We start from the raw sequence: 54,657 nt of genomic DNA, 5'->3' as shown, positions 1-54,657 counted from the left end.
GCTCGTCGGCATCCTGTACTTCGTCGGCTTCTACGCCGACGTCGACTCGCAGATCGAGGGCGCCGCGCAGAAGCAGGGGGTGCTCCAGGCGGAGCTCACCAAGGCGCAGGCGTCCAAGGCCGCCTACCAGAAGGACCTCGACGAGAAGACCCGCCGCGAGCAGATGAGCCGCGAGCAGAAGAAGATCCTCCCGGACGAGTCCGAGACGCCGGCCTTCCTCTCGGCCATCCAGGGCGTCGCGACCGTCTCCGGCGTCAACCTGACGTCATGGAGCCCCACCGAGGAGATCCCGCAGGAGTTCTTCTCCAAGGTGCCGATGCAGCTCACGCTCTCCGGCAAGTTCCACCAGGTGGCGAAGTTCTTCCACGGCGTGGGTCAGCTCGATCGCATCATCAACCTCGAGGAGGTCGAGATCAAGGAGCCGAAGGTCGTGGGGAGCGACGTGGAGGTCAAGGTGGAGTGCCTCGCGACCGCGTTTCGCGCCGTGCGCGCCGGGGAGACCGCGACGAGCGGCGTGAAGCGTCGCAGCGGCGGAGGTGTGCGGTGAAGGCCGGCCGGATGATGCTGCTCGCCCTCGGGGCGACCACCGCCGCGGCCCTCGCGCTCGCGGGGTGCGAGGAGGAAGAGCCGATGACCTCCTCCACCCAGCCGCGCCCGCCCGGGGCGCCGGCCTCCGCCTCGCCGCCGCGCGCGCCCGCGGCCGGCGCCGGGTCCGCGGCCGCGGACGCCGGCGCGCCAGAGCTGCCGCCGCTGCCGCTCCGGGAGTTCCAGGAGGCCGACTTCTCCGAGAGCGACCGGAGCCGCGACCCGTTCCGGAGCTTCGAGTCGCTCTTCGCGACGCAGGCCCGGGGTCGGGTGACGATCCAGCGCCAGGTCCTCGTGGATCGCTTTGCGCTCGACGAGCTCAGGCTGGTCGGCGTCGTCTCGCGCGCGCCCGCCCGCGCGCTGCTCACCGATCCCACGGGGCTCGGGTGGGTGGTGAAGGTGGGCGATTTCGTCGGCAAGGCCGAGATCGTGCACGCGGGCGGCCCCACGGGCGTCGACGTGGCCGTCAACTGGCGCATCGATCGGATCCGCGACTCGGACGTCGTCTTCATCCGCGAGGACCCGTCGCACCCGGAGATCCCGCCGACCACGCGCGTGATCGCGCTGAGGCCGCTCGGCGAGGAGAACGAGGCGGCCCTCGGCGCCCCGTGACCGCCACGAATTGGGCCCGCGCCGGGCACCCGAAGTAGCCTCCCGGCAGCGTGACGCAGATCTCGCGTCACCGCGAAGCGGGAGTGCAATGAAGAGCAATCGAGACTATCGCCCGAGGCGGGGCGCGCTTCGCCGTGCTGCGGCACTCGGGGTGATGTTGATCCTCGGCGCTCCTGCGGGAGACGCAGACGCCGCCGCCCCGATCAAGGTCAGCGACGTCAGGCTCACGGCGCCGGACGAGGGCAAGGCCGAGATCGTGGTCGCGACGACCGGCGAGCCGCGCTTCTCGGCGCGGGTCGCGGACGGCGGCAAGCGGCTCCTCATCGACCTCGAGGGCGCCGAGGCAGGCGGGGCTTCCGGAGCGATCACGAGCGGCAACGCGATCGTGGCCGGGGTGATGACGCAGGGGTTCGGCAAGGCGACCCAGCGGACGACGCGGGTGCTCGTGCAGCTCGCGCGCCCGGCTGCCTACCGGATCCGCGCCGAGCAGGGCGCGCTCGTCATCGAGCTCGCCGCCGCCGACGCGACGGCGCCCATGGCGGCGCGGGCCCCGGCCGGCCCCGCGGCGGCGGCGCCGGAGCGCGAGCCGGCGACGATCACCGACGTGCGCTTCGAGCACCAGGCGACGCTCGATCGGGTCGTCATCGAGCTCTCGTCGATCCCGGGCTACCGCGAGTCGACCGGCAAGGGGGGGCGTCGCGTCATCGAGCTCAGCGGCGTCCGGCTCCCCGACGCCCTCCAGCGCAAGCTCGACGTCGGCGCCTTCGGCGGCCCGGTGCGGGCCATCTCGACGTTCCGGCGCAACAGCGACGGCTCCAGGGTCGTCGTCGAGGTCGAGCAGGTCGAGGGCGCCTCGGGCGTGGTCGCGCGCGAGGGCAACGCGCTCGTGCTGAGCGTCGCGAAGGGCGCGCTGCCCACGACGCTCTCGGGGATCGCCGCCGACGGCGGCGCGGCGAGGCGGACCCGCACGGTGGCGCGCGAGGCGCTCCTCGACGACGGGGCGCCGAAGGTGGAGACCTCGTTCGAGGGCGCGGCGAGCAGCCAGGAGTCGCTCGTCGAGCCCGACCAGGCCGGCGCCTTCATGCCCGCGATCGCCGGGCAGCAGCGGCGGTTCACGGGGCGGCGCATCGACCTCGACCTGAAGGACGCGGACATCCACAACGTCCTCCGGCTGATCTCCGACGTGGGGCGGGTCAACATCGTGACCGCCGACAACGTGACCGGCACGGTCACCATCCGGATGCGCAACGTCCCGTGGGACCAGGCGCTCGAGACGGTGCTCCAGGCCAAGGGCCTCGGCGTGGTCCGGCAGGGCAACATGATCCGCGTCGCCCCGATCGCCGATCTCAACAAGGAGCGGGAGCTCGCGATCGCGCGGCGCAAGAGCGAGCTCCAGCTCGCGCCGCTCGAGACGCGGCTCATCCCGATCAACTACGCGGAGGCGAAGGACCTCCAGGAGCGCTCGAAGGATATGCTCTCGCCGCGCGGCTCGCTGGCGGTCGACGAGCGGACCAACGTGCTCATCGCGCGCGACGTCGCGGGGAACCTGAACCAGATCGAGGAGCTGGTCCGCTCGCTCGACACGCAGACGCCGCAGGTGCTGATCGAGGCGCGCGTGGTGGAGGCGACGAGCCGCTACGTGCGCGACATCGGCATCCAGTGGGGCGGCGACGGGACGTTCAGCGCGGCGACCGGCAACCCGACGGGGCTCGTCTTCCCCTCGGCGATCGGCATCGCCGGCGGCGCGACCGACTCGAACAGCCCGACCGGCGGCCTCTCGACCTCGACCTGAAGGACGCGGACATCCACAACGTCCTCCGGCTGATCTCCGACGTGGGGCGGGTCAACATCGTGACCGCCGACAACGTGACCGGCACGGTCACCATCCGGATGCGCAACGTCCCGTGGGACCAGGCGCTCGAGACGGTGCTCCAGGCCAAGGGCCTCGGCGTGGTCCGGCAGGGCAACATGATCCGCGTCGCCCCGATCGCCGATCTCAACAAGGAGCGGGAGCTCGCGATCGCGCGGCGCAAGAGCGAGCTCCAGCTCGCGCCGCTCGAGACGCGGCTCATCCCGATCAACTACGCGGAGGCGAAGGACCTCCAGGAGCGCTCGAAGGATATGCTCTCGCCGCGCGGCTCGCTGGCGGTCGACGAGCGGACCAACGTGCTCATCGCGCGCGACGTCGCGGGGAACCTGAACCAGATCGAGGAGCTGGTCCGCTCGCTCGACACGCAGACGCCGCAGGTGCTGATCGAGGCGCGCGTGGTGGAGGCGACGAGCCGCTACGTGCGCGACATCGGCATCCAGTGGGGCGGCGACGGGACGTTCAGCGCGGCGACCGGCAACCCGACGGGGCTCGTCTTCCCCTCGGCGATCGGCATCGCCGGCGGCGCGACCGACTCGAACAGCCCGACCGGCGGCCTCTCGCCGTTCGCGAGCCAGGTCTCGAACCCGAACTTTGCGGTGAACCTGCCGGCCATCGTCGGCGCCGGGCAGGGCGGCGCGCTCGGCTTCACGCTCGGCTCGATCAACAACACCGTCAACCTCGGCGTCCGGCTCTCCGCGGCCGAGGCGAGCGGCATGCTGCGGGTCGTCTCGAGCCCGCGCATCCTCACGCTCGACAACCGGGAGGCGCGGATCAGCCAGGGGACGCTGATCCCGTTCTCGCAGATCAGCGCCCAGGGCGTGCAGACGACCTTCCAGGAGGCCAAGCTCCAGCTGCTCGTCAAGCCGCACGTCACCTCGGACGGCAGCGTCGCGATGCACGTGAAGATCAACCGCGACGAGCCCGACTTCAACCAGACGTCGGCTCGCGGCGACCCGACCATCCTGAAGCGCGAGGCGGAGACCGACCTCCTGATCATGGACGGGCACACGGCGGTGATCGGCGGGATCTTCACCCGCAACACCGGCCGGAACCTCGATCAGGTGCCGTTCTTCGGGGACATCCCGGTCCTCGGCCTCCTCTTCCAGCGGCGCCGCGCGAGCGACGTACGGAACGAGCTCGTCATCTTCCTCACGCCGCGCATCGTGAACCGCGCCGAGGCGCTCGGCCGATAGCCCCGGGGCGCGGCGCGCCTCGCCGCGCCCTGAACCCCCTCAGGCGCGCTTGCGCCGGGCCGCCTCCCGCGGGCTCGGGGCGGTGTCCGTCACGACGCCGCGCAGCCACGTCCGCGCGGGATCGCCCTCGGTCCGGCTGTTCCACGCCATCGCGATCTCGATGGGCGGCAGCTCGAACGGCAGGTCGAAGGTGCGGAGCGGCACCAGGCTGGAGAACGCCCTGCCGAGGCGTGTGGCCACGGTGGCCACGAGATCCGACGCGGTGATGGCGTGCGGCACGAGGAGCACGTGCGGCACCGTCATGGCCTCATGGCGCGCGATCCCGCGCGCCGTGATGAGATCGTCCGCGACCCCGTCGTGGGCGCCGCGCCTGGGGACGACGACGTGCGGGAGGGCCGCGTAGGTCTGGAGATCGACCTGCCCGCGCGCCGTGGGGTGGCTCATGCGCGCGAGCCCCGCGAAGCGATCGTCGAAGAGGGGCGCGCGGCGCAGGTCGGAGGGGAGGCTCTCCTGCGGGAAGACGCCGATCGCGAGATCGATCTCGCCGCTCCGGAGCGCGTCGACGGCGCGGCCGTCGAGCGGGAGCAGGTGGAGCGCGAGCCTCGGTCCGCCCTGCGCCAGCGCCGCGTTGAGCCGCGGCAGGAGGACGAGCTCCACGTACTCCGTGGCGGCGATCCGGAAGGTGCGATCGCTCGTCGCCGGGTCGAACGCCGGCGTCGTCTCGCCGAAGAGGCCCGCGAGATCGTGGACGATCGCGGCGACCTGCGGCGTCATCGCCTCGGCGCGCGAGGTGAGCGCCATCTGCCGGCCGACCCGGATGAGCAGCGGGTCGGAGAAGAGCTCACGCAGCCGCGTCAGCGCGTGGCTCATGGCGGGCTGGCTGAGGCCCACCCGGCGGGCCGCGAGCGTCACGCTGCGCTCCTGCAGCAAGGCGTCGAGCGCGATCACCAGGTTGACGTCGATCGCCGAAAGATTCACTCCGAGAATATAGGATGAACCATGTATCCATGATGTGGATACTTTCGTTTTCTTGCGCGGGCGCGCGGCGTGCGTGGCGAGGATGCGTGATCCCCCGCCTGCGGGCGCTGTCGTGCGGCCTGCGTGGCTGCTAGGGTCGCGCGCGGCTCCCCCCTGATCGGCGGTGCCTCGCGGAGACCATGACATCGCCTGTTCTGCTCGGGGGGATCGACTTCTTCCACCTCATGAACGATCGCGCCATGCGATCGCGCGGCCAGGCGGGCAACCACTGCCTGTTCGTGATCGAGCTCGACGGTCGCCTCGATCTGGCGCGGCTCGCGGTGCGGCTCGAGCGCGCGACCCGGGCGCTCCCCGAGCTCCGGTTCCGGCTGGACAACAGCGTGCTCGGGCGGGCGGGGCGGCCCCGCTGGGTCGTCGATCACCACCGGCGCGCCCCCGGGCTGCGCCTCCACGAGGTGGCGGGCGAGCGCGAGCGCGCGGCGCGCCTCGAGGCGCTGCTCGCGGACCGGACCTCCGCGGAGCGGCCGTGGGCGCTCGACGTCGTGCGCGAGGTGGGCGACGGCGATACGGTCGTGCTCCGCCACCACCATGCGCTGACGGATGGCAGGGGCGCGGATCGGCTCGCCGCCTGGCTGGGCTCCGGGAGCGGCGACGCGCCCGACGATCCGCCGCCGCCGCAGGAGCGGCACGACGCGCCGGAGCGCCTGCTGGCTGCCATGGACCGCGACGAGCGGGTCGCGCTGGCGCGCGCGTACAAGGCCCACGTGCTGTCGCTCGGCCGCGCGCCCATCCTGTCGCTCGCGCGCGCCTGTCCTGGGGTGCGGCCCTCGGCCTCCCGCGTCCTCCGGCTCACGCTCTCGGCGGAGGAGACCCGCGCCTTCGATCTCCGGGTGCGCCAGCGCGCGCGGCTCGCCGAGACGAGCCTCATGCTGATCGCGGCGACGCGGCTCGCCGACCGGGCGCTCGCGGGCCGCGGCTTCGCCCCGCCGCACCACGTGATCCCGCTGCCCCTCTCGCTCGACCCCAAGGGGGGGGCGCGGCGGCTCTTCGGCAATCACCTCACGATGGCCCTGCTCTCGCTCGGCCGCGACGAGCTCCACGACGACGCGCGCGCGGTGGCCCGCCTCGCCGAGCAGCAGCGCGCCGTGGTGCGCGACAGGCTCGATCTCGCCATGATCGCCGCGCTCGATCTGGCCCGCTGGCTCCCCGGCCCGATCTACCGCTGGCTGGGGGACCAGCCCTTCCAGGGTGAGCTCGCCTCGCTGATCGTCTCGAACCCCGGCGCGGTGACGGTGGAGCGGTTCGCGGGGCTCGCGGTGCGCTCGGCGTACCCGCTGCCCGCGGTCGTCGCGCCGCCCGGCTTCCAGGTGATCTTCAGCCGCTTCGGCGGTCGCCTCTCGGCGTCGATCATCCACGGCGACGGGCTGCTCCGCCCGGACGAGGCGGAGGCGATGCCGGGCGCGCTCCGCGCCGAGCTGCTCGGAGAGCCCGCGCCGCCGGGCGGGGGCGCGGTATAAGGGCTCTCGTCATGCGCACGTTCGATATCGTCATCATCGGCAGCGGCATCGCCGGCGGCTTCCTCGCGCGGCAGCTCCGCCTCGCGTGCCCCGACCTCGGGGTCCTCGTGCTCGAGGCCGCCGAGGTGATGGAGGATTACAAGGTCGGCGAGAGCACGGTGGAGGTCGCGGCGAACTACATGGTTCGCCGGCTGAACCTCGGCACGTACCTCTACCAGCACCAGCTGCCCAAGAACGGGCTCCGCTTCTTCTTCGACTCGCCGGACAAGGATCTCCCGCTGCCCCGGATGAGCGAGATCGGCTCCGACCACATGCCGTTCCACCCGAGCTTCCAGCTCGAGCGTGCGCGGCTGGAGCGCGATCTCGTGACCATGAACCGCGCCGCGGGCGCCGAGGTCGAGCTCGGCGCCAAGGTGGTCGACGTCGCGATCGACGGGCGCGGGCGGCACACGGTCGTCTACGAGCAGGGCGGCGAGCGGCGCGAGGTCGCCTGCCGCTGGGTGTGCGACGCCTCCGGGCGGCGGCACGTGCTCTTCCGCAAGCTCGGCGTGAAGGTGCACAAGGAGGCGCGGCTCAACACGGCGGCCGCGTGGGGGCGCTACCGCGGCGTCGCGGGGCTCGATGCGGTCACCGACGCGGCGTGGCGGTCGCGCGCGCGGTACACGTCGCGCCACCTGTCGACGAACCACTTCATGTACGACGGGTACTGGATCTGGTTCATCCCGCTCGCCGGCGACCTGGAGGGGACCGCGAACGCGGATCCCCGACCCGCGTTGATGAGCGTGGGCGTCGTGTTCGACAAGGATCGGATCGGCGCGGGGAACGCGCCTGCCGGGGCGCTGCCCGGGCCGCGCACGCGCGCGGAGTTCGAGCGCTTCCTGGGCGCCCACCGCGCCGCGCGCGAGCTGCTCGAGGGGGCGGAGCTCGAGGATTTCCAGAGCTATGCCCACCTGCCGTACCACGCGGAGCAGTACTTCTCGACCGACCGCTACGCCGTCACAGGCGAGGCCGGCGCGTTCACCGATCCCTTCTACAGCCCCGGATCCGATTTCATCGCGACCGCGAACGAGTTCATCACGCAGATGATCCTCTCCGACGTCCGCGGCGACCGCGCCGGGTTCGAGGAGAAGGTCGCGGCCTACGACGCGTACTACCGGTTCAAGTACGACAGCACGCTCCGGCTCTATGAGCGCATGTATCCGGTGTTCGGCAGCTTCGAGCTCTATCGGCTGAAGTATCTCCTCGACTTCAACAACTACTACAACCTCGTCGTCTGGCCGTTCATGGCCGACCGGGTGACGGACGTGGGTTGGATCCGGGAGGAGCTCAGGTTCACCGATCTCGTGCTGCGCGCCCTCTCGACGATGGGCGAGCACTTCGCGTCGCTGGCGAGCGACCTGCGCGCGCGGGGGGAGTACTTCGCGCAGAACGAGGGGCGCTTCGCCAACGGGCTGAACGGCGTCGCGCAGCTGGAGACGCGGCTCGGACCGGCCATCGACGAGCGGTTCCGGCGGGAGCAGGTCGACCGGGCGTACGGGAGCGTGTTCGCGGCGCTCGTCGAGAGGCGGCTCGGCGAGCAGGGCCTCTCCGACCGCGCTCGCCTCGTCTCGGAGCTCCCTCTCCCGCAGGTGCTCGTGTTCCGGGACATCACGCCTGAGCGGCTGGCGCGCCTCCTCCAGCGCATCGGCGAGCGGATGACGAAGGAGCTCCGAGACGAGCTCCCGGACGCAGGTATCGAGCGGATCGAGCTCGGGGCGAGCGGCGTGGTCTCCGTGACAGGGCCCGCCGAGGGGACCAAGGCGCATGCGGACGCCCTGTCCCGGGCGCGGGCGCTCTGGGACGCCTCGGCGGGATCGCTCGCTCACATCGCCCTCTGAGCCCGCTTTCGCGGGCTCCGAGACCGCGGTCGTCGCCGCCGTCGGCGAGCGCCTCGCGGCTGCCTCGACGGGCTGCCCGCGGTTTCTCCTGTACGCGCGCCCGTTCCGCAGTATCACAGCGGCCGATGCGGTGGAGAGCAGCAGGTGGGCGTCTCGGTCAGTGGGCGATCTCTGTGGCGCTGTCGATGGGCGCTGTCGGCGCTTGCGTCGGCGCGGTCGCCGAGGGCGGCGCGCCGCCGCGGCAGGAGCCGCCGGAGCAGGGGTGGATCACGGCGGCGGCGCCCGACGGGGGCGGCGCTCCGCGCTGTCCGCACGGCGCGCTGGAGGATCCGCACCGTGGCTTCGTGCGCTGCCTCGAGCCGGGCGAGGCGGATGCCGGCTGGCTCCCGCCGTCGCCGCAGCCCGAGCCGCCCCCTCCCGACGGCGGCACCCCCCCGCCTGACGGCGGTGTTCCCGGCGACGCCGGCCCCCTCGACGGCGGCGTGCCTGACGCATCGATCGTGTCGGCCCCGCTCCCTCTCGTGGAGATCAAGGAGCCCGAGTTCATGAACGGCGACGTCCCGAACGTGGCCAAGCGGCTCGAAAAGGTCGCCCCCGACCTTGCGAAGTGTGTTGCCGACCATGGCGGCCTCTCTGGCGTGTCGGGCAGCATCAAGGTCCAGTTCCTCGTCCGGGTGCGCGGCCGCGCCGAGGGTGTCGAGATCCTCGACTCTCGGGGCATCACCTCCGACGCGCAGCGCTGCATCCGTCAGTTCCTCAAGAACAAGCCCATCGGCACGCCCAGCGCCGACCCCGTAGGCGTCACCGTCTCCCTCTCCCTCCGCGCCCCGAAATAACGACCCCCTTACAAATCCCCGAGACGAAGCGTCCTGCGTGACCGCCGCTGGGACCACAAACCCCAGCGTCCGCCCCCGCCTCTTCCAAAAACCTCCTTACAAAGAGCCAGGGCGGGCGGGGGTGGTGCGCGAGCGGGCGGCGGGGGTGGGCCCCACGAACCCGAGGGCCGGCCCGCCCCGCAGCGCCCCCTCTCTGATCGAGTCCCCCGTCCAGCGCGGCACCAGCCCCCCAAAAGGCCCGAGTTCGTGGGGGGACCCCCGCCGCCCGCTCGCGCACCACCCCCGCCCGCCCTGGCTCCGTCGCCGCCCGTCCTGGCTCCGTCGCCCCTTGGGTTGACGCAGCCCCCACGGACTCTATCCTGCCGCGCCGCTGTGCCCGACCCGATGCTCACCCGCGAGATCGCCCGTCGAAAGACGTTCGCGATCATCTCCCACCCCGACGCTGGCAAAACCACCCTAACCGAGAAGCTCCTGCTTTACGGAGGCGCCATCCAGCTCGCCGGCGCCGTGAAGGCCAAGAAGGCGCGCGCCCACGCCGTCAGCGACTGGATGGAGATGGAGCGCGAGCGCGGCATCTCCATCTCCACCAGCGTTCTCCAGTTCCCGTACAAGGGCCGGCTCCTGAGCCTGGTCGACACCCCTGGCCACGCCGACTTCAGCGAGGACACCTACCGCGCGCTGATGGCGACCGACGCCGCCATCATGATCCTCGACTGCGCGAAGGGCGTCGAGACGCAGACGAAGAAGCTCTTCCGCGTCTGCAAGCTCCGGCAGATGCCCATCTTCACCTTCGTCAACAAGCTCGACCGCCCCGGGCGCGACCCGTTCGAGCTGATCGGCGAGGTCGAGGAGGTCCTCGGCATCGGCGTCTACCCGGTCACCTGGCCCATCTCGGCGGGCGGCAAGTTCCGCGGCGTCTATCACCGCGAGCGCAAGCAGGTCTTCCTCTTCGAGCTCGTCGCGCACGGCGCCGAGATCGCCCCGATGGAGGTCGTGTCGCTCGACGCGCCCGAGCTCGTCGAGGCGCTCGACGAGGAGGGCGCCCGTCAGCTGCGCGAGGACATCGAGCTCATCGACGCCGCCGGCGACGCGCTCGATCGCGACAAGCTCGCCCGCGGCGAGGTCACGCCCATGTTCTTCGGCAGCGCCATCACCAACTTCGGCCTGCCGCAGTTCTTGGACGCGTTCATCGAGCTCATGCCCCCGCCCGCGCCGCGGGGCAGCGACAAGGGCCCCATCGCCCCGGACGACGACCGCTTCACCGCGTTCGTCTTCAAGATCCAGGCGAACATGGACCGGGCCCACCGCGACAGGATCGCGTTCCTCCGCGTCTGCTCCGGCCGCTACGAGCGCGGGATGAAGGTGCACCACGTGCGCCTTGGCCGCGACATCCGGCTCACCAACCCGGTGCAGTTCATGGCCCAGGAGCGCACGCTCGTGGAGGACGGCTTCGCGGGCGACATCATCGGCGTCTTCGACCCGGGGCTCTTCCTCATCGGCGACTCGCTCTGCAGCGGCTCGCCCGTGAAGTACGCCGCGCTGCCGCAGTTCCCGCCGGAGCAGTTCGCCCGCGTCGTCATGATCGATCCCATGAAGCGCAAGCAGCTCAAGAAGGGGCTCGAGCAGCTCGCGCAGGAGGGCTCGGTCCAGCTCTTCCGGCCGCCCGAGGGGCGGGAGGGCGAGGCGATCCTGGGGGTCGTGGGCGAGCTCCAGTTCGACGTCGTGAAGCACCGCCTCGCGGCCGAGTACGGCGTCGACGCCCGGATCGAGCGGCTCTCGTTCAGCCTGGCCCGCTGGGTCGAGGGCGAGCCGGTGCCCCTCGCCGAGCTCGAGTCGAACCTCTACGGCTACGGCGCACTCGACGTGCACGGGAACCCGGTCGTGCTCTTCAAGGGCGACTGGCAGCTCGATGCCTGCCAGAAGGCGTTCCCCAAGGCGCGCTTCGTCGAGCTCGGCGGCTCGATCTCCCCGGTGTGACCTTCCGCCGCGCGCGGCCCTCCCGCCGCGCGCGGCTCGCCGCTATTCCGAAAGCAGCGCCGGGAGGTGCCGCACGGACGGCGAGCCGTGGCTGAGCAGGCGGTCGTGGTAGGCGCGCTCGGTGAAGCCCGGCTTGCGCTCGTGCTCGGCGCGCAGGCGCATCATCTCGGTGAAGCCGTGGAAGTACGTGGTGAGCTGCGCGCTCGTGAGCCGGGCGCGCCGCCACTTGCCGACGGCCTCGCCTTCCTCCTGGAAGGCGTCCTTCGTCATGAGCGAGAGCGCCTCCTCCTCGCCCATCGCGCCCGCGTGCACCCCGTGGTCGAGGAGGGCGTTCACCGACATGCGCAGCACCATCTTCTGGCGCTGCATCCTCACCTTCGGGCCGCCGAAGCCGTGGTGCGCCATCAGCCACTCGGTGTAGACCGCCCACCCCTCGACGAACGGGCCGCTCGAGAAGACCGCGCGGAGCTTCGAGGGGAACTTGTTGTTGTGCATGAGCTGCAGGAAGTGGCCCGGCATCGCCTCGTGGACGGTGAGGTCGGCGAGCATGCTCGAGTTGTACTCGCGGTAGAACGAGTCCACGCGCGCCTTCGGCCAGTCCTTCGGCGTCGGCGCGATCGCGAAGAACGTCTCTTGCTTCGCCTCGAGCGGGCCGGACGCGTCGCAGTAGGCGATCGCGACGCCGCGGCGGTACTCGGGCATCTCGATCACCCGGCAGGGCTCCTCCGGGATGCGCACGAGGTCGCGCTTGCGGACGAAGTCGGTCGCCTCCGCGAGGAGCTCCTCGGACGCCTTCACGATGGTCGCGTTCGTCGGGTGATCGGCCGCGAGCGCGTCGAGCACCTTCCTGATCGCGGCCATCTTCTCGTCCTGCGCCTCGACCCTCGGGAAAGGCTGCTTCCCGAAGAGCGCCGGCCAGAGCTCCCTCGAGGTCTCGAGCATCTCGGCGTGCGTCGCCGCGAGCAGGGCGCGGGCGCTCGCGACCACGCCGTCGACGTCGATGGTCGCGTCGTCCAGCGTGAACCGGAGCTTCTTCTCGAAGCGCGCGCGGCCCAGCCGGAAGTCGCCGTGGCTCCTCGGGAGCAGGTCCTTCTCGAGGAACGCCTGGAAGCCCTCGAGCGCCGCCGCCGCCGCCCTCGCGGCCGCGTCGAGCTCGGCCTGCTGCGCCGGGGCCGACGCGAACAGCGCCGGGAGCTCGGACTTGCAGAGCGCGATGAGCCCCTTGTTCTGCGCGATCGCCGTCTCGGTGTGGACGCGCGGCGGCGCCGCCGTGAGGCGCTGCTCCGCGGCACGCACGAGCGCAGGGATGCCCGAGAGGCGACCGCCGAGGCTCCGCAGGCGCTCCTCGAGCGGCGCGAAGCTCCTCGTGATCAGGGGATCGAGCCCGTCGCCGACGAGGCCCGTGTACACCATCGGGTTCCACGTCGCCTCGCGGAGCTCGTCGATCGCGAACAGCCAGGAGCGCAGCTGGTTCTCGATCATCGCCGCGTCGACGCGGCTCTGGACGCCGAGGCGCGCCGCGGGGAGCGCCCCGAGCTCGGCCAGCGCCGCCTCGATCGTGCGCCGGCGCGCGGCCTCGCCCTGCGCGGTGACGTCCGGCCACACGGCGTCGTACCGGTGGTCCCCTGCCTCGGTGGCGCGGACCGGTTCGTCGCGCAGGTACTCCTCGAGCACGCGCGCCGACAAGGCCGCGAGCGCCTGCTCGGCGCCGGCCTCCGCGCCCGCCGCGCCGGATCGAGCGTCGGCCGGGCTCACCACAGCCGCCTTCGTGACGGGTTGCGCGGGCGGCGCGGCGCGCTCGGCCGGCCCGCACGCGCAGAGCAGCGCGGCGAGCAGGGAGAGGTGGCCGCGGAGCGATCTGCGGGAGAAAGAGAGCTCATGGGAGAGATCATGGTGTCGCACCTGCGCCTCCTAGCGCCAGCTCGCCGGGAAGGGAACGTGCCGAGCGGTGGCATCGGCCTCAGTGCGCGCTGCCGAGCGAGGCCTTCGCGAGGCGGGAGATGCCGTCCACGTCGCCGTGCACCGCGTCGAGCAGCGGGCCGAGCGCGAGGCGGAGCGGCTTCGAGTTCGGGTGCCGGAGGATGCGCGCCACGCTCTCGGCCGCCAGCTCGTTCAGATCCCGCTCCGCGTAGCGATCGATATGGGCGCTCGACAGCGCGAGGCCCGGGAAGGCGGTGCGGCAGAGCGCGTCGATCAGCTCCCCCGCGACGCCCGCCGCGATGTTCGCGGCGCCCAGCGCGGCCCGGGCCTTCTGCGCGCTGATCGCGCACGACTCCGTGCGCAGCTGGCTGATCACGGGCGAGCCGAGCACCGTGTGCCAGCGGGAGAGCTCGGCGGCTCGGCTCGCCTCGAACTCACCCGGCGGCGCCTCGGAGACGGGCAGCAGCGCGGCCAGCTGATCTGCGGCGCCAGGATCGATCGCGATGCGGCGCACGATGATCAGATCGTGCGCCCGCAGGCATCCGAGGAGCAGCCGCGTGGACGCGTCGCGAAGGAGCGGCGCGAGCGCGGCCGCGATCACGGTGGGGGGCGAGCCGATGAGCCCCGGGCTCGACGCCCGCGCGGCGCCCGCTCCGGCGGCGCGGGGGCGTTGCGCGCCGGAGCTCGGCGGCGAGCGCACGCTGATGGGCGGCGGGATGCTCGACGGCGTGCTGCGACCGACGGTCGGCGGCGCGCCGGGAGCCTGCGCCAGGGCGCGGCTGCTGGCCGGCGGCACGCCGGTGGTCCGGCTCACGCCGCCCGGCGAGGGCTTGTTCGATGGCGTGCGCGCGCCCGCGATCCGCGTGGGATCCTGGACGGACAGCGTCGGTTCGCCGCGCCGCGACTGCGTGGTGCGCTCGGTCACGACGTGCAGCGCCGCGAGCTCGATCGCGCGGAGCCCCGGGAGGCCGCGCGGCGCGCGGGCCGCGATGGCCGCGGCGAGCTCCGCCTCCTTGCCGAGGAGCGCCTCGTGCTCTGCGGTCTCGCGCAGCAGGTCGCCGGCGATCTGCGCGCACCGCTCCGCGGCCCTGTCCGCGGCGCTCCGCGTCTGCGGCTCCTTGAAATAGAGCGTTAACTTTCCCCGCAGGGTCTCCCGATGCGTGCCCGCCGTGACAACCTGCGACGCGCTCTCGACGTTGGCAGGTTCACGCCCCCCGAAAGGCCAGAATCCCATGAGCCCATTGTCGCGCGATCCTGGGCCCGGGCGCGAGCGCTTCGAGCGCTCGCGCCCTCACGCCCGCTCAATGGCGAGGCGGAACGGAGACATAGCGATTGCCGCGTTCGTAGAACCGCCACGGCTTCTTCGCCCACGCACCTGCATAGTCGACGTTGATGCGAGGCGACCTGCCGATGGGCCCAGCAGCGCCGGGCAGCAGCGAGAGCTGCGCTCCGCAGACATCCATCCCGTACGCGGAGCGGTCGAGCCCCAGCGCCTTGCACAGCTTCCCCGGCCCGTTGGTGAGCTCGATCCGCCCAGGCGCGACGCCCCGCCGGCGGCTCATGAGCGGGAGGCCGATCATCGGCTCGATGGCGCGGATGAGGACAGCGTGCGGCTCTCCCTCCGAGGCCACGACGAGGTTGAACGCCCAGTGCATGCCGTAGAGCTGGAACACATACGCATAGCCCGCCGGGCCAAACATGACCTCCGTCCGCACGGTCCGTCGCCCGCCCGCGCTGTGCGCGGCGAGGTCTTCCGGGCCGCGGTACGCCTCGGTCTCGACGATGCGTCCGGCGGCGGTGCCCTCGGGCGTCGTGTGGACGAGCACCTTGCCGATGCACGCCCGCGCGACGACGAGCGCGGGGCGAGCGTAGAAGTCACGCGACAGCGGCGCCGCTCCTTCGAGGAGCGCGGCGCCTTCGCTGGGCGCGCGGGGCTCGGGGGCGGGACGCACGGCGGGCTCCGCGCTCACCCCGCGGGGGGGCGCGCCGCCCGGAAGCGCTTGTCGATGAACGAGAGCACGTCGTCGCGGTGCTTCCTGGCCTGGAACTCGTGGTGGAAGACCGCCGCGATCTCCAGGGCGGGCGTGACGACGTAGGTGATCCGCCGGGCGAGGCCGATGAGCGGCCAGAGGACGCCGTAGGCGCGGCACACGCTGCGATCGCGGTCGGCGATCATCGGGTAAGGGACCTTCTGCGCCTCGGCGAACCGGCACTGCGTCCTGTGGTCGTCGGTGCTGACGCCGACGATGCTGGCGCCCGCGAGCGCGATCTCGGCGTGGTTGTCGCGGAAGAGCTGGGCCTCGACGGTGCAGTCGGGCGTGAAGGCCTTCGGGAAGAAGTACACGACCGTGCAGAGCCCACCCTGCGCCGACAGCACGAAGCGCTGGCCGTCGATGGCCAGCGTGTCGATCTCCGGCGCGCGCTCGCCGACCTTCAGCATGCGGACGCAATCTGCCGCAAGTCGTCCCCGGCGTCGACCGTGGCCACGCGCCGCGGCGTCCCGGCGGGGCCGTCAGCGACCGTCGGGTGTCGTCAGGGAGCGCCGGCCCTCGTCGACCGCCTTCAACCGTCGTCAACCGTCGTCAACCGTCGTCAACCGTCGTCAACCGTCGATTCCGAGCCGCTTCAGCCTGTAATAGAGGGTCGTGCGCTGCATGCCGAACTGCCGGGCGACCTCCGCCTTGTTCCCTCCGCAGCGTTCCAGGGCGGCGAGGAGCTCCCGCCGCTCGATGTCGTCGAGCTGGGAGCTCAGGTCGAGCCTTGGCCGCGCGCACGCCGGCGCGGCGGGCTCTCTTCCGGCCGGGTCCGCCTCCGGCTCCGCCGGCGCGGCGGCCCTCGGCGCGCGCGCGGGCGGTTCGGCCGGCTGCGCGCGCGCCGTGAACGCGAGGTGCTCGGGCAGGATCACGTCGCCGCGCGACAGGATGGCGGCGCGCTCGACCACGTTCTCCAGCTCCCGCGTGTTCCCCGGCCACGAGTACGCCGCGAGCTTCGCGAGCGCCTCCTCCGACAGCGCGGTGGCCGCGCGGGCGTTGCGCCGCGCGACCTTGCGCAGGAAGTGCTCGGCGAGCGCGCGGATGTCCTCGCGCCGCTCCCGGAGCGGGGGCAGCCTGAGCGGGAACACCGAGAGCCGGGAGACGAGCTCGGGCAGCACGCCCGCGCGCGCCCAGGCCTCGTCGATGCCGGGCGTGAGCGACAGCACGACGCGCACGTCGACGCGCGTGGTCTCCGTCGACCCGAGCCGCTCGACCTCGCCGTCGGTGAGCACGCGGAGCAGCCTCGCCTGGAGCGAGGGCGTGAGCGGCGCCGGCTCGTCGAGGTAGATCGTCCCCCGGTGGGCGAGCTCGAGCCGGCCTGCGCGCTCGGCGAACGCGCCGTCGAAGGCGCCTCGCCGCCAGCCGAACAGCTCGCGCTCGAGCGTGTCGCCCCGGAACGCGGCGCAGGTCACCTTGACGAACGGCTGCTCTTCCCGCGGGGAGCCCACGTGGATCGCCCGGGCGACGACCTCCTTCTCCGCCCCTTCCTCGCCCTCGATCAGCACGTGCGTCGCCGCCTTCGCCACCTCGCCGATCCGGGCGGCGACCTCGCGCATGGCCTCGCTCTCGCCGGCGATCTCGCCGAAATCGATCGGGTCCCGCTGCTCGCGCTCGAGGTAGCCCGCGTACTGCGCGAGCTGCTCGCGCAGCCGCCGGTTCTCCCGCACGGTGGCGACCCCGGCGATCGCCTGCCGGAGGATGACGGCGAGCTCCCTCGAGTTCCAGGGCTTCTGGACGTACCGGTCGACCGCGCCCGAGTTGACCGCGTCGATGAGCACCGTCATGTCCGCGTAGGCGGTGAGCAGCACGCCCGCCGCGTCAGGCCGCCGCTCCTTCGCCTGCTTGAGGAACTCGATACCGCTCATCCCCGGCATTCGCTGGTCCGCCACGATCACCGCAGGATCGAGGCGATCGAGGAGCGAGAGGGCCTCGGCGCCGCCCAGCGCATAATGGATCTTGAACGACTTCCTGAAGGCGAACCGGAACGCGTCGAGGTTGTCCTGCTCGTCGTCGACGACGAGGACGTCGAAGCTGTTCCAGTCCAGATCGCGCATCGGGTCGCCCTGCCTCCCAGAGTTACTACAGCTCGGCACGATCGCGACAGTGGAGGTGGCGCGCTCGGCGGCCTTCGCCGCCCTCTCGCCGCGCGCCGGAGCGCCGCCGCGCATGCTGCCATTCCGCCGCGTCGCGCCGCCCAGCCGCGCGTCTGCCTTCGGCGCTCCCGCGCTTCCGCGCCTTCCGCGCCTTCCGCGCTGAGCAGGGGGGCGGCGCTCGGGCGCGTGCGCGTCCGCCTGCGCCCAGGCGGAGGCGAGCGCTCTTCCGACCGCGACGCCGGCGAGGTCGGGCGGATCGATTTCTCCGCCGGCCCGGAAATACGCGGTAAGCTCCGCCCCCGCCCGCGAAGAGGGCGGGCTGGGCGAGCCCCACACGGAGGAAGCCGGATCATGCTCGAGGACGTCATCAAGGAGCTGCGCGAAGGGATCGAGAAGGCCATCGAAGCTCTCCGGCGAGACCTGGCGAAGGTGCGCACCGGGCGCGCGAACGCGGCCATGCTCGACGGCATCCGCGTCGACTACTACGGCGTGCCGACGCCGATCGTGCAGATGGCCACGGTGTCCGTGCCGGAGCCGCGGCTCATCAGCGTCAAGCCCTGGGAGAAGAACCAGGTGAAAGCGATCGAGAAGGCGATCCGGGAGAGCGATCTAGGCCTGAATCCCCAGGTGGACGCGGATCTCATCCGACTCCCGATCCCGCCGCTGACGGAGGAGCGGCGCAGGGAGATGGTGAAGCTGACGAAGAAGAACGGAGAGGACGCTAAAGTCGCCATCCGGAAGCACCGCCGGGACGCGAACGAGATGATCGACTCGCTCGAGAAGGACGGCGACGTCAGCGGCGACGAGGCCGATCGGGCCAAGAAGAAGGTCGACGACGTGGTGGCCGAGGGGACGAAGCAGGTCGACACGGTGATCGCCGGCAAGGAAAAGGACATCCTGGACGTGTGAGCGGGCCCTCGGCCGGGCGGGCGTCGGCGACCGAGCTTGGTCGACGGGAGCGCCGTGCGGCCGCCCCTCCCCGCGGCCCGCGATGGGGCCGGGCCCTTCGAAGAGGGCGGCGCGGCGGCGTGCGATGCGCGACATCGCCTGCCGCGCAGCGCCCCAGCGTGTCGTGACGCCGCGCGCGCCGAGCCCGGCCCGGCCAGGCGACGCTTCATCCTTGTTGTCCTGCCCGCGCGCGACCCGCGGCTGCCGCCCGCGCCGACGCTTGCGTCCGAGCGCCACGGGGCGAGGCGTGCCCGGGACCAGCCCAGCTCACAATGAACCGTCCCGTGAAGCGAAGAAGTGAAAAAGAGGCTTGCGGTCCCCCCGGTCGGAGTCGGTAGGATCAGGAAGGTCGGCGGTTGGGCGTGCGAAGGCTCTGAAGACGCCCATTACGGTGCGAGAGGCCCTGCTTGACAGGTTTTCGCTAGCGTGAAATGGTTGGTGTTCGAAGCCGAAGGCCCGGAGCCGTCTCAAGGATTCCCGAGGTTATGCGAGCGATCGCTTCAGGAATGACGGACGTTGGTCTCCAACGCGACCACAACGAGGACAGCTACGCCGTCCTGTCGGAGTACGATCTGTTCATCGTCGCGGACGGCATGGGGGGCCACCGCGCGGGGGACGTAGCCAGCAAGCTGGCGACCGAGTCGATCGCGGACTTCTTCCGGTCCACGTCGCGGGAGGACGCCACCTGGCCATTCCACTTCGACACCAGCCTGTCGGAGGAGGAGAACCGGCTCCAGGCGGGCATCCGGGTCGCGAACCGCCAGATCTTCGAGCGCAGCATCCGGTCGCGCGACTGCGCCGGGATGGGCACGACGGTCGTGGGGGCGCTCTTCTCGAAGAAGAAGAACCGGATCTACGTCGGCCACGTCGGCGACAGCCGCGCGTACCGCGTCCGCAAGGGATCGATCAGCCAGCTGACACGCGATCACTCGCTGTTCAACGACTACATCATGGCGATGCCCGAGCTCACCGAGGAGCAGCGGGCCGAGCTTCCGCGCAACGTGATCACCCGCGCGCTCGGGATGCACGACAGCGTCTCCGTGGATCTGATCAGCGATGAGCCGCAGCCCGGCGATGTCTACCTGCTCTGCTCCGACGGCCTGAGCGGGATGCTCTCGGACGACCAGATCCTCCACATCGTGAGCTCGACCGAGGAGGTCCCGGAGATGTGCCGCCGCCTCATCGCCAAGGCGAACGAGAACGGCGGAGAGGACAACATCACGGCGCTCGTGATCCGGATCGACGAGCAGGACGACGCCGAGCTCCCGAACAGCGCGACGATCGGTCCGCCCGCCGACTCGCAGCAGGTCAGCATGGGCGATCGGTCGACGGTCCCGGCGGTGTCGGCCTCGCGCTCCGAGAAGAGCTGACGCGCGGGAAGGGCGGACGTGCGGGGCGCCCCCAGCGCGCCCGCCTGTCAGCAGCCAGCAGCCAGCGCCGCTCAGCCTCCGCAGCTGTCGAAGGCCAGGACGCCCAGCCTGAGCTGGCATATCTCGCCTTCGTTCAGCATCGCCGGGCACTCGAAGCCGACCCAGATCTTGCCCGCGTCGACGCCCTGCTTGCCCTCGAACCAGAACTTACACGGGGTGGCCGTATCGGAGTAGAAGGTCTGGCCCCCTGTCCTCGCCGAGGAGAAACTGATGCTGCCGCTGGCCGGCGCGTCCTGGGTCGCCGCAGGGGAGATGGCGTCGATCTTGACGTGGATCTCCGCGGCTTCGGCGGGGTTCTTGGCCATCGCCGAGACGGAGAAGGTGCCCGAGCCGGACACGGAGCAGTCGATCGAGGCGCTGTCCTCGCCGTCGGTGACCAGCCGGGCCTTCTGGATATCGGTCACGTCGCCAAGGGTCGCAATATGCCCCGGTGCGGAGCAGTCGATGCCCGGGTCGGCGAAGTTCATCTTGTATGCGCCGCGCGGGGTCGGCGGCTCCGCGCCGCTGCAGCCGAGGCCGAGGAGGGGGAGGAGGCCGAGCACGGGCACGAAGCTGAGGCGAGCGAGACGCATGGAAAGCTCCGGTGGTAGGTGGCGGCCCCGAGGCCGCTCCTCGCTTCTATCGTACTCGGGGGTCCGCGATCAAACGGCGGCAGCGCCGCACGTGCCCGCCGCGCTCACGTGCCCGCCGCGCGCGCCTGCGCGTCGTCCAGCGCCTGGGCGACGTCGTTCCAGAGGTCCTCGGTGGCCTCCAGGCCCACCGAGAGCCGGAGGAGGCCGTCGGCGATGCCGAGCGCCTCCCGCGCCGCCGCGGGCACGGAGGCGTGGGTCATGAGGGCGGGGTGCTCGGCGAGCGACTCGACGCCGCCGAGGCTCTCGGCGCAGGCGAAGATCGCGAGCCGCTCGAGGAACCTCGAGGCGACGGGGAGGCCGCCGCGCACGACGAACGAGATCATCGCCCCGGGCGCGCGCATCTGCCGCGCGGCGAGCGCGTGGCCGGCGTGCGTGGGGAGGCCGGGGTAGTGCACCGCCTGGACGGCGGGGTGCCCGGCGAGCCTCCCGGCGATGAGCGCGGCCGACGCGCACTGCTGGCGCACGCGCACGCCGAGCGTCTTGATCCCGCGGAGAACGAGGTAGCAGTCGAACGGGCTCGGGACGGCGCCGATCGCGTTCTGCAGGAACCCGACCCGCTCCGCGAGCGCGTCCTCGGACGTGACCAGCGCGCCGCTGACGACGTCCGAGTGCCCGTTCAGGTACTTCGTGCTCGAGTGCGCCACGACGTGAGCGCCGAGGTCGAGCGGCCGCTGGAGCACCGGCGTGGCGAAGGTGTTGTCGACGACGAGCAGCGCCCCGTGCGCGCGTGCGATCTCGGCGAGCCCTGCGATGTCGAAGATCTTGAGCATCGGGTTCGTCGGGGTCTCGATCCAGATCATCCGCGTGGCCGGGGTGAGGGCCTTGCGGACGACGTCGAGGTCGCTCATGTCGACCGAGGTCGAGGCGAGGCCCATCGGCCGCATGACCTTGTCGAAGAGCCGGAAGGTGCCGCCGTAGACGTCATCGCCCGAGAGCACGTGATCTCCCGGGCGGAGCGTGTGGAGCAGGGTGGCGGTCGCCGCGGAGCCGCTGCCGAAGGCGAAGCCGTGGCGCCCCCCCTCGAGCGCGGCGATGCACTCCTCGAGCGCCTTGCGGGTGGGGTTGCCGCTGCGGGAGTACTCGAACCCCTTGTGGTGGCCCGGCCGCTCCTGGGCGAAGGTGCTCGAGAGGACGATCGGCGTCATGACCGCGCCGCTCGTCGGATCCGGCGGCTGTCCGGCGTGGATCGCGAGCGTGTCGAGGCCGAGCTTGTCGTGACCTAGGTGGGGCTTCATGCGGGCGAGACTTATCTCATGGGCCGCGTGCGTCCACGGTTTTGGCGCGCAGGAGAGCCGAGTCAGCGCGCTGACTCGGCGCCGCCCTCGGCCCGCGGAGCGGCCGCGTCGAGCGCGTCGAGCAGCGCCCGCGCCGTCCCGACGCGGCGCTGCGGATCGCGATCGAGCGCGCGAGCGAGCGCTCGGCGCTGCCCCGGCGAGAGCGCGTCCGTGACGGAGAGCGGGTCGAGGCAGAGGCCAGATTCGCTGATCTCGACGAGCGCCGCGGCCTGCTCGCGCGCGCGCGTGAGGGGCGCGCCGGTGGCGAAGGAGACGAGGGTCGCCGCCATGGAGTAGACGTCGCCGCGCTGGGTCGGCGGGGATTCGCCGCGGGCGATCTCGGGGGCAACGAAGGGAACCGTGCCCCGGTCGGCGGTCTCGAGGTCCGGATCCATGCCGCGGAACCGCGCGGCGCCGAGGTCGACGAGGCCGATATCGCCGAGCGGACCCAGCAGCACGTGATCAGGGCCGAGATCGCCGTGAACGAAGCGGATCGGGCCTCCGGCGTCCTCGAGCTCCTGGAGCTCGGCGAGCGTCTCGATCGCGGTCCTGACGACGTGGGTGATGAGCGACGCGGGCGGCGGCCGGCCGAGGCGGCGCCATCCGTCGAGCACGTCGCGGAGGGAGGTGCCCTCGCGCCGGCTCTCGAGGAGGAATGGGCCGTGGCGATCGGCGCCGACGCGCGCGAGCGCGGGCAGGGCAGGGTGGCGAACGAGGGAGAGGACCTTCGCCTCGCGGACCATGGCGGCCCGCCCCGCGTGCTCGTGGAGGACGCCGGGGACGAGGCGCTTGCACACCAGCGTGGGGCCGGGCGGCGGGCTTCCGAGCCGCACCAGCGCGACGTCGAACGTGGCGCCGGCGCCGAGGTGCTCGATCAGCTGGGTGCCGTCGGGAGCGGGGTAGGGCATGCCGGCCGCCTGTCACCTCTCACGCGTCCGCGCGCTGCGCGGCGACCAGCTCGTCGCACTCGCGAAGCCACGTCTGCGCCTCCTCTGCGCCGGCGCCGCCGCGCAGCGCGAGCGGCCACCGCGCGTCGCGCCAGCGCGCCGCAAACTCGGCCCAGCGCGCCGGTGCCTCGCGGCGCCCGGCCAGGGCGGCGACCCTGTCATCGATGCTCTGGAACGGAAACACCGGCTTGCCGAGCCCGAATCGCGCCTGCACCCAGTGGACCACGCCGATGAGGAGCCCGTACTGGCAGCGGCGGCGCTCCTCGTCGACGCCCACCACCGGCGACCTCCAGTCGAGGTGAATGTCGTCGAGCTCCGGCGGCCGCGGGTCGTGCTTGCCGACGCAGAGGTGAACCGCCTCCCGATCCGGCTGGTGCACCTCGCGCCAGCTGTCCGCGTCGAGCGGCTCGCCGCCCCGGAAGAGCTCCGCCATGCTCGCCGCGAGCGAGCCGAGCAGCGCGCCCCGCTGGTGCTCGATCCCCCCGAGGATCGTGTCGCGCGCCACGCGGCGGCCGCCCGCTCCCGCGAAGTGGCGATCGAGGCGCTCGCGCATGGCCGCCGGCTCCACGTAGACCACTTTGAATCCGGCGCTCCCGCCGCACCAGACGTTGCGCAGATACCTGATCTGCATCCACAGGCCGAGCGTCGGGTCGACGCCGCGGATACGCTCGAAGATGCGCACAACGACGTTGACGCACGTCGGCCCGAACCGGGTGAGCGCCTCGCCGAGGTCGCGCGGCTCGGGGGCGCCCCAGAACGCGTTGTCCAGGTTGAGCTCCGCCCCGGGGCAGCGCGCGAGCCGGTCGGCGAGGCTCCTCTCCAGCGCCTCGCGCAGCGGGCCCGCGAGCCCATCGAGGTGCGGGCCGGCCCCGGCGTCGAGTGAACCGGTCATGCGGACATCCTATCATGCCTGCCCGCGCGGCTCCGAGCGCGGCCCCGGCCGCCTGTGGGATGACGGCGCACCTGCACGGGAGGAGGGCGGCGGCCAACTTTTCTCCGCATCCTGCGGCTACTCACTGCGTTCAGCGCGAACGTGATAGAAGTCGTGGGCACCGGCATGGATCCCAAGATCTTGGAGATGCTCTTCATCGCCGTCAGCAACGGCGTCGCCCTCTTCATCGGCGCTTACCTGGCGCGGAGATCGGCGGATCTCAGCGCGGAGCGGCGGGCCGAGCACGAGGAGAAGGCGGAGCTCCAGAGACAGCGGCGAGAAGCGCTCTTGGAGCGACTGGCCCTCCAGCGGCGCGCGCTCGACGACTACGCGCGGATGATCGTCCGGTGGTCGTCGGTGCCCTCGTCCGGAGCGCCGCGCACGAAGGAGGAGGACCTCGCGGCGGACCAGGAGTCCATCGCGATGTACGCGCAGATGGCCAACGCGTACGGGAGTCGCCAGTTCGCCGAGCAGGCCGCCGCGACGCTGCACGCCGTGCGCGCCGGCCGGGGCAACGTCCAGGTGTTCCCGTTCGCCGTGCAGATCGCCTCCGCCTGCTACCAGGAGATGATCCGGGCGATCTCCGAGCTCGAGAAGGAGATCGGCCTGCCGGCGCCGCGGTCGCCCGCGCGGCCGTTCCTCCCGGACGAGGAGCTCGCGAAGGAGGCGACTCGGCTGTTCTCCAGGAACGTCGTGGAGCAGCGCTCCGGGATCGATCTCGGCATGGTCGACCAGATCCTGGAGCGCGTCAGGGTGAACCCGTCGCCAGAGGAGACGGACAGCCCCAGGTAGCGCTCACGCCGCCGGCTTCACTGGCTCCATCCCGCCCGGATGAGCGCGTAGAAGAGGAGGAGCCGGGGCACCCGGAACAGCACCATGGTCAAGAAGTAGCGCAGCGGGACCCGGTACAGCCCGGACAGGTAACAGAGCATCGAGAAGGGGATCGGCGAGATGCTCCCGATCGCGATCGCCCAGTAGCCGTAACGCTCGAAGAGCCGGTCTATCCTGGGTCGCGTCCGCTCGATGCGCGCCGCGAAGAGGCGGATCCGCGCGAGGCGGCCGGCGAGGCGGTAACCCGTGCAGCCGCCGACGAGCGAGGCGGTCGAGATGGCGATCAGGGGCGCGACCTGCGAGCCACCCGAGGTGATCGCCGTCAGCATGTAGAACTGCGGCGGGATCGGGAACGAGAACGCGTCGGCGAGGAAGGTGCCGACGAACATCCCGGCGAGGCCGAAGCGGTCCACGAACCCGCGGCCGAGCGCGTCGAGCTGCTCGCGGGCGAGGTGCGCCGCGAGCGCGATCCCGGCGAAGAGCGCGGACAGGCTGAGCGCCAGCTGGACCAGCGTGCGCCACAGATCTCGCCGATCGCCGCGCGGGCGCGGCTCGCCCTGCCGAGGTGTCAGACCGCCTCCAGCCGGCGGCGCTGCAGCCGCTCGATGATCCGTCTGCTGCGGAGGGTGCTTTGAAATATCTGCGTCGCCTTCTCGAGGGCGTCGAGGAGCTTTTGCTCCGCGCCGTGCTTGTCGACATAGGCGAAGGGCCGGTGCGCGTTGATGACCTCGAACGAGTCCTTCTCGTCGTGATGAGCCGAATAGAAGATCACGGGCACTTCCGGCTGCACCTTGCGGATCTGGTCGCAGACCCAGAATCCCTCCAGCCCTGACATCCGCACATCGACGATCACCGCGCACGTGTCCTCGGTGAAGGCGGCGACCCCGTCCACGGCCGAGGAGCATACGACGAGGCGATATCGCTTCGAGAGGAGGGCGCCGAGCGGCTGCCAGATGCTCCTGTCCCCGTCGACCAAGAGCACGAGAGGGAGCCGCGTGGACTCGGGCTTCTCGCGATCCGGTCGCTCGGCTGGATCGGCTTCGAGCAGGGTGTCGGATTCCTTGGAGGGCATTCGTCGTCGATCGTGGAGGGCGCGTCAGGACGCGCGATGACGCAATGTACCACGCCCGGCGCATCGAGCCAGCGCGGGGGTGCGGCAGCGCGAACCGAGATGACGTCGGCGCGGGGCCGAGGTCTTCGCGTCATCTCCGTTCCCGCTGCCGCCGCGCGGTGGGCGGGGGCCAGGGATTCGTCTATGCTCTGCGCGGAGGCGTGGCCTCATGGTGAGGCGCGCTGGCCTTCTGCAAAGCGCTGCTACCGTGCCGGGTCGCGCGCTCGCCTTCTTCTCGTGGGCTGACGCGGGCTGCCGGTCGGCAGCGGGTCGCTCGCCGGGGAGAATCTCCGTTCCACAACCGAGGTGAGCTGCCCATGAAGAACGCAGAACTCCGATCGATCCCGCTCGTCATCGCCGCCGTTCTCGGCCTCTTTGCCGCGGGGGCCGCGGGGTGCAAAGACGAAGAGATCCTGAACGCATGCAGTGAGCTCTGCAAGCACCGCATCCTCTGCGCGGAGGAGAACGACGCTCCGCCGCCGAGCAAGACCAGCTGCGAGACCGCGTGCCTCGGCCTCGAGGGGAATGACCTCGTGGAGCGAACCGAGGAGTGCGTGAACGAGGCGTCCTGTGATTACGTCGCGTGCGCGGACCCTTGAGCGCGGCGCCCCCGCCTCCCCGCGCGCGGGGAGGCGGGGGCGCCTCGCCTCCCGGACAGAGGGCGCGATGAGGGGCGGCGCGATCAGGGCTCCGCGTCGCACTCGGGCGCGTCGCGGAGCGGGCCCGAGGCGCGCGGTCCGTCGAAGCGCAGGAGCTCGAGATCGACGAGCTCGAGGCGCTTGAGCGTCAGATCCAGCGGGCCGACCGACACACCTGCCACCGCCTCGGCGTAAGCCCGCACGCCGCCGTCGACCCGCGCGTCGTACGAGCAGTAGGGCGGCGCGGTCTCCGCCGTGACGCGCGCGTACGCCTGGACTCCGACGTTCGGGCCGACGATGCCGTACAGGCGCGCCCGGAGCTCCGCGCCGGCGCTCACCTTGCCGGACGCCGTGATCGGGCCGGGCGCGCCGATGGAGGCCGAGCCCGAGGCCGAGCCGGAGGGCTCCCAGATCGTGCTCCACGTGCCGTTCCTGTAGTCGACCCCGGCCTCGATCTCGGCGGTCGCCTGCGCCACGGCCTCCACCTCGGCGGCCGTGAAGGACAGCCCCAGATCCGCGTTCGCTCTCGGCACGACGTCCGTCGTGACGACGATGGGGACGGGGCCCACCCAGAAGGTCAGCGTCGGCAGCGGCAGGCTCGGGATGCCCCCGGCGAGCTCCAGGAGATCGACAGAGCAGCTCCCCGTGACCGTGCCGGTGCCCTGGAGCCTGGCGCTCACGTCGAGCTGGCCCGACGCGACGAGGCGGAGCTGCTTCAGCTCCGGCACCGGGTTGAGCTTGCCCCTCGGGCCGACGTGGACCTCGAGGTCGAGCGCCGGCGAGAGCTCGGCCGTGACGTCGAGCGCCGCCGTCCCGTGCGCGGTGACCCCGCACGACGCCGGGAGCGAGGCCGAGGAGAGATCGAGGAGCTTCATGGAGGCGCCGGACGAGATCTTCAGGGCCTCCGCCGCGCTCGCGATCTGCTCGCCGTCCTCCACGCCGAGCTCGCGGGTGCGCGCGGCGTGATCGTCGATGGCGCGCGCGTACTCGCGCGCGTCGTAGTGGACGTGGAAATGGCCCTCGGTGATGAACTCCGTCAGAGGAGCGGGCGTCGTCGCGAGCGCCACCCGCGTCGCGTCGATCGTGCGTACGCTCACGACGCGGGCGAGGTAGCCGCCTCCCTGCGTGCCGCCGAGCACGTCGCCGGCGGCGAAGGGCGTCATGCTGCCGTCATGGGTGATGACGAGCTCGTGGTCCCCGAGCGCCGCGGCGACGAACCCCGGCTCCTTCTCGGGCACACGAGCGCGGTCCGAGAGCGTGAGCGGGCGGACGACATCGACGGCGCCGGGGGCCGGCAACTCGGTAGGATCCGCGGCATCGCTCGAATCCACGGCGCACGCCGCGAGCTGAGGTGCGCTGATCGCGATGAAAGCAGCGGAGATGAGGCGCGCCGTCGACGCGCGTCTCCCGGGGAGAGTGGTCTTCATGCGCGCGGACGCTACGCGGGGATTGTGGCGAGTCGGTTGCAAAAATGAGACTTGCTGTCTCCGGGAGAATGGGTAACGGCTCACTGCGATGGGTGGATATCCATGAATCGATAGCTCCGAGGCGCGCGAAGGGCGCTTATCGAAGCGAGCGATTCGCGAAGCCGTGCGAGCTCGTCCATGATGGGGTGTCCGAGCGCGCTCGTGGTGGCGTGCGAGCGCGCTCGTGGTGTGGCGCGCGGTCGCGCTCATGGAGGGTCTCGGGCGGCGCCGAGCCTCGGACCGGGGTCGGGACGCGCTCGCGCGGCGTCGACCAAGGGGAACGCCGTTCGGCTCGTGGATGGATGGAGGAAGGAAGGTCGCGGAGAGCGCGCGTCGCTCTCCGCGGACAGGGCGCGGCGGCTCGGCACAGTCGAGCCGGGGCTCGGGGCCCGAGGCCACGGCGCGCGTCAGGTGTCAGCTGATCGCGCGTCAGCGTCGCGGTCTCTCGCGATGCGCCGGTCGTTGCTCGCTCCCTGTCGACGCGTCGCGGTCGAACTCGTGGAGCGCCAGCGAGGAGCCCGGCGGGCACGAATCAGCGTGCCTGCGGCTCCGCCTTCGTGCTCTCGCGCCGACGAGACCCCGAGGCCACCGCTGCTGGGCGGCCTCGGCCTGTCCTACCTGGGGTGAGTAACGGGATTCGAACCCGCGACAACTGGAGCCACAATCCAGTGCTCTACCAACTGAGCTATACCCACCGTTCTTCACGGCCCGTGGGCTGCGAAGGCCTGGCAGAATACTCAGCTCCGCGCAGAGTGCAATCACGGAAACGCACCGCGTGTCGCTCTTCTAGCCGCACCCTGGATCCCCCACCTTTCGAGCTCCCCGCCCCGGCTTCCCGCCCTGACCCCCCTCCAAAGGAGGCGCCGACCTCCTCCAGGCAGAGGATCCCCGCGGGACAGCGGCTCTCCGGCGGCCTCCGCCCCGGCCCCGTTCACGCCTCGGCCCCGGTTTTCCCGGCGCACGCCGCCGGTCGCCTCGCTCAGAGCGTCGTCCACCGGCGCAGCGCGGCCCGGCGGGCCCGGTCCAGGTCCGCGCGGTGGCGGGTCGAGATCGGCGCGCGCTGCGCGGGCTGCGCCGGCGGCACCGACGCTCCAGCCGGGTCGTCTGCTGCCTCGCAGCCGGACGCCGCGAGCAGCGCCGCCGTGAGCGAGCCCTCGAGCGCGGTCAGGTCGTAGCCGCCCTCCAGGAAGATGGCGAGCCGCCCCCCCGCCTTCGCGGTCGCCATCGCCGCGAGCCGGCGGCCCATCGCCGCGTACGCGGCGCGCGACAGCTTCATCGCCGCCATCGGATCGCGCTCGTGCGCGTCGAACCCCGCCGAGACCAGGATCAGCTCGGGCGCATACTCGTCGAGCACCGGAAGGAGGAGCTCGTCGAACGCAGCCTCGTAGACCGCGTCCGTCGCGCCGTCGGACAGCGGCACGTTCACCGTGTAACCGGCGCCGTCGCCTCCGCCGAGCTCGCTGGCGGCGCCGGTGCCGGGATAGAATGGCCACTGGTGCAGCGAGCAGAACAGCACCCGCGGATCGTCCCAGAAGATGTCCTGCGTGCCGTTGCCGTGGTGCACGTCGAAGTCGACCACCGCGACCCGCGAGAGCCCGCTGCTCAGCGCCGCCCGCGCCGCCACGGCGACGTTGTTCAGGAGACAGAAGCCCATGCCGGCGTCGCGCGTGGCGTGGTGGCCGGGCGGACGGAGCAGCGCGACCCCGAGCCGGCCGGGGCCGGCGAGCACCGCGTCGACCAGCGCCACCGCGGCGCCCGCGCCGCGCCTCGCCGCCTCGACCGAGCGCGGGACCACGTACGTGTCGGGGTCGAGCGCCGCATAGTGGCCGCTGAGCCGGCCGAGCGACTCCAGGTACCGCGGGGCGTGCACCCGGGCGAGCTCTTCCTCGGTGGCGTCGCGCGACGCCACGTGCTCCAGCGAGAGGCCGGCCGCGGCGCAGCGCTCGATGGCGCGGCGGGCGGCTTCGAGGCGCTCCGGGCGCTCAGGGTGCGCGCCTCGCGAGCGATGTTGCTCGAACAGCGCGTCGTCGACGACGTAGAGGCGCGGGGCTTCGGAGTGCGGCTGATTCAAGTGCACCATGAGCTGGGTGGAGAGTTGTAGCAGCGCCGCAGCGGATGGTAGCTTGCCCTGAGCCCCGGAAAGAAGGAGTGGAGACGCAGGATGCGCGGAAAGATCATCGCAGTCTTCGCCGTGATTGTCCTCATGGTCGGAGGGCTTTTTTACGCCCTCACGCGCGCCTCCCTCGCGGAGATCGGGCGCCCCGGCGAGGCGCCGCGCGCGCTCGCGGCCGCCATGGCGCAGCTCCAGGTGGACGGCCTCGTGCTGGAGCGGTGGCTCGACTCCCACGCGAGCGACCCGAAGCTGCGCGAGCCGTTCAACGCCGGCACCGCCCCGGCCCGCGCCGAGGCGGCCACCAGCGCCGCCAACGCCATCCGGGAGGCGGTCGCCGCCTCGCCCGAGCTGGCCAGGACCCCGCCCTCCCTCGTGGTCCTGGTGGACACCAAGGGCGTGGTGCTCGGACGGAACGCCTCCGCGCTCATGCGCGGAGACAACCTCGGCGCCGTCTACCCGTCGCTGATGCTCGCCATCGAGCAGGGGGTGACCGGCTCGGACGTGTGGGTCAGCCGGGCGCGCAACGAGCAGCTGCTCGCGTCCTACGCGCCCATCCGCAGCGACGCCGGGCAGATCATCGGCGCCGTCGCGGTGGGCACCGCGCTGAACGACGAGCGGCTGACCAACGCGAGCGAGCGCACGAGCGGGCGCGTCCTCGTCGTCGCGATGCAGTCGGGCGACGGGCTCGACGTGGTGGCGAAATCGCGCGACGCTTCCCCGCAGCTGGTCGCGGCGCTCACGGCGTCGCCGGCGAAGGACGGCGCCCTGAAGGCGCTGCGCTCCGGCCAGACGGTCGACATCGGCGGGCTGTCCGGCGAGTACAGCGCCGTCGGGCACGCGCTCGACGGCTACGGCGACGGGCGGCGGGCGGTGCTGCTCAGCATCGCGCAGCTCCGGACGCCGGGGCTCGCGAGCGCGCTGTTCTGGCCGCTCCTCGGCGTCACCGCGCTCGGGCTCGTGCTCGTCGTGATCGCCGCGTATTTCCTGGACGCGTACATCTCGCAGCCGGTCTCCGAGATCGAGGACGGCCTGCTCGCGATCATGAACGGCCGGACCGACCTCCGGTTCCAGATCGAGCACGCCGAGCTCGGCGGGCTCGTGTTCCGCTTGAACTCGCTCCTGAACCAGCTGCTCGGGGTGCAGGAGGACGAGACCGACGCCGAGGGGCGCCCGTCGCGCGCGCCGACGTCGGCGTCCTTCCGGGACGCCCTCGAGGTCGACGAGCGGATGGCCGCGCTGTCCGCGGAGGAGATCCCGGCCGACGCCAAGGCGCTGCTCGAGGAGCCGGAGGACGCCTACTACGCCCGCATCTTCGCGGAGTACATCGCCGCGAAGAAGTCGCTCGGCGATCCGGTGGACCACATCACCCGCGACGCGTTCGTCGCCCGCCTCAAGGCGAGCGAGCAGGAGCTCGGGCGGAAGCACGGAAAGCCCATGCGCTACAAGATCGAGGTCCGCGGCAAGGAGGTCGTGCTCCTCGCCGTGCCGCTCGCCTGACGCGCGCGGCGCAGGAGCCGGGAGCGGAGGGAGGCGCGGCGCCGCCCGCCGCTCGGCGGCGCGCCGCGTGTTTCAGTGCAGCACGGCGTCCGGGCCCTCGTGCAGCTCGACGCGCCCCGACGAGGGCTCGCGGCGGAGCGCGATCACGTCGGAGAGCTCGCAGCCCAGCGCGATCGCCGGCGATGAGGTCGTGACGATCCACTGCACGTTGGGCAGCGCGGCGCGCAGGCGCGCGGCGAGCGATCGCTGGCGGTGCACCGGCTGCTGCGCCTCGATGTCGTCGATCAGCACGACGCCCTCGGCGAGGCGCGGATCGCCGCTCGGGTGCGCGGACGCGAGCGCGCGGAGCGCGAGCGCGCCGAACGCGACGGTGTGCCGCGCGCTCCGCCCGAGATCGTCGAAGTCGACGCGCTGGCCGTCCGCGCGCTCGAAGATCGGCTCGAGCCGGAGCGGGTCGACGCCGGCGTACGTCACGCCGTGGCCGTCGAGCAGCGCCTCGAGCACCTCCTTGAGCGCGCGATCGAGCGCGCCGAGCCGCTCTGCCTGGGCGCCCGGCTGTCCGTCCGGCTGCACGTCGGAGAGCACCTCCGGCCGGCTCTTCCGGCCGTCGCGCGCGAGCGCCGCCGCGATCGGGACGAACGAGAGCACCTGCTTCGTCTCGCGGGCGAGGTCGGTGCGCGTCGCGTCGTCGAAGCTCGCGGCCGCGCGCACGTCGTAGCGGAGGACGCTGCGCTCGGGCGTCGTCAGCACGATCGCGCTGCGGGAGAACCAGCGCGCTCCCGAGAGCGCGACCAGGACGAAGCCCCCCTCGGCCGCGCGCCGCTCGAACAGCGACTGCTCCCTCCGCCGCAAGATCGCCGCGTCCTCGGGCTCGTCGAGGCGCGCGTTCGGGCTCGTGACCCGCAGCGGGTGCGCGCGCGCCGGGTCGTCCGTGCCGAGCATCCAGTCGGCGACGACGAGCGGCTGCGAGCCGTCGTCTCCGCGCGGCCTCGGCTGCGCGACCGCGTACCCGGGCCGGGTCGACGCGATCGCCGACAGGATCGAGGTCTTGCCCACGCCGTCGCCGCCGAAGAGGACCACGAGACGGCGCGGCGCGCCGGCGGCGTCCTCGAGCGAGAGCGAGAGGTCCTCGAACGGGCCGAGATGGACGAGGCGGACGCGGGAGAGCAGCACCGCCCGCGAAGCTACCACCGCGCAGCGCGCGTGGAACGCCGCGATCGGCGTGGTGCGCGCGGGCGATCCGGCGCACCCGGTGGCGCGCGGTGGCGCGGCAGCCTAGATTTGTCGTCCGGGGTCGTCACCGTGCTGCGCAAGCTGCCTCCGCCGGATTTCCGCTACGTGTGGCTCCACCCGGAGCCCGGCTCGACCGGCGCGCTCGCCGCGGCCGGGACCGCAGGGCTCGCGGGCGCCTCCGCGGCCGTCTGGAGCGCCGGGAGCCACGCGCTCTCGCTGGGGCTCATCGCGATGGGGAGCGCGCTCGGCTTGCTCGCGCTGGTCCGCGCCGAGCACCGCCCCCCGATCCAGCGCGGCGCCCGCGAGGTGACGATGGCCGTCGTGCCCTGGGGGATCGTCGTCGACCCGGACACGGAGCCGCGGGTGCTGCGGTGGCCCGCCGTCCAGCAGGTGAGCGTGGACGTGTCGCACACGATGCGCGGCGGGACGCCCGCCGTCGTGTCGAGCCTCGTGACGGTGCACACCGAGCGCGAGGTGCTGGCGGGCCGCGCCGCGGGCGCGGTGGACCTGGAGCGGCTCCTCGCCAACCTCGAGGGGTATGCGCAAGAGGCGTCGCGGCCCGTGGCCGCCGACATCGAGGGGCTGACGGTGCTCGGCGACGGCGTGACCGAGCCGATCGCCGCGGAGCTGCTGCAAGCGGCGGACGGCATCTGCGCGACGAGCCGCGGCGACGCGCAGCTCGCGCTGCCGGGGGGCGGCTACCGCACGGCGGCGGCGCGCGCGGCGGCGCCCGAGACGATCGCGGTGCTGCGCTCGGCGCTGTCGTGGAGCTACGACTGCCCCGCCGATCCGCGGCCGCTGGCGGCGATCCTCGCGGGCGCGTTCGGGGCGGTGGAGCTCGTACCCGAGCTCCTGCGGCTCGCGAGCTCGCCGCACCCGGTGGTCGCCGCGTTCGGCAAGGCTGCCGCGCTCCGTCTGGGTGCGCCGCCGAACCGCGCTGGCTCGCTCGACGAGGTCGCGGCCTTCCTGTTCGAGGAGGACGTGGAGATCGGGAAGCGGTGGATCGCGTCGGGCCCGACACTTTGTTTGCGACCTCGGGCCCAAGCTTGCTAGCTAAAGGGGTCGGCAGCGCGTGCGCTGCGGTTCGAGCGGCCTGCGCGCGGAGGCCGTCGTCCCGCGGGGCTCCGTCCTCACGGCGCGCTGCAGGTGGGTCGTCCAACGCGCCAGGTCGGCTATGAAACGGGCTCCGTCGCCACCGAAGCCGTCTTCAAGGGGAGCGCGCCGCCGGCTGGCCGTCGCGTGGGTCCTCGGCCTCTCGCTCTCCGCGTGCGCGGAGCACCACGCGGCCGGGCCGCCCCCGTCGCAGAGCACCGCGCGCGCCGCGCCGGCCGCCGCGCCGCCCGCGGCGCTCGCCCTCGTGCCGCCCGCGGGTCTCGCCCTCGCGCTGCCCGCGCCGCCCATGGTGGACGGCGCCTGGGTCGAGTCGGTGCGGCTCGAGCGATGGGCCGATGCGGCGGAGCGGCTCGACGCCCTGCCCATGGAGCAGCGCGCGCTGCCGTCGATGAAGTACGCGCGGGCGCGCGTCGCGTTCGAGCTCGGGGATCACGGCAAGGCGGTGGAGCTGCTGCATGGCCTGGAGCAGGGGCTGCCGCTCCTCTCGCGCGAGGTGGCGCGCTACCGGGCGGAGGCGGCGTTCGTGGCGGGGCCGTTCCTCGAGGCGGCGGCGTACTTCGAGCGCTCGGGCAGCGCGCCCGGCCTCGCGCGCGCCGCGCTCGCCACCATGAAGGGCGGCGATCTCAAGCAGGCTCGCGCGCTCGCCGATCGGGCCGTGGCCGCGGCCCAGCGCGCGCGCAGGTCGCGCGACGAGGCCGCGGCGCGGATGGCGCGGGCGCGCGTCCAGCTCGGCGTGCGCGACGCCGCCGAGCGCCCCGGGGAGAAGGCCGCCGCGGCGGCCCTCGCGCACGCCGACCTCCGGTGGATCGTGAAGAGCGCGCCGTCGTCGCCCGACGGGCGCGAGGCCGCGGCGCTCCTCGCCGCCTTGCCGGGGCAGCTCTCGCAGGAGGAGCGGCTCCAGAAGGTCGACGCCATGGTCGCCGGGGGCAGCGCGGCGGAGGCGATCGCCGAGCTCGACAAGGTGTCGGGCGTGCCGGCGTCGGAGCTCCACCACCGCAGGGCCACGGCGCTCTACCAGGCGCGCGACTACGAGGCCGCGGCCGCGGCGTTCCTCAAGGTCGCCGCCGCGCCGTCGGCGCGCCAGGCCGAGCAGCTGCACCTCGCGGCGCGCTCGCTCTCGCGGCTCCGGCGCGAGGCGGAGGCGATCGAGCGGCACCTCGCCGTCGCGCGCAGGTTCCGGAAGACCCGCTGGGGGGAGCTCTCGAGCCTGCTCGCCGCGCGGCTCCTCATGCAGGTCGGGCGCTACGCGGAGGCCGTCGCGCAGTACGGCCGGTTCCTCGATGCCTATCCGCGGAGCGATCGGCGCGACGACGCGGCCTACGAGCGGGCGCTCGCGACGCTGTCGACGGGCGGCGCCGCGCGCGCGCGGCGGCCGCTGGAGCAGCTCGCGCGCGACGCGAGGCCGGCCGACGCGGCGCGGCTGCGCGAGCTCGCCGGGCTGGCGGCGCTGCGCGGCGGCGATCGTGACGGCGCGGTGCGGCTCTGGACGCAGGTGATGCGGGAGCAGCCGCTCTCGTGGGGCGCGCTGCTCTCGCGCTCGCGCCTCGCGGCGGTGGGCGCGCCCATGCCGCCGCTGCTCATCCCGGCGTCTCTCGGGGATGCCCGGGTGGTGGAGGTGAAGCTGCCGCCGGCCGCGGCGCTGCTCGCGTCGATGGGGCTCGACGGCGACGCAGAGAGCTACCTCGCCGAGAACGAGCGCGAGGCGACCGCGGCCTATGCCGGGCAGGAGAGCGAGGCGCTCTGCCGGATGTACGGCATGCTCTCGCCCGCGAAGCGCCGCTACCGCGTGGGCACGCAGGCGGTCTCCGCCGCGGCGCTCCAGCGCGCGCCCTCGCAGGCCGATCGCTGGACGTGGGAGTGCGTCTATCCGGAGCCGTACGCCGGCGAGGTGCGCGCGCTCGAGGCGCAGCACGGGCTGCCGAGGGGCCTCGTTCACGCGCTGATGCGCCAGGAGAGCGCGTTCGATCCTGTCGTGGTGAGCCCCGCGAGCGCGGTCGGGCTGATGCAGCTCATGCCGTCGACGGCCCAGAAGGCCGCGAGCGAGCTCTCGCTCGGCTTCGACCTCGGGCAGCTCAAGAGCGCGCCGCTCAACCTGCGCCTCGGCGGCTTCTACATCGGCAAGCTGCTCCGGACGTTCGAGGGCAGCCTGCCGCTCGCGACGGCGGCGTACAACGCCGGTCCGAAGGCCGTGTCGCACTGGCTCGGTGGGGGCATCGACCGGGACACCGACGTGTGGGTGGCGCGCATCCCGTACGACGAGACGCGCACCTATGTGGGTCGCGTCCTCTCGAACCTGGCGCGGTATCAGTGGCTGGCCGGCGGGGACGCGGCCGTGGAGATGCTCCCGCTCACGCTCCCCGCGGACGCGCGCGCGCCGGCGGACGCATACTGAGCGCGGTTGTCGGGACGGCAGCGCAGGGGTTCCTCCTGCGTTGAAATTGCGCTGTGCGCTTGAACTCGCAGGCGGGCGCCTTCACCGTGATGGGGTGGCAGGGACCGCTGGAAGCGACGGCGTGTTCAAGCGGTGTGGGGTCCTCATCCAGCCCTACGCCGACGCTCGATCCATCGGCCGGCTGCTCTCGTCGGCGCTGGCGTGGCTCCTCGTCGTCTTCTCCGTCGCGTCGCTCGTGGAGCCGATCGCGGGCCCGATCGTGGCGGCCGTCATGGTGCCTTTCGCGCTGCTCGGTTCGTTGCTCGCGCTGCTCTGCCTGGCGTGCCTGCTCTACACGCCGATCGCCTGGCTCTGGGCGGCGGTGGGCTCGTCCGGCGCGGCGGTCGTCCGGGTGAGCAACGCGCTGTGGATCGAGCGCCCTGGCGATCGGCGCGCGTTCCCGCTCCTCTCGCTCACGCGCGCGCGGCTCTCGAGCTCCGGCGGCGAGGTCGCCTTGAAGACCGACGACGGCGATGTCATCCGGGTGCGCGTCGACGATCCGGTCGACGCGGAGCGGCTGCTCGGCGTGATCGCCGCCGGGCGAGCGCGGGGCACGTGGAGCGCGCGGCTCTACGACGACGCGCCGTCGCTGCCGCGGCGCCGCCTGTTCGTCGGGGTCGCAGCGCTCATGTCGCTGCTCTGCTGGTCGGTGCTCGACTTCGACGTGGCGCTCTCGCTCGGCGTCGTCACGGGCGCCTCGGCGTGGGTGCTGGCGGCGCTGCTCAGGGAGGGCTCTGCGCGCCGCGTGCTGGTGGCGGGCAGCGACGGGCTCTCGCTCCGGGACGACGCCGGCGAGCGCTTCATCTCCTTCGGCAGCATCGAGCGGGTCGAGGAGACGGCGCTCGGGGTCGAGCTCGCGCTCGCCGGGGGCGAGGAGCTCTCGCTCACCCTCGTGCCGCCGCAGCTGCTGCGCGATCCCAGCGAGACGGGGCTCAGCATGGTGCTCGCGGAGCGGCGCCGCGAGCACCTGCTCGCGCTGCTGCGGGAGCGGAGCGGGCGAGGCGCCCACGAGGCGGGGCGCGCGGTGGCGCTCCTCGGGCGCCGCGGCCTGCCTGCGCCCGCCTGGCGGGCGGCGCTGCGCCGCCTCGTGGGCGAGGCCGGCGCCGACTACCGGACGGCGAAGCTCACGCGGGAGCAGGCGTTCACGGTGCTCGAGGACGGCGGGGCGCCGGCCGAGCTCCGCATCGGGGCCGCGCTGGCGCTCGCGGGCTCGCGCGACGGCCAGACCGAGGAGCGGCTGCGGATCGCGGCCGAGGGCTGCGCGAACCGAGACGTGCGGTTCGCCCTGGAGCATGCGGCCGAGGGCGACGTCGACGACTGGATGCTCGAGCGGGCGCTCTCGTCCTCGGGGGCGGAGCAGGCGGCGGCGCCGCCGCGGTCTGCGGCTCGGGCGGCGTGAGGGGGGTCGCGGCGTCCTAGCCGCCGGCGCGCCGCGCGGGTGGGCGGGGCCGGGCTGGGCTGGGCTTGGCTGGTCGATTCTTCTCGCCCTCCGGCCTTCCAGTTCTCGGTACTCTCTCCAGAGGACGCGCGGCGCCTCTGGTCGGTGTCCAGCTGAGCTGCCGCGGGCGCCTGCTGCGCACCCGTGGTCCTCCAAGGTAGACCCCCCCGATGGAAGGCCCGCTCCAGGACCCCTACGCTTCGGCCGCAGTTCACGCGCCGCGCCCCCGCGCGCAGGCGGGCCGCGCCGCGCGGATCGCGCTGCTCGTCGTGGCGCTCTTCGCGTCGGTCGGGTTCGGCGCGCTCGTTGTGGCGCCGCGCCTCGGCGGTCCGGCGCCCTCGAGCGGCGTGGTCGCGCGGCCGTCTCCTGCGCTCGTCATCGCGATCCGCGACCTGTCACGGCTCGAGACCACGGAGGTGCACGTCGAGAAGGTCGTGGATCTGGCCGACCGGCAGAACCGCCTGTTCGGTCTGGTGCAGGCCACCGACGCCCTCCTGCTCGTCGCGGTCGGCCACGTGACGATCGGCGTCGATCTCGCGCGGATCGGCGAGGGCGACATCGCGATGGATCCGGAGACCGGGGTCGCGCGGCTCACGCTGCCCGCGCCCGAGGTCTTCTCGACCCGGCTCGACGAGGACGAGACGTACGTCTACACGCGGTCGACCAGCCTGCTCGCGCGGCGCAACGAGCAGCTCGAGGCGCGGGCCCGGAAGGAGGCGACGGCGGCGATCGAGAAGGCCGCCCTCGAGGGGAACGTGATGACGCGCGCGAAGGCGCAGGCCGAGCGGCAGATCACGGCGCTCGCGACGCAGCTCGGCGCGAAGCGGGTGGAGATCCGCTGGCGCGAGGTCGGCGGCGGGGGCGGCTGACTGATGTTCCTCACCGCCTTGAAGCGGGGCCGTCGAGCGTGGCGACGCTTCGCGCTCGTGAGGCGAGGAGCAGCTCCCCGAGAGCGCCCCGCGTGATCTCGAGGCGATGAGCAGCCTGCCGGGGTAGGGCGCGTCGACGATCGCCAGGTACGGCGAGCGTCTCCTGGCCGCCGGAGAGCGTGCGATGGTTCTGGACTTGGGAAGGAGCCGCTGAAGCGACTGCACGCGGACTGTTGCTACGGGGACAGTGGCGGCCAAGTCCGGCTTGGCGTGAGCCGCGCTAACAGCTCGATGCATCGGACCGGACGCACCGCACGAGCCGCCGATCGCGGACCGTGTGGTCCTGCGATGCGCCGTTCGTGAAGTTGACGAGGACGGCCTTCTCCGCGCTGCCGATGGAGGGCGTCGACGACCAGAAGACGTCGGACGGCGTCGCCGGGAAGACCTCCAGATCGATCGCCGGCCCGGACCGCCGATCATCGATTGACATCATGGCATCGACCGCCACGCCCCAGTTGCCGACACCGCTGCGCGTCTCATACGGCTGCTGTGCAAGACGCGCAGTGGAGCATTCCGCGCGGCGCTTGAGCAATGTCAGCTACTCTGTCTTCGCCTGGCCATTGCTAGGGACGCGATCGCGTGCGGTCCGAGGGGCTGAGCGCTGCGCGCTCCCAACGCTGCTGCGCGGCGATGGCGTCCTCGGCGGCCCGGACGCCCTCAACGAAGAGCTTCGCGTCCGTTGGATTGTTCAGGTCGAGGCCGAAGCGAAGCAGCAGCGCGCGGTCGCGCGGTGGCACCATGCGGACGATCTCAGCGGCAAGGCGACGCGTGGACGGCATGGGAGGACAGTAGCAGCCCGGAGCAGGGTCGAGGCGCATCCGCGAACGCGATGGCGTTGCGGCCCTGGACCTGCTCGGCCGAGCGCGTCGTGGGAGCAGCGATAGTGTCATGGAGATGGTCGCCGGTTTCCATGGCGAAAGAAGCGCAGCGTTTGAACCGTTGCGTTCATCACGTTCGCCGGGATTCCGAGGGGTGTGATGCCGGATGGCGGATCGCACGTCCTCGAAGTTAGGCTCAAGCGGCCCCACCGCGAATCCCTGCGCCTCGACGAGTCGCGCCGACCAGCCCATCGCCACGGGCCGCCGTCGTCGCATCGCTCGCCAGCGCCCTGATCCGCGCCCTCGCCCCCGGAGATGGGATCGCGGAGCTCATCCGCGGTCCTCGGCAGAGGATCGGCTGGGGGCGTCGCCGGTTGCGTCGGAAGCGAGCGCGTGGAGCGGGCGGGGCAGGAGGGGCCGAGGCGAGCACTACGGCGTCCACGTCCAGTTCGGTCTCGACGACCTCCTCGATGCCGAGCACGTCGCGCGCGAGCTCGGCGGGTCGTGCCCCAGAGGGATCCGAGGCCTGCGCAGCTACTTCTCGTCCCTGAGCCCGCGTGCGCGCCGCTCGCGGGCACGACCTTCGGCCAGCCAGCACTGGCCGAAGACGTACAGGTAGACGGGCAGGTCGGCGCGGAGCCAGCCGAGGGGCGGCAAGGTCCCCTCAGGAACAGGCGCGTCGAGCCACGCCGCGGCGACAATCGCCACGCCGGAGGCCAGGATGCCGATGGTCCTCAGCTCTTTGCTCATGGCTCAGATGAAGCTGCAGAGGACTCCCAGGGTGCCGAGCGCCGCACCTGAGTAGTCGACGTTCCCGTCGGGGTCCGCCAGTGCCTCGGCCTCCTCGTCGGCTGTGCCACAGGCCGACGCTCCGACGAGCGTGGCCATGGTCAGGCCGATCCTGGTGTGCATGTGCCACCTCCACGCGACGCGATCCGTCGCTCGCGGAATTGCGCTGCGAGGGGCATGCCAGCGCGCGTCACATCGGCGGGTGGCAGCCGGGGCCGTCTACCGGCCTGCCGCGCCGCTCGATCGCCGCCCAGATCGGCGTAGGCGCCGGCGGTGAGAGGTGAACGCTGGCGATCACGTGGCCGCGATCTTCACCGATCGGATGCGGGACGCGAGGATCACCGACACCAGCGGCGCGCGGCGGTCGCGACTGCCCAATCCCGCCCTGCCCGTGGCCGCTCCAGGGGCTACCGTGCGATCGCGTCCACGCTGCGCAGCCCCGGCAGTCCTGCTGCGCGGCCTCGGTGCCCTCCTGCGCAGCCCCGGCAGTCCTGCTGCGCGGCCTCGACGCCCTCCTGCGCAGCCCCGGCGGTCCTGCTGCGCGGTCCCGGCCGCCCTCCTGCGCAGCCCCGGCGTCCTCCTGCGCAGCCCCCACGACCCTCCTGTGCACCCATTCGCGTGTCCTATCGTACAATCGCGTGGCTCCTGCGCGGCCCCGGCAACCCTCCTGCGCATCCATTTTGGTGTCCTATCGTACGATCGCGTGGCTCCTGTGCAGCCCCAGCGCCCCTCTGCGCGCCCAGTTGGTGGCCTGCGTTACCATGGTTCAACGCCTGCGCATGGCTGTCGCCGCTGCTGCGCAGCCTCGGCGTCCGCTCGCGCGGCGCCTCTATCTCTCCTTGCGACCTTGCGACGAGGGCGTCGGTATCGTGCTCTCCTGTGACCCGAAGTCTCGGCGGCGCCGATTTCCTCATTGAGCGACCGCCCCTCTGCTCGGAGGGGCGCTGACCTCGACAAGGAGACATCTCATCGCCATGGCACAGAAGGCACCCACCGCCGCTTCATCCAGGACCAAGAACACCAAGAACACGCGCGCTTCGAGCGACGCCGGAGGCGCGCACCGCTCGTCGGGCGGTGCGCCCGAGTTCACGCTGAGCGCCGAGCGAGAGGCCGAGCTGCTCCGAGAGGCCGAGTCGCTCGGCGATAACACCTCACTCTTTCCAGGCAAGCTCGCTCGACGTGTCATCTGGTCGAGCCGCATTCAGCTCGCCGCCGAGCGCGACGCGGCGGATCTCGTGCGCACTCCGTTCGCCGAGGGCGAGCCCCCGCTCACGCGCGAGGAGATCCGCGGGCTTCGTGAGAAGATCGAGCTCCTGCGCGCCGTGCAATCGCGCTGGCAGGCGGCGCAGCAGCGCCAGGAGCGGGCCGTCGCGGCCTTCCAGGAGCCGGCCGCCGAGGCCGTCCAGATCAAGCAATCGCTCCTCCGCTTCTTCGATCTCCGCTTCAAGAAGAGCCCCGAAGGGCAAAAGCGGCTCATGGCGATCCGGGCGGGGAGCGGCGACGCGGATCTGGTCCAGGACGTCTCCGATCTCCTCTTGCTCTGCTCCGAGCACGCGGAGGCCGTTCAAAAGGCGCCTCGCGGCGAGGCCGCCGCGGCGGACCGCCTCCGCGAGCTCTCGCCGGTGCTCGCGCGCATGCTCGCCGACAAGACGCTCTCTCTCGAGGCGGTGCGCTCGCGCAAGCTCCGCGACGCCGCGTACACCCTCGTCGTGAACGCTGAGCGGAGGCTGCGCGCCGCCGCGGAGTACTGGTACGCGGGCACCGACAAGATGAAGGACTATGCGCCGTTCCCCGTCTCCCGCGGCGCCTACAGCGGAGGAGAAGAGGAGGGGGAGGATGGCGGCGAGTCGGAGGAGGCCGAGCCGGAAGACGGCGAGTCGGAGGCGGGCGAGTCGGGAGACGACGAGCCGAGCGATGACGGGCAATCGCCCTGAGCTCGCGCATCACGATCGCCAGCGCCCTCAGCCGCGCCGTCGTCCTCGGGCTTCACGTTGCGGCTCGTGTCGTGCACGAGGCGATCGGCAGTCGCGCAGCGCACCGAGGGCCTTTGTGCGTCGCTTGTAGAGCGTAGAGAGAGGTAGCCCCGCGCCTTCTGCCACCTGGGCCATCGGGATCCCATCCAGATCGTGTGCCATGAGAACAAAGCGCAGCTGCGGGTCAAGCTCGTTCACCGCGTCGATGGCTGCCGTTCTGATGCTGTCCGCTTCCATCGCAAAGGCGTCCGGCGCTGGATCGGGCACATCGATCAAATCGACCAGCTCCTCCCTGCGGTGCTGCAACCGCTCGCGATAGTGCGCGGCAACGTGTACGGTGATCGCGTTCAACCAGCGTTCAGGCCTGCCGCGCTTCGGATCGAACCTGGGCCAGCTCTCCCAGGCGTTGAGCCAGACTTGGCCTGCGACGTCGGTACGATGGCACAGTGGGACCCCCAGCCTCCGCAGCCAGCGCAGCACGCCATGTACCACCGCCGGGCAAAACAGGCGCGCGTACGCGGCGGCGCGCTCGTCTTCATTCGATAGGTGATCCATGGCTTCACCCTCCCCCGCGGGCAATCGCCCGTAATCTGATGATGCCGCGTCTCCGCACACATGCGGCACCGGCTCGCCATCCGGTCGCACTCTGGAACCTTGAGCCGGCGCAGCCTGTCCCTGAGCATGTAACTGTGTTGCACGATGGCATCGAATAAAACGCGCACCTCGGGTCGCACACCTACGTCCTCCGAATGGGAGGCACGGCTGCGCTCACCCATGGCTCCCTACTCCTGGAAGTGTCGTGTTCAGCGGAGAGCGCTCTGCTTCCTCCCAATCGGACGCGTCGCCGGAGTTCGCCGCCCCTTCGTCGCGCTGTAGCGGGAAGCTCGTCAACGTCCCAGCGCGCCGGGCGAGCTCTGTCCCCGTGGCGGCACGAACAGGGAGCGGCGACCGAAGCCGCAGCTGTGGAGGAGGCGGGAGCTTCGCCCGCGGGCTCCTGGCGGCGAGGTCGGGAGACGGCACCACGGGCGGAGCAACGTCGAGCGCGCGAGGAGGTATCGTCGGCGGGGGCAGCGGCACCGAGCTCGGCGCCGGTGATGATGCCGGACACGCCGAGCTCTCGCGCCTGGTGACGCTGTCGCTCGGGACGGCGGACGTTAGGGAAGGGCTATACCGGACCGATCCAAGTCCACACCTCCGAGAAGAGGCACATGTAGATCGTCGCCTCGCCCATCAACACCACGCTCATCGCCACATCCGGCACTACCTCGTTCCCGATCTCCGGCGGGATCGACTGGTAGTCGGGGTACGTGGCCTCGATCTCCTGGGCGACCTCGCGCGCCACCGGCTCCTCCTCAGGGATACCGGGGAGGTGGATCCCGTAGTATGGCCCGAGCAGGGACACGTGGAAGCTGAGTGCCGTTTCGTCGATGAGCCAGATGCGGGCCGAGTACGCCGGGTCGGCCCCCCCCGAGAACAGGTGGAGCGACTCGTTTTGAAGGCCGTATCGAGCCCCCAGCCTGTCGATCATGGCGTTCCACCTTGGGTACTCCGCTCGCCCGCGGTTTGCGGCTTCCACCAGGCGGCGGTGCTCCTCCGTGTCCTTGTAGACGGGCTCGTTGGGAGGCACGTAGATGCGATCGGTGTTATGCACGCCTCGCGGGTAAAAGCGGTAAACGACGTCGAGCAGCTCGGAGCGAGTTATCATCATGGATTTGTCACCCTAGCGCCGAGTCCCTTGTACTTGGATTTGAACGTCGTCCGCGTCTGGTCGATGAACCTACTACAGAATATCCCCTGCGGGAGATCGTAGTCCATGCGGTTTGCGACCTCCTCCGTGATCTCCTCGCTGAGTCTGGCTGCACGGTCTGCATCGATTTGTCCATAAATCTCAGTCCGAAGCGGCATTTCGATGGAAAAATCACAGGACCAGCTCTTGACCGTATGCGGGATAGTGAGTTTCCTGAAATTCAGTTTGACTCTGGCCACTTGCCACCCACCGCCTGCACCCGTGCCTGGGTCATTGACCGTGGTAACAAACGTGAAGTCCGACGGATCGAAATCTACGTATACCCATGGGGCCATTCCAGGCGGCGGGCACTTCGAGCTACACGCATCGCTACAGCTCAAGAAGGTCGCTCCGTCTCCGGCTATGTCGCCGAATCCGGGGCACGGATCTTGCGGGCTCGTCGGGCTCTCTGTCGGCCTCTCTGAGCTGTCGCTGTCGCTCGGTCGCTCCTCTTTGTCTTCGAGGTCCGACTCGTTGCATGCGATCTTGCGCTCGCCGCCACCTTGGGGGTCGGCCCCGAAGTCACCGGATGCGGCGGAGGTGAAGATGGGGCGTGGCTCCGAGCCTGGACCGGCCCCTGCCCCCGAAGTCCTTTCCTCGACAGGATAGCAGTCGCCGAACGTCCAGTTGCACGCCGCCAGCGCCAAAACCGCGATGACCAAGATCAACAATAGAACTCTTTTCGCGTTCATTTCTCACTCCATCGAAGCACAGGACCAGCAGCGAACACGACGGACATATAGCCCGGAAGCATCAGACTTCCCCGGCCGACCCAATCCACGTTGACGCTCACCGACACCCCCAGCGGTCCGGCGATGTACGCGTTGGTCTGCGCGTGGCCGCCTACGGCCAAGCCACCGACGCGGCCGCACAAGGTGACGCCGCACGCCGGCATGATGTAGAACGCGACAGACGGCCCCGCGCTGACGTTGCCGTCCTTCCACGCGTATCCGATGTCAACCGAGGTTTGGTTGTAGACCCCGAGCCCGTCCTCCTGGATCGGGGGTAGAATCGTGCACAGGTCGTGCACCGTGAACAGGATGTCTCGCTGGATGAGCCACGATATGCCCGCATGCGGCCCTACCGCGAGGTGCGGAATGGTACCGGCCTGGAGCCACCCTAGGCTCACACCGGCGCTCAACTCGGACGCCTCTCCTTGCGTCGGTACGACGACGAGCGGGCTGACGACCAGGACCGCCCATGGGATCCGCCGGCTTCCTGTGCCCATCGTCCCCTTCTCCCCTCTCCGCAACGGACGAGCAACGTGGCGACGCGGGCGGTTCTTCTGATAACAGGGATCCGGCGTCAAACGGATCCAGACGAGAGGACCACAATGGACGCGGATCGTTCCGTCCAGAGCGTGCAGTACTCGCAGCTGCATGCGCGGATCGAGTGCTCGTCCACCTGCTGGCACCGGCTGCCGGTGCAGGTCGCCGTGCGAGCGCGCTGGCTGCCGCGCGGCTTGGGCTGCACGACGTCGTCCGCGATCGCAGCCCGTAGCGCGGCGACGTGAACAGGCAGAGGCGAGAGGGCGCCGACGGTGGCGCGCCTGGAACTCCACGGCGGCGCCGGAGGGCCTGATGGTGGCAAGGTGGAAAGCCGCTCGGAGCTCCACGAGCACCACTCCAGGCCGCGGCGCCGATATCTCGCTCGCGGAGCTCGCCGGCGACGGCCCGGAGCTCGACCAGGTTGATCGCGAGGGCCCCGACTCGCCGGCGTGCAGCTCGACCCGCGGCTGCTCCCCCGCCTGGCGCCGCCCCAAGCGAGCGGCGCCCCCGACGGAGTGCAGGCGGCCTACCGCGTCAGCGACGGCGCCGGAAGCCGAGGACGAGCGCGGCGCCCACGCCGACGAGCACGAGCAAGGCCACGGCGACCCACACCCAATCCCGGGGATCCGAGCTAAAGGAGACGGCCACCGCGCCGCACCCGGGAGAACACGCTCTTTTCATCAGGCACCCATCCTCTCATCAACCGCCGCCTCCGGTCCGCCGGAAGGTGCGGATCCCGCCGCGGTGTTCCTTGACGCCGCGGCCCCGCTATCTGCTCCGGCGCCATGTACGACGCCAGCGTGATCGCGCGCTCGCAGGTGTCCACCTCGACACCTGCGGCCATTCTGCAGGCCGTGGCGGCAGGCCCCGCGCTCGAGGAGCTCGCCGGCGATGGCCTCAAGCTCGACCAGGTGGACCGTGGACGGCGACGTCCCCGAGCTCACGCGGCGCTTCACCTGGAGGAGATGATCCACTGCCGAGGTGTGAGCCGCCCGATCTCCCCCCGCTCGTACCGCCACGGCGGCGCCGCCATGGAGGGGGCGCCGTGTCCCTCGCCCTTCGCGGCGGCTCCAGGTAGACACCGGCGAGGCCGCTGCGTCCGCGAGCTCAGACGTCAAGGCGGAAGGAGGAGCGGAGTGGTGTACAATCAACAATAAAAAGCCAGCCTGTTCATTTCGACTTTACCTCAGATCTCCAAATTGGTCCGGTGGTCAACATCACGACCAGACTTCCAGGAAGAACGCGACTACTGCCGCTAGCCCAGTCCACATGGACGCTGCTGGACACGCCCAAGGGCCCGGCGAAGTACCAGTCGGACTGGGCGCGGCCGCCTGGAGCAACCCCCACCACGCGATCACAGATCACGGCACCACACACCGGCATCGAGTAGATCGCCAGGACGGACCGAGGCTGACGGTGGTTGTCTTCGTGGCATACCCAAGAGTGACTGCCGTTCGATCGTAGACCCCGATACCTGCCCCTGGAACGATGCTGAACATGTTGTGGACTTCGAGCCGGAGGTCCCCCTCGCTGCGCCAGAGCCATCCGGCGAATGGGCTCACGGCAAGCCTGGGTTCGGTCCCGATCTGGATCCCGCCCACGCTCACGCCGCCATGGAACTCGAGTGCCCGGGCCGGCGCCGGAACCACGACGAGCGCACCGACGTAGAGCAAGCCGATCTTGCCGAGCGAGCGCATGGACATGGTGGAAGCCCTGGCCGAGTCGCGACAGGCGATAGGAGAGCGCGCACGATCTTTCTGGGCATGACGTGGGCGTCAAAGAGAAATTCGGCGAGCAGATCCCTATGATCTGGGATCGACGCGTCCCGGACGGCCGCACCGCCGCGGCGAAGGGCTATGTAGCGCTCGCGCCCGCGCTCCTCGTCGTCAGCCGTCGTCGGCGTCCGCTTCGACCGCCGGGCCCCGCCGGGGGGCTGCACCGAACTCGCGCTCGATCTGCTCGTCGCTGGCGCCGCGCCCGAACTCGACCAGGTGGACGGAGAGCGCGCCGCGCTCGCCGATGTCCGTCCGCCTCGACCTCCGCACCCCGCCGTGGGGGCTGCGCCGCGCTCACGCACGAGACCTCCCGCCCCGGGCGTCACAACGCACCGAGCAGGCTCAAGGCTCAAGGCCGCGCCGACGTGCGCCTCGACCTCCGATGGTCCGCGCCGAGCTCGTCCGCGACGATGTGCAACCCGCTGCGCTCAGCTCGAGCTCGGCTTCGGACCGGGGCGAGGTTGACAAGCCGTAGCCGCAGGGACGCAATCCATGCCCTGAATCACAGTTGACGCCGCCCCTCCGCACACGCATCTGGAAAAACTTGGAGGGGGAGCATGCGCCACAGGCTGAAATTGAAGGCGATCCCTGTTCTTATTCCTCTCGGTCTCACGGTGTGGGCATGCAACTACGACGTGGGCGAGTGCTATCTTAGGGGGACGGAAGGCACAGGGGCCGGAGAACCATTCCCACCGGGGTCAGCAGCTACGGGGGACTGGTTCGGGAACGGTGGCGACGTGGGGAGCGGCGCCACTGAAGAGATGGCTGGTTGCACTCCAGATAGGTCATGCACAGACATGTACGTCGACTGTCAGGACAAAGGCTATCCGTGTAACCGAATTGTCGATGGCGGCAAATCTCTTTGCGCAGTCTGTCGGCGCGACTGTCAGCTCAAAAAAGATACACGTACGACGAGTGCTATCGGTGTGGGTTTGAATGAACACGACGATTCAGAAGTCCATTCGGGATGCAACGCATGTTGCCTTCGACACACCGACAACAGAGCGCCTGGTACGACTCGGCGCGGGCAATGCGGTGCGTGCGTCGGACTGCCTTATTATCGGACCGAGTCGAATGGATGCCATGGAGCATGCCCGGGCGCGTGAGGCATGGTGGTCTTCGTCCGAAGAGTGGGATCGGCTCTATTCATCGGATATCCGCTGGGATCTGCCCGTTGTCCTGTGGGTGTCACCGAGTCTCCACGAGCGAGTTAACCTCTGGAGGGTCTGTAGCTGGTTGCGTCACCTAGGGATCGCGCGTCACAATGTCTTTATCGTCGATTTTGATCCAGTACACCGCTCAAGGATCCCCGAGGAGCCGCTGCCTCCGTTCGACTGCTCCGCATCGGTGTCTGATCATCCTGACGAGGTTCTTCTGGAGCGCCTCGACAAGGCGCGCCCCTGGCCACGGGAACGCTACGATCGTGCCGTCCGCCTCTGGGAGAGGTACGTCGATACGAATCCATTGCCTTTCGTCGAAAGGTGCACACGTGGCGTCAAAGGGTTCCCAGAGCTCCCTCCCTTGTGGGCGCTTCTCTCTTCCTTCTTTCCAAGAAGGACCACGAGAGGAGCCATACGCCTCAGTCGATTCGACGAGCTCATATTGGCTCTTCTGTCGACGGAGTGGCAGACTCCGTTGGCCGTGTGCGGCCAAAAATCGCAATTGGGCGCCGAGTTGTGGGAGTTCCTCGACTGCACGGGCGATCTGTTCCTACCACGCCGGCTGGAGCAATGGGCAGATCACGATTCGAGTGCGGTTGTGGAGCGGGCGACGGGACCGAAGCCGGCTGATGGCTACCCGATGCTATCGCTGGTCTATCGGCTCACCGATCGTGGCATGAAGCTCCGAGAAGGACTCGATCGGCTCGCGGATGCACCAAGCCTGCCGATTGCCGGGACCGAGGCGTATTCGACGTCATCTCCATGGGTGGTGCTCGATGATGGACGGCTAGCTCGGTTGTGATGGCCAGTCTGCACCGTCCGCTGACAACGGAACGCCCCTCAGGTTGAGTGTTCGTCAACCAAGTGGTCAGCTAGGTCAACGCGGGCCGCCGGAGGGGAAGCCGGGCCGAAACCCCTCTCGAGTGGCTCATCCGCGGCGATGGGGGGCCCGCGCTCAGCTGAGGTCGGGCGGCGACGGCCCTGAACTCGCCGGCGCCACCTCGACGCCGCGGCCGCGCTGCCGCGCTGCCGCGCTGTCTGCTCCGGCGCCATGGGCCCTCGACGCGGCGGCGATTCGATCGGCATCGCCTACCTCGACGAGGATCGGCTCACGCTGGAGGGGCTCACGGTCGAGCTCGGGCCGCCGGGCAAGGGCGGCATCAGCTGGAACTCCGATGGCACGCTGGTGAGGGGGCCGAGCGGCGAGGCCCACGAGACGCTTCTCTTCGCCGAAGCCGAATAGCCGCGGTCACGTCCGGGGGGAGTATCCGTCCTGTAGACCCCATCCTCGGGGGGGGACGGCGTGGAACTCCACGCCAGCTAGCGCGCGATTGCGCCCCGCCTGCGAGGCGCAATCGCTTGTCAGCCGCCTGGCAGCGGTGCCGCCATCGAGGCGTTGAGCATGCCAATTGGTGAAGATTTCTCGAGGATCGCCCTTCGAGGAGCGGTGGCCCTCGGTAGGAGAGCTGAGCGCGCTCCATGCTTGTGCCGAGGCAGTGCTGCGTGGAGGGCGGTTCGTGCGGCTCGATCAGGATGGGGAGCACGACAAGGGCGCCGGCGAGGCCAGGTTCGAGGCGAAGCGGCGGGGACTGCTCATGGCGGAGTTCGACGGGTTCAGTGTGCAAGCTGCGGTACGGATCGAGAGCTGGGACGATGAGGGGCGGGAGCGGCTCGTCTTCCTGGCTGTGACTTCGAGCAGACCGTCGAAGTTGTCGTTGGCCGAGCCCTCGGGTGCTCCATCACGGCGCGCACACCTCGGCGGCCGCGCGCACGCTCGGCACCGCAGGCGCACGCGTCAGCGCGAGGACCTCGTCGACCGACCACTGATCGCCCGCGTGCTCGCCGTACTTGCTCGCAAGCACGCAACCGTCGGGCGCGACGAGGAAGTCGGCCGGGAGCCCGAAGCGACCGCCGGTCGGGATCCGCGCGGGCGGCCGCTCGCGTCCGCGCAGGATCGCGATCGCGCTCCGCGCCACCGAGTGGACGATGGTGGGCCACACGCGCGGATCGAACACCGAGAGGAGCGACGGCTCGGCGCCGAGCTCCGCGTACAGCCGCTTCTCGGGATCGGGCACCACAGCGAAGGGGAGCCCGCCGGCGTGGAGCCGGAGCTCGTCGGCGCTCGAGTGGAACACGACCACCTCGCGGATCCCGGCCGCTGCGATCTCGTCGTGACGGACGGTGATCGAGCGGAGGTGGAGGTTGCACACCGGACAGCCCGCGAAGCGACGGAGCTGGAGGTGCACGATCCGCGTGGGATCGGGGATGCGGATCCGCTCGCCGTGGACGCCCACGAGCTCGCGCGCGCCGAGCACGGCCCCGGGCGCGAGCCTCGTGACACGGCGGCGCAGGTCGCTGATCAGGCCGAGGGCCGCGATCGCGGTGATCGCCGCGGGGACGATCTGCCCGACACCGGTGATCTCGAAGAAGGCATCGCTGGGGAGCTCGTAGGTGGGCGGCGGGAACATCCGGAGGAGCAGGTCGCGAGGCGCGCCCGCGAAGAAGAGGACGTTCTTCGCGAGGTGGTTGTATGCGCCCTCGAAGAGCCCGATCGACGTCACCGGGAACGCGAGGGCGAGCGCCGCGAGCGAGCCCCCGGAGATGCGGCCGGCGCGCGTGCCCGGGCTCCGCCGGTACCCCGCGTACGCCAGCGCGATGGGGATGCAGAGCGCGAGCGCGACGGCGGCGCCGTGGAGGCGCCACGGCGTCGCGTACCGAACGCCGCCGTAGACGTGGTGGATCGCGGTCGCGACGAGCGTCGTGATCGCTCCGATGGTGACCGCCCGGGCGCGCGGGCTGGGAGAGGTGGCGTCGACGTTCACGGTGCTCATGCAGGGCACCGTGGCTCGTGCGCGCGGCGCAAACCATCGCCGAAGGCGAACAACTTTCGTGCATGATACGCATCAATCGAGGTGCGACATGGACCGGCTCGCAGCGATCGAAGCGTTCGTCGAGGCCGCGGAGCTCGGGAGCTTCACGCTCGCCGCGCGCCGGCTGCGCGTCACGCCGTCCGCGGTCAGCCGCCGCATCACGCAGCTCGAGGGCGAGGTCGGCGTGCGGCTCTTCCACCGCACCACGCGCGCGGTGACGCTCTCCGACGAAGGGCGCGCGTTCTTCGAGCGCGCCCGCGCCGCGCTGCGCGAGCTCGACGACGCGCAGCGCGCCACCTCGGGTCTGCGCGATCGACCGGCCGGGCTCCTCCGCGTGGAGGCGCCGACGGTGATCGGTCGTCACGTGATCGTGCCGGTGCTCGCGCGCTTCGCCGAGCGCTACCCCGACGTCGACGTCGAGCTCGTGCTGCGCGACGACCCGGCCGATCTCGCGTCGGAGCGGATCGACGTCGCGGTCCGGCTGGGCGTGCTGCCGGACTCGGGTCTGATCGCACGCCCGGTCGGCCGCTCTCGGATGCTCGTCTGCGGCGCGCCCGGCTACCTGCGCGAGCACGGCCGGCCTCGCACGGTCGACGACCTCGAGCGCCACGTGCGCCTCGGGTATGCGGCGCACGGCCGGCTCATCCCGTGGCGCCTCCGCGACGGCGTGAAGGTGCGCGAGATCGCGCCCACGCGGCGCATCGTCGTCGACGACGGCGAGGCGCTGATCGAGCTGGCGATCGAGGGCGCCGGCATCGCGTGGCTCTGCGACTTCATGCTGGCGCGCGCGGGCAAGGCGCGGAAGCTCGTCGAAGTGCTCCCGGACACCGCGTGCGAGGCGGTCGCGATCTCGGTCGTATCGCTCCCGACCCGCCACGTCCTGCCGAAGGTGCGCGCCTTCACCGATCACCTCCGCCGCGCCCTCGCGCCCGACGGCGCGGCGAAGCGGCGCTCTACGCGATGATCCGGCGACCAGGTGAGCGGTGAGCGCGGTTCGGCGACCTGGGTCGTCTGGGTAGCAACGCACGCTGCATTCGGAGAGGGACGCTCCGCTTGCTACGGTAGGGGCATGCGCTCCTGGCTCCTCCTCCTTGCGTTGAGTGTTTCAGCGGCCTGCGGATCCTCGAATCTCAGCGGTGAAACGACAAGCGGCGCTGGCGCAGCGGGCGGCTCCGACGGCGCGGGCGCGGCGGGCGGCGCGGGCGCGGCGGGCGGTTCCAGCGGCGCGGGCATGACGCCCAGCTCCAGCGGCGCCGGCGGGTCGGGCGGCGCGGGCGCGGCGGGTGGTTCCGGCAGCGCGGGCGGCGCGTGGTCCTGCACGACGCCGGCCGCATGTCAGCCCCTCGTGTGCCCTACCGACAGCGAGGAGCTGCTCATGCTGGACGGCACGGCGTGTCCGGAGCACGTCGGCCTCGAGTGCCCCAAGGCGCCCGGCTGCACCTCCGTGCGCTGCACGTGCGCGCTGAATCCGGAGACGGGAACCGCCTTGTGGCAATGCCTCACGCTCCCCTGCTGAATGAGCAGCGATGCCCCATGGAGTCATCGGCGGCTCAAGGAGCACGCGAATCGTCGCAAGCGCGTCTATCAACTCCTCCTTGCGGAGGACTCCATCCGTCTCCACCACGCAGTAAAAAGCGCGCGCCGCCGAGGCAGGCGGCGGAGAGAGCCCGAGGCGGGCGGCGCAAGTCGAGTGTCTCCGGTGGCGACGTAGATCGAGACGCGGCCCGGGATCATCGCACGCCTCCGAGTGCGCGAACGACGCGCGCCAGCGTATCCTCGTCGAACGTCGGTCGACCGCCACATCTACCCGATCGCCGGCCACGTCCCCGTCGCGGCCTTCACGCTTGATGACGCCGAGCGTGTCATGCGTGCACTCCCGCCGATGTCCCCCGCGTCACGCCGCCACATCGCGCAGCTTCTCCACCGGCTCATGGCGATGGCCGTCTTCCCGTGCCGTCTCCTCGCGACCAACCCGCTCCCCCGCGGCTTCCTCCCGAAGCTCGGCCCCGCGAAGGCGAAGGCCTGTCTCTACCCCGACGGGGACGCGCGCCTGCTGGCGTGCTCCGCGATCCCGCTGTGCTGGCGCGTCCTCTGGGGCTTTCTGAACCGCGAGGGCCCGCGCATCAGCGAGGCAGCGCGCCTCCAGGTGCAGGACGTCGACCGCGACCGCGGCGCGCTGCGCCTCGAGAAGAACAAGACGAACGACCCGCGCGCTTGGGCACCGCAGGTCCGCGCCCACGACACGCGCTCAACCTTCATCACGGTCGCCCTGGCGAACGGCCGCAGCGAGACCTGGGTGGCCGACAGAACTGGCCATCGATCGAGCGTGATGATCCAGAGATACCGCCGAGCCGCCAGGACGTTTGCAGAGCTGGGCCTTGGCGAGCTAGCTTCCCTCGCCCAGGCGATCCCCGAGCTCGCCGGAAACGGCACAGGAAACCGCACAGAAGAGGGAGAACGCGGGTCCCAAAAAGTAAAAATCAAAGTAATATCAACGTCTTGGCCCCGTGGCGAAATGGCAGACGCGGTGGATTTAAAATCCGCGGCCCTCGCGGGCGTCCCGGTTCGAGTCCGGGCGGGGCTACCTCGTAAGTGCGGCGCGCCGAGCTGGCGGGCGATGATGCGATCTGGAGCCGCGGTACCCCCATCGACCGGGAGCCGCCTGCTCGATTGAGCTTCAACCCGCACCGGCACCCCGGCACCTCACACCCTCCGCAGTTGCCCGATGTTGCGCAGCGCGCTTCGTGGTGTGGGGAACCGGGCGGGAGCGTCGGGGCGACCTCGCGCCCAGCGGTGGCTCACCTGTGCTGCTGGCCGCCTCGAACGGGACCAGGTCGCGCACCGCGCCTCGTGGCGCCGACGTGCCCGGGACGCCCCATGCCCGTCACGGTCTGATGGGAGCTTGCGATGGTCCGGCGGGAGCCCGATGGGACGCGGCGCGCAGCCACCCTCGTGTCTTCTGGGCTCGACAAGCCGAGTGGATTCGAGTAATGGGAGCGCCACTCCATGGATCTGGACATCGACTGTTTGCGTGAGGCGAAGGTAGAGAACGTAGAACGTCTCGCGCACGCTCTGGGCGTCAAGCTGCCCGAGCACAAGCGCCACGACAGGCGCGCCTACAACCGTGAGCTCATCCGCGTGGTGATGCAGGGCATCCGGCGCGACGCCGAGCGGTCGCGTGGCCGCAGGTTCTTCGGTCGCAGCTGACGATTCCAGCCCCACAGTAGGCCACGGAAGGACGCTGGCCGACACTGTCCCTCTCCCTCTCCCGCTCCTGGCAAGACGGCAGTTCTCCGCACCGATCGGAGAATCGCGCTCCGGGAGTTTGATCCTTCTCGAAAGCGGCCCCCAGCGGCCTATCGCCCCCCACCTCCGGCGGTCACCGCCCCGCGACCCACCGCCTCCCCAGCCGCCTACCGCCCCTGCGGCTTGCTCCTCAGCGTCAGCCGGCTCCCCGTGACCCGGCTCCGTGCCGCCATCAGGAGCGGCGCCGCGGGTGTGAGCGGATCCACCAGGTCGTTCACCTGGAGCATCGCTCTGTCCGCCACCTTCCACGCCGCCGACAGACCCGACGCCCCCTGCTGGGGCGACCCGGCCAGATCCAGCGCCCGGCTCAGCTCCTTGCCCACCTGCGCGATGCGAGCGAGCTCCTCCCGCGACGACCCCCCCTCCTTCGCCGCCGCGTAGATCGTCCGCACCACCCCGAGCAGATCCCGCACGGCATCGAAGGGAAACGGCGGGACGCTGACCGGAATCGGCACTGAG

At 71.4% G+C, this 54,657-nt stretch carries 53 protein-coding genes and 2 tRNA genes (1 of these 55 running past the window's edge); 25 read left to right on the top strand and 30 right to left on the bottom strand.

Going from position 1 to position 54,657, the window contains the following annotated elements:
* The 4 genes from WMF39_RS33265 to WMF39_RS33250 all read left to right on the top strand — a co-directional run.
* On the top strand, positions 1-547 hold the 3' portion of the coding sequence (locus WMF39_RS33265; RefSeq protein WP_437740496.1) for a type 4a pilus biogenesis protein PilO. Its footprint begins 92 nt before the window's first position; 547 of the gene's 639 nt are visible here — the last part of the coding sequence; its start codon lies beyond the left edge, outside the window; it ends in the stop codon at positions 545-547.
* Complete coding sequence (locus WMF39_RS33260) at positions 544-1,197, top strand: pilus assembly protein PilP (RefSeq protein WP_437740495.1); 654 nt, start codon at positions 544-546, stop codon at positions 1,195-1,197. The genes WMF39_RS33265 and WMF39_RS33260 overlap by 4 nt, the downstream gene beginning before the upstream one ends.
* Positions 1,198-1,351: 154 nt before the next feature.
* Entirely contained in the window at positions 1,352-2,989 is a 1,638-nt protein-coding gene (locus tag WMF39_RS33255) for an AMIN domain-containing protein (protein WP_437740494.1), read from the top strand.
* A gap of 41 nt (positions 2,990-3,030) precedes the next feature.
* Positions 3,031-4,260 (top strand): type IV pilus secretin PilQ, encoded by a 1,230-nt coding sequence (locus WMF39_RS33250; RefSeq protein ID WP_437740493.1) that lies wholly within the window; start codon positions 3,031-3,033, stop codon positions 4,258-4,260.
* A 39-nt stretch (positions 4,261-4,299) separates the two neighbouring features.
* Here WMF39_RS33250 and WMF39_RS33245 read toward each other — a convergent pair whose 3' ends face one another.
* Positions 4,300-5,238: a LysR family transcriptional regulator gene (locus WMF39_RS33245; RefSeq protein ID WP_437740492.1), complete on the bottom strand. Its 939-nt coding sequence runs from the start codon at positions 5,236-5,238 to the stop codon at positions 4,300-4,302.
* A 179-nt stretch (positions 5,239-5,417) separates the two neighbouring features.
* Between WMF39_RS33245 and WMF39_RS33240 the strand changes: the two genes are divergently transcribed.
* The 4 genes from WMF39_RS33240 to WMF39_RS33225 all read left to right on the top strand — a co-directional run bounded on the left by WMF39_RS33240 (position 5,418) and on the right by WMF39_RS33225 (position 11,445).
* Complete coding sequence (locus tag WMF39_RS33240) at positions 5,418-6,755, top strand: wax ester/triacylglycerol synthase domain-containing protein (protein ID WP_437740491.1); 1,338 nt, start codon at positions 5,418-5,420, stop codon at positions 6,753-6,755.
* An 11-nt stretch (positions 6,756-6,766) separates the two neighbouring features.
* On the top strand, positions 6,767-8,632 hold the full coding sequence (locus WMF39_RS33235) for an NAD(P)/FAD-dependent oxidoreductase (protein ID WP_437740490.1): 1,866 nt from the start codon (positions 6,767-6,769) through the stop codon (positions 8,630-8,632).
* Positions 8,633-8,817: 185 nt separating this feature from the next.
* Entirely contained in the window at positions 8,818-9,468 is a 651-nt protein-coding gene (locus WMF39_RS33230; RefSeq protein ID WP_437740489.1) for a hypothetical protein, read from the top strand.
* A 384-nt stretch (positions 9,469-9,852) separates the two neighbouring features.
* The gene (locus WMF39_RS33225) at positions 9,853-11,445 is read left to right on the top strand and encodes a peptide chain release factor 3 (RefSeq protein WP_437740488.1); all 1,593 of its coding nucleotides are present in this window, start codon (positions 9,853-9,855) and stop codon (positions 11,443-11,445) included.
* Between the two features lie 42 nt (positions 11,446-11,487).
* Here the strand turns inward: WMF39_RS33225 and WMF39_RS33220 are convergent, their stop codons facing one another.
* The 5 genes from WMF39_RS33220 to WMF39_RS33200 all read right to left on the bottom strand — a co-directional run bounded on the left by WMF39_RS33220 (position 11,488) and on the right by WMF39_RS33200 (position 17,566).
* Complete coding sequence (locus WMF39_RS33220) at positions 11,488-13,347, bottom strand: DUF885 domain-containing protein (RefSeq protein ID WP_437740487.1); 1,860 nt, start codon at positions 13,345-13,347, stop codon at positions 11,488-11,490.
* Between the two features lie 58 nt (positions 13,348-13,405).
* Complete coding sequence (locus WMF39_RS33215; protein WP_437740486.1) at positions 13,406-14,599, bottom strand: hypothetical protein; 1,194 nt, start codon at positions 14,597-14,599, stop codon at positions 13,406-13,408.
* A 67-nt stretch (positions 14,600-14,666) separates the two neighbouring features.
* Complete coding sequence (locus WMF39_RS33210) at positions 14,667-15,317, bottom strand: DNA-3-methyladenine glycosylase (protein WP_437740485.1); 651 nt, start codon at positions 15,315-15,317, stop codon at positions 14,667-14,669.
* A 14-nt stretch (positions 15,318-15,331) separates the two neighbouring features.
* Positions 15,332-15,805 carry a peroxiredoxin gene (locus WMF39_RS33205; protein ID WP_437543356.1) on the bottom strand — a complete coding sequence of 158 codons (474 nt, stop codon included), beginning with the start codon at positions 15,803-15,805 and terminating at the stop codon, positions 15,332-15,334.
* Between the two features lie 162 nt (positions 15,806-15,967).
* Complete coding sequence (locus WMF39_RS33200) at positions 15,968-17,566, bottom strand: sigma-54-dependent transcriptional regulator (protein ID WP_437740484.1); 1,599 nt, start codon at positions 17,564-17,566, stop codon at positions 15,968-15,970.
* Between the two features lie 276 nt (positions 17,567-17,842).
* On the opposite strand from WMF39_RS33200, the gene frr reads away from it, so the two are divergent.
* Positions 17,843-18,400: a ribosome recycling factor gene (frr, locus tag WMF39_RS33195; RefSeq protein WP_437543352.1), complete on the top strand. Its 558-nt coding sequence runs from the start codon at positions 17,843-17,845 to the stop codon at positions 18,398-18,400.
* A gap of 545 nt (positions 18,401-18,945) precedes the next feature.
* On the top strand, positions 18,946-19,809 hold the full coding sequence (locus WMF39_RS33190) for a Stp1/IreP family PP2C-type Ser/Thr phosphatase (protein ID WP_275935412.1): 864 nt from the start codon (positions 18,946-18,948) through the stop codon (positions 19,807-19,809).
* A gap of 71 nt (positions 19,810-19,880) precedes the next feature.
* Here the strand turns inward: WMF39_RS33190 and WMF39_RS33185 are convergent, their stop codons facing one another.
* The 4 genes from WMF39_RS33185 to WMF39_RS33170 all read right to left on the bottom strand — a co-directional run bounded on the left by WMF39_RS33185 (position 19,881) and on the right by WMF39_RS33170 (position 23,614).
* Complete coding sequence (locus WMF39_RS33185) at positions 19,881-20,441, bottom strand: hypothetical protein (protein WP_437740483.1); 561 nt, start codon at positions 20,439-20,441, stop codon at positions 19,881-19,883.
* A 104-nt stretch (positions 20,442-20,545) separates the two neighbouring features.
* Positions 20,546-21,736 carry a cystathionine gamma-synthase gene (locus WMF39_RS33180; RefSeq protein WP_437294037.1) on the bottom strand — a complete coding sequence of 397 codons (1,191 nt, stop codon included), beginning with the start codon at positions 21,734-21,736 and terminating at the stop codon, positions 20,546-20,548.
* Between the two features lie 62 nt (positions 21,737-21,798).
* On the bottom strand, positions 21,799-22,683 hold the full coding sequence (locus WMF39_RS33175; protein ID WP_437740482.1) for a protein kinase domain-containing protein: 885 nt from the start codon (positions 22,681-22,683) through the stop codon (positions 21,799-21,801).
* Positions 22,684-22,702: 19 nt separating this feature from the next.
* The gene (locus tag WMF39_RS33170) at positions 22,703-23,614 is read right to left on the bottom strand and encodes a hypothetical protein (protein WP_437740481.1); all 912 of its coding nucleotides are present in this window, start codon (positions 23,612-23,614) and stop codon (positions 22,703-22,705) included.
* Between the two features lie 165 nt (positions 23,615-23,779).
* On the opposite strand from WMF39_RS33170, the gene WMF39_RS33165 reads away from it, so the two are divergent.
* Positions 23,780-24,445, top strand: a complete 666-nt coding sequence (locus WMF39_RS33165) for a hypothetical protein (protein WP_437740480.1) — start codon at positions 23,780-23,782, stop codon at positions 24,443-24,445.
* 17 nt (positions 24,446-24,462) lie between these two features.
* Here the strand turns inward: WMF39_RS33165 and WMF39_RS33160 are convergent, their stop codons facing one another.
* Entirely contained in the window at positions 24,463-24,897 is a 435-nt protein-coding gene (locus WMF39_RS33160) for a YqaA family protein (protein WP_437740479.1), read from the bottom strand.
* A 155-nt stretch (positions 24,898-25,052) separates the two neighbouring features.
* A complete protein-coding gene (locus tag WMF39_RS33155; protein ID WP_437740478.1) occupies positions 25,053-25,556 on the bottom strand; it encodes a response regulator in 504 nt (167 codons plus the stop codon).
* A 356-nt stretch (positions 25,557-25,912) separates the two neighbouring features.
* Here WMF39_RS33155 and WMF39_RS33150 point away from each other — a divergent pair, with 356 nt between their 5' ends.
* Positions 25,913-26,194 carry a hypothetical protein gene (locus WMF39_RS33150; protein WP_437709444.1) on the top strand — a complete coding sequence of 94 codons (282 nt, stop codon included), beginning with the start codon at positions 25,913-25,915 and terminating at the stop codon, positions 26,192-26,194.
* A gap of 83 nt (positions 26,195-26,277) precedes the next feature.
* On the opposite strand, the gene WMF39_RS33145 is transcribed toward WMF39_RS33150, so the two are convergent.
* The 3 genes from WMF39_RS33145 to WMF39_RS33135 all read right to left on the bottom strand — a co-directional run bounded on the left by WMF39_RS33145 (position 26,278) and on the right by WMF39_RS33135 (position 29,779).
* Positions 26,278-27,660 carry a hypothetical protein gene (locus WMF39_RS33145; protein ID WP_437740477.1) on the bottom strand — a complete coding sequence of 461 codons (1,383 nt, stop codon included), beginning with the start codon at positions 27,658-27,660 and terminating at the stop codon, positions 26,278-26,280.
* 658 nt (positions 27,661-28,318) lie between these two features.
* A tRNA-His gene (locus tag WMF39_RS33140) sits at positions 28,319-28,394 on the bottom strand.
* 284 nt (positions 28,395-28,678) lie between these two features.
* On the bottom strand, positions 28,679-29,779 hold the full coding sequence (locus WMF39_RS33135; RefSeq protein ID WP_437740476.1) for a histone deacetylase family protein: 1,101 nt from the start codon (positions 29,777-29,779) through the stop codon (positions 28,679-28,681).
* 81 nt (positions 29,780-29,860) lie between these two features.
* Between WMF39_RS33135 and WMF39_RS33130 the strand changes: the two genes are divergently transcribed.
* Positions 29,861-31,309: an MXAN_5187 C-terminal domain-containing protein gene (locus tag WMF39_RS33130; protein ID WP_437740475.1), complete on the top strand. Its 1,449-nt coding sequence runs from the start codon at positions 29,861-29,863 to the stop codon at positions 31,307-31,309.
* Positions 31,310-31,381: 72 nt separating this feature from the next.
* On the opposite strand, the gene WMF39_RS33125 is transcribed toward WMF39_RS33130, so the two are convergent.
* Positions 31,382-32,482 (bottom strand): hypothetical protein, encoded by a 1,101-nt coding sequence (locus WMF39_RS33125; protein WP_437740474.1) that lies wholly within the window; start codon positions 32,480-32,482, stop codon positions 31,382-31,384.
* 129 nt (positions 32,483-32,611) lie between these two features.
* Here WMF39_RS33125 and WMF39_RS33120 point away from each other — a divergent pair, with 129 nt between their 5' ends.
* From WMF39_RS33120 to WMF39_RS33105, 4 genes are all read left to right on the top strand, one after another.
* Positions 32,612-33,595 (top strand): hypothetical protein, encoded by a 984-nt coding sequence (locus WMF39_RS33120; protein ID WP_437740473.1) that lies wholly within the window; start codon positions 32,612-32,614, stop codon positions 33,593-33,595.
* A 121-nt stretch (positions 33,596-33,716) separates the two neighbouring features.
* Complete coding sequence (locus WMF39_RS33115; protein WP_437740472.1) at positions 33,717-36,047, top strand: transglycosylase SLT domain-containing protein; 2,331 nt, start codon at positions 33,717-33,719, stop codon at positions 36,045-36,047.
* A gap of 121 nt (positions 36,048-36,168) precedes the next feature.
* A complete protein-coding gene (locus WMF39_RS33110) occupies positions 36,169-37,485 on the top strand; it encodes a hypothetical protein (protein ID WP_437740471.1) in 1,317 nt (438 codons plus the stop codon).
* Between the two features lie 209 nt (positions 37,486-37,694).
* Complete coding sequence (locus tag WMF39_RS33105) at positions 37,695-38,393, top strand: DUF4230 domain-containing protein (RefSeq protein ID WP_437740470.1); 699 nt, start codon at positions 37,695-37,697, stop codon at positions 38,391-38,393.
* A gap of 280 nt (positions 38,394-38,673) precedes the next feature.
* On the opposite strand, the gene WMF39_RS33100 is transcribed toward WMF39_RS33105, so the two are convergent.
* From WMF39_RS33100 to WMF39_RS33085, 4 genes are all read right to left on the bottom strand, one after another.
* Positions 38,674-38,886: a DUF1566 domain-containing protein gene (locus WMF39_RS33100; RefSeq protein WP_437740469.1), complete on the bottom strand. Its 213-nt coding sequence runs from the start codon at positions 38,884-38,886 to the stop codon at positions 38,674-38,676.
* A 130-nt stretch (positions 38,887-39,016) separates the two neighbouring features.
* Positions 39,017-39,232, bottom strand: coding sequence for a hypothetical protein (locus WMF39_RS33095; protein WP_437740468.1), 216 nt, complete (start codon positions 39,230-39,232; stop codon positions 39,017-39,019).
* Between the two features lie 573 nt (positions 39,233-39,805).
* The gene (locus WMF39_RS33090) at positions 39,806-40,021 is read right to left on the bottom strand and encodes a hypothetical protein (protein WP_437740467.1); all 216 of its coding nucleotides are present in this window, start codon (positions 40,019-40,021) and stop codon (positions 39,806-39,808) included.
* A gap of 3 nt (positions 40,022-40,024) precedes the next feature.
* Complete coding sequence (locus WMF39_RS33085; RefSeq protein ID WP_437740466.1) at positions 40,025-40,159, bottom strand: hypothetical protein; 135 nt, start codon at positions 40,157-40,159, stop codon at positions 40,025-40,027.
* An 875-nt stretch (positions 40,160-41,034) separates the two neighbouring features.
* Here WMF39_RS33085 and WMF39_RS33080 point away from each other — a divergent pair.
* Positions 41,035-41,994 (top strand): ATPase, encoded by a 960-nt coding sequence (locus tag WMF39_RS33080; RefSeq protein WP_437740465.1) that lies wholly within the window; start codon positions 41,035-41,037, stop codon positions 41,992-41,994.
* Between the two features lie 27 nt (positions 41,995-42,021).
* On the opposite strand, the gene WMF39_RS33075 is transcribed toward WMF39_RS33080, so the two are convergent.
* From WMF39_RS33075 to WMF39_RS33060, 4 genes are all read right to left on the bottom strand, one after another.
* Positions 42,022-42,588, bottom strand: a complete 567-nt coding sequence (locus WMF39_RS33075; protein ID WP_437740464.1) for a sigma-70 family RNA polymerase sigma factor — start codon at positions 42,586-42,588, stop codon at positions 42,022-42,024.
* Positions 42,589-43,198: 610 nt separating this feature from the next.
* Positions 43,199-43,741, bottom strand: a complete 543-nt coding sequence (locus tag WMF39_RS33070; RefSeq protein WP_437740463.1) for a hypothetical protein — start codon at positions 43,739-43,741, stop codon at positions 43,199-43,201.
* Positions 43,738-44,511 (bottom strand): hypothetical protein, encoded by a 774-nt coding sequence (locus tag WMF39_RS33065; RefSeq protein ID WP_437740462.1) that lies wholly within the window; start codon positions 44,509-44,511, stop codon positions 43,738-43,740. Before WMF39_RS33065 ends, WMF39_RS33070 begins: the two co-directional genes overlap by 4 nt.
* Complete coding sequence (locus tag WMF39_RS33060) at positions 44,508-45,047, bottom strand: hypothetical protein (RefSeq protein ID WP_437740461.1); 540 nt, start codon at positions 45,045-45,047, stop codon at positions 44,508-44,510. The genes WMF39_RS33065 and WMF39_RS33060 overlap by 4 nt, the downstream gene beginning before the upstream one ends.
* Before the next feature lie 105 nt (positions 45,048-45,152).
* Between WMF39_RS33060 and WMF39_RS33055 the strand changes: the two genes are divergently transcribed.
* Entirely contained in the window at positions 45,153-45,332 is a 180-nt protein-coding gene (locus WMF39_RS33055; protein ID WP_437740460.1) for a hypothetical protein, read from the top strand.
* A 289-nt stretch (positions 45,333-45,621) separates the two neighbouring features.
* Here WMF39_RS33055 and WMF39_RS33050 read toward each other — a convergent pair whose 3' ends face one another.
* The 3 genes from WMF39_RS33050 to WMF39_RS33040 all read right to left on the bottom strand — a co-directional run bounded on the left by WMF39_RS33050 (position 45,622) and on the right by WMF39_RS33040 (position 47,132).
* Positions 45,622-45,768 (bottom strand): hypothetical protein, encoded by a 147-nt coding sequence (locus WMF39_RS33050; RefSeq protein ID WP_437740459.1) that lies wholly within the window; start codon positions 45,766-45,768, stop codon positions 45,622-45,624.
* 680 nt (positions 45,769-46,448) lie between these two features.
* Positions 46,449-46,790 carry a hypothetical protein gene (locus WMF39_RS33045; RefSeq protein ID WP_437740458.1) on the bottom strand — a complete coding sequence of 114 codons (342 nt, stop codon included), beginning with the start codon at positions 46,788-46,790 and terminating at the stop codon, positions 46,449-46,451.
* A gap of 183 nt (positions 46,791-46,973) precedes the next feature.
* Positions 46,974-47,132: a hypothetical protein gene (locus tag WMF39_RS33040; protein WP_437740457.1), complete on the bottom strand. Its 159-nt coding sequence runs from the start codon at positions 47,130-47,132 to the stop codon at positions 46,974-46,976.
* A gap of 666 nt (positions 47,133-47,798) precedes the next feature.
* On the opposite strand from WMF39_RS33040, the gene WMF39_RS33035 reads away from it, so the two are divergent.
* Positions 47,799-48,824 carry a hypothetical protein gene (locus WMF39_RS33035; RefSeq protein ID WP_437740456.1) on the top strand — a complete coding sequence of 342 codons (1,026 nt, stop codon included), beginning with the start codon at positions 47,799-47,801 and terminating at the stop codon, positions 48,822-48,824.
* Between the two features lie 249 nt (positions 48,825-49,073).
* Positions 49,074-49,265, top strand: coding sequence for a hypothetical protein (locus WMF39_RS33030; RefSeq protein WP_437740455.1), 192 nt, complete (start codon positions 49,074-49,076; stop codon positions 49,263-49,265).
* 496 nt (positions 49,266-49,761) lie between these two features.
* Here the strand turns inward: WMF39_RS33030 and WMF39_RS33025 are convergent, their stop codons facing one another.
* Positions 49,762-50,853, bottom strand: a complete 1,092-nt coding sequence (locus WMF39_RS33025; RefSeq protein WP_437740454.1) for a peroxiredoxin-like family protein — start codon at positions 50,851-50,853, stop codon at positions 49,762-49,764.
* 88 nt (positions 50,854-50,941) lie between these two features.
* Here WMF39_RS33025 and WMF39_RS33020 point away from each other — a divergent pair, with 88 nt between their 5' ends.
* Positions 50,942-51,856, top strand: a complete 915-nt coding sequence (locus WMF39_RS33020) for a LysR substrate-binding domain-containing protein (RefSeq protein WP_437740453.1) — start codon at positions 50,942-50,944, stop codon at positions 51,854-51,856.
* 105 nt (positions 51,857-51,961) lie between these two features.
* Complete coding sequence (locus WMF39_RS33015) at positions 51,962-52,408, top strand: hypothetical protein (RefSeq protein ID WP_437740452.1); 447 nt, start codon at positions 51,962-51,964, stop codon at positions 52,406-52,408.
* Between the two features lie 378 nt (positions 52,409-52,786).
* Here the strand turns inward: WMF39_RS33015 and WMF39_RS33010 are convergent, their stop codons facing one another.
* The gene (locus WMF39_RS33010; RefSeq protein ID WP_437740451.1) at positions 52,787-53,131 is read right to left on the bottom strand and encodes a hypothetical protein; all 345 of its coding nucleotides are present in this window, start codon (positions 53,129-53,131) and stop codon (positions 52,787-52,789) included.
* A gap of 262 nt (positions 53,132-53,393) precedes the next feature.
* On the opposite strand from WMF39_RS33010, the gene WMF39_RS33005 reads away from it, so the two are divergent.
* Positions 53,394-53,476 (top strand) — tRNA-Leu (locus WMF39_RS33005).
* Positions 53,477-53,898: 422 nt separating this feature from the next.
* On the top strand, positions 53,899-54,099 hold the full coding sequence (locus WMF39_RS33000; protein WP_272095040.1) for a hypothetical protein: 201 nt from the start codon (positions 53,899-53,901) through the stop codon (positions 54,097-54,099).
* 206 nt (positions 54,100-54,305) lie between these two features.
* On the opposite strand, the gene WMF39_RS32995 is transcribed toward WMF39_RS33000, so the two are convergent.
* On the bottom strand, positions 54,306-54,653 hold the full coding sequence (locus tag WMF39_RS32995; protein ID WP_231864341.1) for a hypothetical protein: 348 nt from the start codon (positions 54,651-54,653) through the stop codon (positions 54,306-54,308).
* Positions 54,654-54,657 lie beyond the last annotated feature (4 nt).

Origin of the sequence: Sorangium sp. So ce1504, from assembly GCF_051521635.1 — a bacterium.
GTDB lineage: Bacteria > Myxococcota_A > Polyangia > Polyangiales > Polyangiaceae > Sorangium > Sorangium cellulosum_B.
Note: the sequence above shows the minus strand (reverse complement) of the source record. Positions and strands in the feature narration are given on the sequence as shown.

What these genes read in the sequence shown, in the direction of transcription:
- WMF39_RS33255 (WP_437740494.1), top strand. Translation starts at nt 1,352, where the DNA reads ATGTTGATCCTCGGCGCTCCTGCGGGAGACGCAGACGCCGCCGCCCCG.
- WMF39_RS33240 (WP_437740491.1), top strand. Translation starts at nt 5,418, where the DNA reads ATGACATCGCCTGTTCTGCTCGGGGGGATCGACTTCTTCCACCTCATG.
- WMF39_RS33235 (WP_437740490.1), top strand. Translation starts at nt 6,767, where the DNA reads ATGCGCACGTTCGATATCGTCATCATCGGCAGCGGCATCGCCGGCGGC.
- WMF39_RS33230 (WP_437740489.1), top strand. Translation starts at nt 8,818, where the DNA reads ATGGGCGCTGTCGGCGCTTGCGTCGGCGCGGTCGCCGAGGGCGGCGCG.
- WMF39_RS33225 (WP_437740488.1), top strand. Translation starts at nt 9,853, where the DNA reads ATGCTCACCCGCGAGATCGCCCGTCGAAAGACGTTCGCGATCATCTCC.
- WMF39_RS33215 (WP_437740486.1), bottom strand. Translation starts at nt 14,599, where the DNA reads ATGGGATTCTGGCCTTTCGGGGGGCGTGAACCTGCCAACGTCGAGAGC.
- WMF39_RS33205 (WP_437543356.1), bottom strand. Translation starts at nt 15,805, where the DNA reads ATGCTGAAGGTCGGCGAGCGCGCGCCGGAGATCGACACGCTGGCCATC.
- WMF39_RS33200 (WP_437740484.1), bottom strand. Translation starts at nt 17,566, where the DNA reads ATGCGCGGCGGCGCTCCGGCGCGCGGCGAGAGGGCGGCGAAGGCCGCC.
- frr (WP_437543352.1), top strand. Translation starts at nt 17,843, where the DNA reads ATGCTCGAGGACGTCATCAAGGAGCTGCGCGAAGGGATCGAGAAGGCC.
- WMF39_RS33190 (WP_275935412.1), top strand. Translation starts at nt 18,946, where the DNA reads ATGACGGACGTTGGTCTCCAACGCGACCACAACGAGGACAGCTACGCC.
- WMF39_RS33185 (WP_437740483.1), bottom strand. Translation starts at nt 20,441, where the DNA reads ATGCGTCTCGCTCGCCTCAGCTTCGTGCCCGTGCTCGGCCTCCTCCCC.
- WMF39_RS33180 (WP_437294037.1), bottom strand. Translation starts at nt 21,736, where the DNA reads ATGAAGCCCCACCTAGGTCACGACAAGCTCGGCCTCGACACGCTCGCG.
- WMF39_RS33175 (WP_437740482.1), bottom strand. Translation starts at nt 22,683, where the DNA reads ATGCCCTACCCCGCTCCCGACGGCACCCAGCTGATCGAGCACCTCGGC.
- WMF39_RS33170 (WP_437740481.1), bottom strand. Translation starts at nt 23,614, where the DNA reads ATGACCGGTTCACTCGACGCCGGGGCCGGCCCGCACCTCGATGGGCTC.
- WMF39_RS33165 (WP_437740480.1), top strand. Translation starts at nt 23,780, where the DNA reads ATGGATCCCAAGATCTTGGAGATGCTCTTCATCGCCGTCAGCAACGGC.
- WMF39_RS33155 (WP_437740478.1), bottom strand. Translation starts at nt 25,556, where the DNA reads ATGCCCTCCAAGGAATCCGACACCCTGCTCGAAGCCGATCCAGCCGAG.
- WMF39_RS33150 (WP_437709444.1), top strand. Translation starts at nt 25,913, where the DNA reads ATGAAGAACGCAGAACTCCGATCGATCCCGCTCGTCATCGCCGCCGTT.
- WMF39_RS33145 (WP_437740477.1), bottom strand. Translation starts at nt 27,660, where the DNA reads ATGAAGACCACTCTCCCCGGGAGACGCGCGTCGACGGCGCGCCTCATC.
- WMF39_RS33135 (WP_437740476.1), bottom strand. Translation starts at nt 29,779, where the DNA reads ATGGTGCACTTGAATCAGCCGCACTCCGAAGCCCCGCGCCTCTACGTC.
- WMF39_RS33130 (WP_437740475.1), top strand. Translation starts at nt 29,861, where the DNA reads ATGCGCGGAAAGATCATCGCAGTCTTCGCCGTGATTGTCCTCATGGTC.
- WMF39_RS33115 (WP_437740472.1), top strand. Translation starts at nt 33,717, where the DNA reads ATGAAACGGGCTCCGTCGCCACCGAAGCCGTCTTCAAGGGGAGCGCGC.
- WMF39_RS33105 (WP_437740470.1), top strand. Translation starts at nt 37,695, where the DNA reads ATGGAAGGCCCGCTCCAGGACCCCTACGCTTCGGCCGCAGTTCACGCG.
- WMF39_RS33100 (WP_437740469.1), bottom strand. Translation starts at nt 38,886, where the DNA reads ATGATGTCAATCGATGATCGGCGGTCCGGGCCGGCGATCGATCTGGAG.
- WMF39_RS33095 (WP_437740468.1), bottom strand. Translation starts at nt 39,232, where the DNA reads ATGCCGTCCACGCGTCGCCTTGCCGCTGAGATCGTCCGCATGGTGCCA.
- WMF39_RS33090 (WP_437740467.1), bottom strand. Translation starts at nt 40,021, where the DNA reads ATGAGCAAAGAGCTGAGGACCATCGGCATCCTGGCCTCCGGCGTGGCG.
- WMF39_RS33085 (WP_437740466.1), bottom strand. Translation starts at nt 40,159, where the DNA reads ATGGCCACGCTCGTCGGAGCGTCGGCCTGTGGCACAGCCGACGAGGAG.
- WMF39_RS33080 (WP_437740465.1), top strand. Translation starts at nt 41,035, where the DNA reads ATGGCACAGAAGGCACCCACCGCCGCTTCATCCAGGACCAAGAACACC.
- WMF39_RS33075 (WP_437740464.1), bottom strand. Translation starts at nt 42,588, where the DNA reads ATGGATCACCTATCGAATGAAGACGAGCGCGCCGCCGCGTACGCGCGC.
- WMF39_RS33070 (WP_437740463.1), bottom strand. Translation starts at nt 43,741, where the DNA reads ATGATGATAACTCGCTCCGAGCTGCTCGACGTCGTTTACCGCTTTTAC.
- WMF39_RS33065 (WP_437740462.1), bottom strand. Translation starts at nt 44,511, where the DNA reads ATGAACGCGAAAAGAGTTCTATTGTTGATCTTGGTCATCGCGGTTTTG.
- WMF39_RS33060 (WP_437740461.1), bottom strand. Translation starts at nt 45,047, where the DNA reads ATGGGCACAGGAAGCCGGCGGATCCCATGGGCGGTCCTGGTCGTCAGC.
- WMF39_RS33055 (WP_437740460.1), top strand. Translation starts at nt 45,153, where the DNA reads ATGGACGCGGATCGTTCCGTCCAGAGCGTGCAGTACTCGCAGCTGCAT.
- WMF39_RS33050 (WP_437740459.1), bottom strand. Translation starts at nt 45,768, where the DNA reads ATGAAAAGAGCGTGTTCTCCCGGGTGCGGCGCGGTGGCCGTCTCCTTT.
- WMF39_RS33045 (WP_437740458.1), bottom strand. Translation starts at nt 46,790, where the DNA reads ATGTCCATGCGCTCGCTCGGCAAGATCGGCTTGCTCTACGTCGGTGCG.
- WMF39_RS33035 (WP_437740456.1), top strand. Translation starts at nt 47,799, where the DNA reads ATGAACACGACGATTCAGAAGTCCATTCGGGATGCAACGCATGTTGCC.
- WMF39_RS33030 (WP_437740455.1), top strand. Translation starts at nt 49,074, where the DNA reads ATGGGCCCTCGACGCGGCGGCGATTCGATCGGCATCGCCTACCTCGAC.
- WMF39_RS33025 (WP_437740454.1), bottom strand. Translation starts at nt 50,853, where the DNA reads ATGAGCACCGTGAACGTCGACGCCACCTCTCCCAGCCCGCGCGCCCGG.
- WMF39_RS33020 (WP_437740453.1), top strand. Translation starts at nt 50,942, where the DNA reads ATGGACCGGCTCGCAGCGATCGAAGCGTTCGTCGAGGCCGCGGAGCTC.
- WMF39_RS33015 (WP_437740452.1), top strand. Translation starts at nt 51,962, where the DNA reads ATGCGCTCCTGGCTCCTCCTCCTTGCGTTGAGTGTTTCAGCGGCCTGC.
- WMF39_RS33000 (WP_272095040.1), top strand. Translation starts at nt 53,899, where the DNA reads ATGGATCTGGACATCGACTGTTTGCGTGAGGCGAAGGTAGAGAACGTA.